The organism is Mycobacterium sp. IEC1808 (assembly GCF_002101935.1).
Classification (GTDB): Bacteria; Actinomycetota; Actinomycetes; order Mycobacteriales; family Mycobacteriaceae; genus Mycobacterium.
Genome location: NZ_LQPV01000068.1, coordinates 1 through 57,671, shown reverse-complemented (window position 1 = coordinate 57,671; position 57,671 = coordinate 1). Strand labels below are relative to the sequence as shown.

27 protein-coding genes (1 of these 27 running past the window's edge) are annotated in these 57,671 nt (G+C 68.4%); 7 read left to right on the top strand and 20 right to left on the bottom strand.

Annotated features, from left to right (window positions below):
• The 3 genes in view from AWB92_RS31220 to AWB92_RS26565 are tightly spaced (at most 5 nt apart) and all read right to left on the bottom strand, a layout consistent with a single transcriptional unit that may run on beyond the window.
• Nucleotides 1-4,215: the 5' end (the start) of a non-ribosomal peptide synthetase gene (locus tag AWB92_RS31220; protein WP_173817494.1), read on the bottom strand. Its footprint begins 8,385 nt before the window's first position; 4,215 of the gene's 12,600 nt are visible here — the first part of the coding sequence; the start codon lies at nt 4,213-4,215; the stop codon falls past the left edge of the window.
• A gap of 4 nt (nt 4,216-4,219) precedes the next feature.
• Nucleotides 4,220-8,785 carry a non-ribosomal peptide synthetase gene (locus AWB92_RS30140; RefSeq protein WP_085190984.1) on the bottom strand — a complete coding sequence of 1,522 codons (4,566 nt, stop codon included), beginning with the start codon at nt 8,783-8,785 and terminating at the stop codon, nt 4,220-4,222.
• Nucleotides 8,786-8,790: 5 nt separating this feature from the next.
• Nucleotides 8,791-9,021, bottom strand: coding sequence for an MbtH family protein (locus AWB92_RS26565; RefSeq protein WP_067160589.1), 231 nt, complete (start codon nt 9,019-9,021; stop codon nt 8,791-8,793).
• A gap of 791 nt (nt 9,022-9,812) precedes the next feature.
• On the opposite strand from AWB92_RS26565, the gene AWB92_RS26560 reads away from it, so the two are divergent.
• Complete coding sequence (locus tag AWB92_RS26560; protein WP_158090413.1) at nt 9,813-10,619, top strand: class I SAM-dependent methyltransferase; 807 nt, start codon at nt 9,813-9,815, stop codon at nt 10,617-10,619.
• A 13-nt stretch (nt 10,620-10,632) separates the two neighbouring features.
• Here the strand turns inward: AWB92_RS26560 and AWB92_RS26555 are convergent, their stop codons facing one another.
• From AWB92_RS26555 to AWB92_RS26535, 5 genes are all read right to left on the bottom strand, one after another.
• Nucleotides 10,633-11,595 (bottom strand): sulfotransferase, encoded by a 963-nt coding sequence (locus AWB92_RS26555; RefSeq protein WP_158090412.1) that lies wholly within the window; start codon nt 11,593-11,595, stop codon nt 10,633-10,635.
• A 102-nt stretch (nt 11,596-11,697) separates the two neighbouring features.
• Nucleotides 11,698-22,692: a type I polyketide synthase gene (locus AWB92_RS26550; protein ID WP_085190977.1), complete on the bottom strand. Its 10,995-nt coding sequence runs from the start codon at nt 22,690-22,692 to the stop codon at nt 11,698-11,700.
• Between the two features lie 224 nt (nt 22,693-22,916).
• Nucleotides 22,917-24,152 carry a nucleotide disphospho-sugar-binding domain-containing protein gene (locus AWB92_RS26545; protein ID WP_085190974.1) on the bottom strand — a complete coding sequence of 412 codons (1,236 nt, stop codon included), beginning with the start codon at nt 24,150-24,152 and terminating at the stop codon, nt 22,917-22,919.
• 57 nt (nt 24,153-24,209) lie between these two features.
• Nucleotides 24,210-25,478 carry a glycosyltransferase gene (locus AWB92_RS26540; protein ID WP_085190971.1) on the bottom strand — a complete coding sequence of 423 codons (1,269 nt, stop codon included), beginning with the start codon at nt 25,476-25,478 and terminating at the stop codon, nt 24,210-24,212.
• Nucleotides 25,479-25,496: 18 nt separating this feature from the next.
• Nucleotides 25,497-26,630 carry a class I SAM-dependent methyltransferase gene (locus AWB92_RS26535; RefSeq protein ID WP_085190968.1) on the bottom strand — a complete coding sequence of 378 codons (1,134 nt, stop codon included), beginning with the start codon at nt 26,628-26,630 and terminating at the stop codon, nt 25,497-25,499.
• 185 nt (nt 26,631-26,815) lie between these two features.
• Between AWB92_RS26535 and AWB92_RS26530 the strand changes: the two genes are divergently transcribed.
• The 3 genes from AWB92_RS26530 to AWB92_RS26520 all read left to right on the top strand — a co-directional run bounded on the left by AWB92_RS26530 (nt 26,816) and on the right by AWB92_RS26520 (nt 32,524).
• On the top strand, nt 26,816-28,999 hold the full coding sequence (locus AWB92_RS26530) for an acyltransferase family protein (RefSeq protein ID WP_241523617.1): 2,184 nt from the start codon (nt 26,816-26,818) through the stop codon (nt 28,997-28,999).
• A gap of 139 nt (nt 29,000-29,138) precedes the next feature.
• Nucleotides 29,139-30,212 (top strand): NAD-dependent epimerase/dehydratase family protein, encoded by a 1,074-nt coding sequence (locus tag AWB92_RS26525; RefSeq protein ID WP_085190964.1) that lies wholly within the window; start codon nt 29,139-29,141, stop codon nt 30,210-30,212.
• A gap of 119 nt (nt 30,213-30,331) precedes the next feature.
• Nucleotides 30,332-32,524, top strand: a complete 2,193-nt coding sequence (locus tag AWB92_RS26520) for an acyltransferase family protein (RefSeq protein ID WP_277622339.1) — start codon at nt 30,332-30,334, stop codon at nt 32,522-32,524.
• A 6-nt stretch (nt 32,525-32,530) separates the two neighbouring features.
• Here the strand turns inward: AWB92_RS26520 and AWB92_RS26515 are convergent, their stop codons facing one another.
• Nucleotides 32,531-33,799, bottom strand: a complete 1,269-nt coding sequence (locus AWB92_RS26515; RefSeq protein ID WP_085190959.1) for a glycosyltransferase — start codon at nt 33,797-33,799, stop codon at nt 32,531-32,533.
• A gap of 126 nt (nt 33,800-33,925) precedes the next feature.
• Between AWB92_RS26515 and AWB92_RS26510 the strand changes: the two genes are divergently transcribed.
• Complete coding sequence (locus tag AWB92_RS26510) at nt 33,926-36,151, top strand: acyltransferase family protein (protein ID WP_085190957.1); 2,226 nt, start codon at nt 33,926-33,928, stop codon at nt 36,149-36,151.
• Here the strand turns inward: AWB92_RS26510 and AWB92_RS26505 are convergent.
• A complete protein-coding gene (locus AWB92_RS26505) occupies nt 36,148-37,143 on the bottom strand; it encodes a GDP-mannose 4,6-dehydratase (protein WP_085190954.1) in 996 nt (331 codons plus the stop codon). The genes AWB92_RS26510 and AWB92_RS26505 overlap by 4 nt on opposite strands.
• A 49-nt stretch (nt 37,144-37,192) precedes the next feature.
• Complete coding sequence (locus AWB92_RS26500) at nt 37,193-38,518, bottom strand: nucleotide sugar dehydrogenase (protein WP_241523598.1); 1,326 nt, start codon at nt 38,516-38,518, stop codon at nt 37,193-37,195.
• Between the two features lie 243 nt (nt 38,519-38,761).
• On the opposite strand from AWB92_RS26500, the gene AWB92_RS26495 reads away from it, so the two are divergent.
• Nucleotides 38,762-39,577 (top strand): alpha/beta hydrolase, encoded by an 816-nt coding sequence (locus AWB92_RS26495; RefSeq protein WP_085190948.1) that lies wholly within the window; start codon nt 38,762-38,764, stop codon nt 39,575-39,577.
• Between the two features lie 5 nt (nt 39,578-39,582).
• Here the strand turns inward: AWB92_RS26495 and AWB92_RS26490 are convergent, their stop codons facing one another.
• Nucleotides 39,583-40,584, bottom strand: a complete 1,002-nt coding sequence (locus AWB92_RS26490) for a Gfo/Idh/MocA family oxidoreductase (RefSeq protein WP_085190947.1) — start codon at nt 40,582-40,584, stop codon at nt 39,583-39,585.
• 13 nt (nt 40,585-40,597) lie between these two features.
• Nucleotides 40,598-41,581 (bottom strand): IS110 family transposase, encoded by a 984-nt coding sequence (locus AWB92_RS26485; RefSeq protein ID WP_193791434.1) that lies wholly within the window; start codon nt 41,579-41,581, stop codon nt 40,598-40,600.
• A 341-nt stretch (nt 41,582-41,922) separates the two neighbouring features.
• Between AWB92_RS26485 and AWB92_RS26480 the strand changes: the two genes are divergently transcribed.
• Nucleotides 41,923-43,563: a GMC family oxidoreductase gene (locus AWB92_RS26480; RefSeq protein WP_085190945.1), complete on the top strand. Its 1,641-nt coding sequence runs from the start codon at nt 41,923-41,925 to the stop codon at nt 43,561-43,563.
• Nucleotides 43,564-43,568: 5 nt separating this feature from the next.
• Here AWB92_RS26480 and AWB92_RS26475 read toward each other — a convergent pair whose 3' ends face one another.
• From AWB92_RS26475 to AWB92_RS31215, 7 genes are all read right to left on the bottom strand, one after another.
• Nucleotides 43,569-45,668 carry an acyltransferase family protein gene (locus AWB92_RS26475; RefSeq protein ID WP_241523616.1) on the bottom strand — a complete coding sequence of 700 codons (2,100 nt, stop codon included), beginning with the start codon at nt 45,666-45,668 and terminating at the stop codon, nt 43,569-43,571.
• Between the two features lie 134 nt (nt 45,669-45,802).
• Nucleotides 45,803-52,333: a type I polyketide synthase gene (locus AWB92_RS26470; protein ID WP_085190943.1), complete on the bottom strand. Its 6,531-nt coding sequence runs from the start codon at nt 52,331-52,333 to the stop codon at nt 45,803-45,805.
• 133 nt (nt 52,334-52,466) lie between these two features.
• Nucleotides 52,467-53,741 carry a glycosyltransferase gene (locus tag AWB92_RS26465; RefSeq protein ID WP_085190940.1) on the bottom strand — a complete coding sequence of 425 codons (1,275 nt, stop codon included), beginning with the start codon at nt 53,739-53,741 and terminating at the stop codon, nt 52,467-52,469.
• Nucleotides 53,742-53,765: 24 nt separating this feature from the next.
• A complete protein-coding gene (locus tag AWB92_RS30890) occupies nt 53,766-54,554 on the bottom strand; it encodes an ABC transporter permease (RefSeq protein ID WP_241523597.1) in 789 nt (262 codons plus the stop codon).
• Nucleotides 54,551-55,312 (bottom strand): ABC transporter, encoded by a 762-nt coding sequence (locus AWB92_RS30885; protein WP_241523596.1) that lies wholly within the window; start codon nt 55,310-55,312, stop codon nt 54,551-54,553. Before AWB92_RS30885 ends, AWB92_RS30890 begins: the two co-directional genes overlap by 4 nt.
• Entirely contained in the window at nt 55,309-56,238 is a 930-nt protein-coding gene (locus tag AWB92_RS26455) for an ATP-binding cassette domain-containing protein (protein ID WP_085190938.1), read from the bottom strand. Before AWB92_RS26455 ends, AWB92_RS30885 begins: the two co-directional genes overlap by 4 nt.
• 103 nt (nt 56,239-56,341) lie before the next feature.
• On the bottom strand, nt 56,342-57,671 hold a 1,330-nt coding region (locus tag AWB92_RS31215), incomplete at its 5' end, for a PE-PGRS family protein (RefSeq protein WP_158090410.1).

The following is a 57,671-nucleotide window of genomic DNA, read 5'->3' as shown; positions in this document are numbered from 1 at the left end:
CACCTGGACCAGCGGGTGGTGGGTCAGGCTCCGGGTGGGGTTGAGCCTTTCCACCAGTACCTCGAAGGGCACGTCTTGGTGCTCGTAGGCGGCCAGGCTGCGCGCGCGCACCTGAGCGAGCAGTTCGGCGACGCTGGGGTCGCCGGCCAGATCGACCCGCAACACCAGGGTGTTGACGAAGAAGCCCACCAGCTCGTCCAGCGCGGGGTCCCCTCGCCCGGCGATCGGAAACCCTACGGACACATCGGAACTCGCGCTGAGCTTGGCCAGCAGCACGGCCATGGCGGCCTGCATCACCATGAAGCTGGTGGCGTTGTGTTCGCGGGCCACCCGGGCCACCTGCTGCTGCAGCTCGGCGGGCCAGTCCACCGACACGCTCGCGCCGCGGTAGTCCGCGACCGGCGGGTAGGGCCGATCGGTGGGCAGTTGCAGGTGCTCCGGCATCCCGGACAGGGCCTCTTGCCAGTAGGCCAACTGCGCCGCGATGCGGCTGCCGCTGTCGCTGAGATCGCCGAGCTGGGCGCGCTGCCACAGCGTGTAGTCGGCGTACTGGACCGCCAGATCGGGCCAGTCGGGGGCCTGCCCCACCCTGCGGCAGGCGTACGCCACCCCGAGATCCCGCACCAGCGGGGTGATCGACGCGCCGTCGGCGGCGATGTGATGCACCACGGCCACCAGCACGTGCTCGTCGTCGGCAATCCGGAAAAGCCTTGCCCGCATGGGGATCTCGGATGCCAGGTCGAAGTGGTGGTGCGCCACGGCGTCGAATGCCTCGGCCAGCTGGCCTTCCGACCAGCCGGCGGCGTCGACGACGGCCCAACCGAAGTCGGCCCGCTCGGGGGGCACGATCAGCTGGCGCGGTATGCCGTCGTGCGCGGCGAACAGCGTGCGCAGGCTTTCCTGCCGGACCACCACGTCGGACAGCGCGGCGCCCAGCGCTTCTTCGTCCAAGGCATCCATCCGCCCGCGCAACCGCAGGGCGACCGCCATGTTGTAGATCGTCGACGGGCCCTGGAACTGGTCGATGAACCACAACCGGCTCTGCGCGAACGACAGCGGGATCGCCGCGGGCCGCTCCACGGCCGCGAACGGCAGCAGCGGCTCCAACCGGGCTTCATCCCCACCGATTCGGGCCGCCAACTGGGCGACCGTGGGCGCCTCGAACAACGTGCGCACCGAAAGACCGGCATCCAGGCCGGTGTTGACCGCGGCGACCAGGCGCACGGCCGAGAGCGAATCCCCGCCGAGGTCGAAGAACGAGTCGTCCACCCCGACCAGCCGCGGCGGCTCCACGCCCAGCACCTGCGCGTAGATGCCGGCCAATAGCTCCTCGACCGCGGTGGTCGGGGCGCGGTAGTGGTCGCCGTCCTGATATTCCGGTGCCGGCAGGGCGCGGGTGTCGAGTTTGCCGTTGACCGTCAACGGCAGCGCCTCGATGACCATCACCGCCGCCGGCACCATGTACGCGGGCAGCCGCTCGGCCAGCGCCGCACGCGCCGACGCCCCGAACGAGGCCGGATCGACGCTGCCGGTGACGTAGCCCACCAGGCGCTTGTCCCCGGGTCGGTCTTCGCGGGCGATCACCGCCGCCTGCTTGACGCCGTCCAGCGCCATCAGCGCCGCCTGGATCTCGCCGAGTTCGATGCGATAGCCGCGGATCTTGACCTGCTTGTCGGCGCGCCCGACGTAGCGCAGCTGGCCGTCGGCGCCCCACCACACCAGGTCGCCGGTGCGGTACATCCGGTGTCCCGGCTCCCCGAACGGGCAGGCCACGAACCGCGTCGAGCTCAGCGCCGGCCGGCCGACATAACCGTCCGCCACCCCGGCGCCGGCCACGTACAACTCCCCGACCACGCCAGCCGGGACCGGCCGCAGCCACCCGTCGAGCACGAAGAATCCGAGATGGGCCAGCGGCACCCCGATGGGGCTGGCGATGCTGTCGACGTCGCCGGCGACGATCTCGCGGAACGACGCGTGCACGGTCGTCTCGGTGATGCCGTACATGTTGATCAGCCGTGGCAAACCGGGATGGTTGTCCAGCCAGCCCCGCAGCCGCTGCGGTTCCAGCGCCTCGCCGCCGAACACCACGGCCTCGAGCTTCAGGCGGGGTTCCGGCTCGGGCTGTGCCGCGTCGGCGGTCTGCAAGGCGTAAAACGCCGACGGGGTCTGGCTCAGCACGGTGACCTCTTCGGCCACCAACAGGGCGTGCAGCTCCTGCGGCGAGCGCACCACCGAGTCGGGCACGATCACCAGCCGGCCGCCGTAGAGCAGCGCCCCCCAGATCTCCCACACCGAGAAATCGAACGCCAGCGAGTGACACTGCGACCACACCTGGCCCGCCAATTCCAGGTCGACGTCCAGCGTTTCGAGCAGCCGGGTCACGTTGCGGTGCGGGATCGCCACGCCCTTGGGGGTTCCGGTGGTGCCCGACGTGTAGATGAGGTAGGCGACGTCGTCGGGGGCCGGTGCCGGCATCGGGGTGCTGGGTTCGCGATCGATGGCAGGGTCGTTGATGTCGATGACCGACACATCGCGCCCGTCCAGCCGGTCCGCCAGGCCGGCGTTCGTGATCACGGCGATCGGCGCGGCATCGTCGAGCACAAACCCCATCCGGGCGGCCGGCACTGTCGGATCGATCGGCACGTACGCCGCCCCGGTTTTAAGCACCGCCAGCATCGCGACGACCGCGTCGGCCGACCGCGGCAACAGCAGCGCCACGCGCTGCCCCGGACCCACGCCCTGGCCCGCCAGCAGGTGCGCCAACCGGTTTGCCGCCTGCTTGACCTCGCGGTAGGTCCACGAGCGGTCCCCCGCGCTGATCGCCACCGCCTCCGGCGTGCGCGCCACCTGCGCGCCGAACAGCACCGGAATCGACACCGGCACACCCACCGGCTGGGTCAACCCCGCGCGGTTGCCCCACCGCTCCAGCCGGGCGTGCTCGGCGGGGTCCAGCACATCCATCGACGACAACCGCCGACCGGGATCGGCCGTCATCGCCGCCAGCACCCGCTTGAACCGCTCGATCAGCGTTTCGATGTCGGCCGCGTCGAACACGTCGGTGTCGAATTCGACGCGCAGACCCATTTCCGTGCCGGGCATGGCCTGGACGGCGAGCGGGTAGTGGTTGTACTCGCGGTGGGTGAAATCGGTGATGGCCAAGCCTTGGTCACCTTGGCCGCCCGACAACGCGGCCGCGTCGAGCGGGTAGTTCTCGTAGACGAACATGGTGTCGAACAGCTGGTCCTGGCCGGTGATCCGGTGCAGCTCGCTGAGCGCCAGGTGCTGGTGGTCGAGCGTGTGCTGGTAGGCGTTTTGCAGTTGATCGAGCAGGTCGGCGGTGGTGGTGTTCGAGGTGATGCTCGCCCGCACTGGCACGGTGTTGATGAACAAGCCCACCATCGTGTCGGCGCCGGGCACCTCGGGCGGCCTCCCCGAGACCGTGGTGCCGAAGGTGACGTCGTGCCGGCCGGTCAGCCACATCAGCAGCTGGGCCCACGCGGCCTGCACCACGGTGCTGACGGTGGTGTGGCTGGAGCGAGCCAGCTCGCTCAGCGCCAGCGTGGTCTGCTCGGGCACGTGGAACGACGCCACGCCGCGCGGCCCCAGGCCCAACCGGCCCGGCGGGGCTATCAGCGTGGGGGTGTCGAATCCGGCCAGCGCCTCGCGCCAGGCTTCGCGGGCGGCATCTAGGTCGCGACTGGTCAGCCAGGTCACGAAGCTGCGATATTTCGCCGCCGCCGGCAGCCACTGCCCGTGATAGCTGGCGAATATCTCACCCAGCAGGATCGGCAGCGACCAGCCGTCCATCACGATGTGGTGGTTCGTCAGCACCAGCCGGTGCTGATCTTCGCCGATGCCGATGAGCGCGGCGCGGAAGGCCGGCTGGTTGGTGAGATTGCAGACCGCGGCGCGTTCGGCGGCGCACACCTCGCGGATCTGCTCGTCGGTGTGCGGGCGGCCCCCGCGCAGGTCGACGTAGCGCCACGGCACCACGGGATCGGCCGGGATGATCTGCACCGGCTGGTCGAACTTGTCGGAGAACCGGGCCGCGAGGTTGGGATGGCGGGTGACCACCGCGAGCACGGCGTCGCGCAGGCGATCCTGATCGAGCGGACCACTCAGCGCGATCTCCAGCTGCACCGAATAGATGTCGTCGCCGCCCTGGGCGGTGATGGCATGGAACCACAACCCCTGCTGTAGGGGGGTCAGTGGCAATACGTCAGCTATCCGCATATTGCCGCTGGAGGTCGTCGATTTGTTGCTGGCTCAGGCCGGCCGCGATGTCGGAGGGCGTCAACCCGCCCCCGCCGCCGCGCACGTGCGCGCAGATGCCGGCCAACGCGTCGAACCACAACCGGCTCAGCCGGCTGACCTGCGCGTGATTCAGGGTCGAGGGCGCCCACGTCCAGCGGGCGTGCAGCTGCGGGCCGGTGTCGGCGTCGACCGTGCTGGCGTTGAGCTCCACGGTGTGCATCAGCGGCATTGGGATGGCCGCGGCGACGTCGGTGACCGACCAGCCGTCGTGACCGAGCCGCCACACGTCGTCGGACGCCTCGGCCGGCCCGCCGAGCCGTCCCAGGTAGTTGAACCCGATCGGCGGGTCGGACGGGGGCAGCTCGACATCGCCGTTCAGGTAGCGCAACAGACCGTAGGTCAAGCCGTCCGGCAGCGCGCGAAGCTGCTCTTTGGCGTCTTTGACGACCGTCCCCAGCCCCGCGTCACCGGCCACCACCCGCGCCCAGTCCAGCCCTCCGACCGAGACCGACACCGGGTATTTGGTGGTGAACCAGCCGACCGTGCGGGACAGGTCGACATCGGGGGCCAGGTCCTCCCGGCGCCCGTGACCCTCAACGTCGATGACGATCGGCGCGGCAGCGCTGCCCACGAATTCCGCCACCGCCAAGGCGAACGCAATCAACAGGATGTCCTGCACCCCGGCGTGAAACGCCGCCGGCACCTCGTCGAGCACCGCGCGGGTGGTCTCGGCATCCAGCTGCGCCGACAGGCTGCCCGCGGTCTGGTAGGTGTCCACCTCGGGGCGCACCGCCGGCAGCGCCGCGGGCACCGCCGCGATCCGCCGCCAGGCGTCGGCCTGCGCCACCACCTCGGGGCTGCGTGCATGCTCGGCCAGCAGCGACGACCAGTGCGCAAACGACGTTCCGGGCGCCGGCAGCACCAACTGCTGCCCACCGCGATGCTGGGCCCACGCGATGTTGAGGTCCTCCAGCAGGATCCGCCACGACACCCCGTCCACCGCCAGGTGATGAACGATCAACACCAACTGCCCGGTGTCGGGCACCCACAGCGCGCTCAGCATCACCCCGGCGGCCGGGTCCAGCCGCGACCGCGCCTCGATCACCGCCCCGTCGGACAAGGCCGGCACCGCGCGCAGGCACCCGCGGGCGTCCACCGAGCCGGCCTCGGGCACCGTCAGCGACCAGCCGTCCGCACCGTCGCCGTCGACCCGCAGCCGCAGCGTGGCGTGGCGATCCAGCACGGCCTGCAACACCGCCACCACATCGTCGTCGGTCGCCCCGGCGGGCGCCTGAACCAACACGGTCTGGTTGAACTGGTCGACCGGTCCTGCGACACCGTGCAACCAGCGCATGATCGGCGTCGCGACCACCGGACCGAGGCCCTCGTCGCTCACGCCGGCGCCACCGGTGGCGACTTCGGCCACCCGGGCCAGCTGGGCCACGGTTTGCTCGACGAAGATGTCCCGCGGTCGGCACACCACTCCGGCGGCCCGTGCACGCGCCACCACCTGCATCGACAAGATGCTGTCGCCGCCGAGCTCGAAGAACGACTCGTCCACCCCGACGCGCTCCAGCCCGAGCACCTGCGCGTAGATGTCGGCCAGGATCTCCTCGACCGCGTTGCCCGGGGCCCGGTAGCGATCGACGTCCTGGTACTCGGGCGCCGGCAGGGCCCGCTTGTCCAGCTTGCCGTTGACCGTCAGGGGGACCGCGTCGATCACCACCACCGCGGCCGGCACCATGTAGGCCGGCAGCCGCTCGGCCAGCGCGGCGCGCGCTGACGCTGCGAACGAGGCCGGCTCGACGGTCCCGGTCACATACCCCACCAGGCGCTTGTCGCCGGGGCGGTCCTCGCGCGCGATCACGACGGCCTGCTCGACGCCGTCCAGCCCGGCGAGCGCGGCTTGGACCTCGCCCAGCTCGATGCGGAAGCCGCGGATCTTGACCTGCTCGTCGGCCCGACCCACATAACGCAGCTGCCCGTCGGCGCCCCACCACGCCAGGTCCCCGGTGCGATACATGCGGGTACCGGGCTGCCCGAACGGGCACGCGACAAACCGCGTCGACGTCAAACCCGGCCGCCGCCAGTACCCGCACCCCGCGGCGCCGCCGGCCACGTACAACTCACCGACCACCCCGGCCGGCACCTGCCGCATCCACGCGTCGAGGACGAAGAAGGCGTACCGGCCCAGCGGCACGCCGATGGGGCTGAGGGGGCTGTCGACGTCGTCGGGGAAGATCTCCCGGAACGAGGCGTGCACCGTCGTCTCGGTGGTGCCGTACAGGTTGAGCAGCCGCGGCGATTCCGGATGGTTGTCCAGCCACGTCCGCAACCGCTGCGGCTCCAGTGCCTCACCGGCGAAGATCACCGCCCGCAGTTGCAGCTGACGTCCGAGGTCGCGTGCGAGCGCGTCCGCCGTTTGCAGCGCATAAAACGCCGACGGGGTCTGGCTCAGGACTTCGACCCGTTCTTTGACGAGCAGGGCATGGAAATCCTCGGGCGACCGCGCCACCGACTCGGGAACCACCACGAGGCGCCCGCCGGACAGCAGCGCACCCCAGATCTCGCACACCGAGACGTCGAATGCCAGCGAGTGCCACTGCGACCACACCTGTCCGGGGGCCAGCTCGACGTCGAGGGACTCCAGCAGCCGGGTGACGTTGTGGTGGGTGATGGCGACGCCCTTGGGGACGCCGGTCGTCCCCGACGTGTAGATGAGGTAGGCGACGTTGTCCGGCTCCGGCACCGGCAGCGCCGTGCCGGGTTGGGGGCCGACGGCGGGGTCGGCGAGCTGAGCGACGTCGATGATCAGCAGATCGCGCCCGCCGAGCCGGTCGACCAGGCCGGCGGCGGTGATCGCCGCGGTCGGCGCGGCGTCGTCGAGCATGAACTCGATTCGGGCCGCCGGCACCGCCGGGTCGATCGGCACGTACGCCGCGCCGGTCTTGAGCACCGCCAGGATCGCCACGATCGCCTCGGCCGAGCGCTCCAGCAGCAGCGCGACCCGCCGCCCCGGGCCCACCCCGTGGCCGGCCAGCACGTGCGCCAACCGGTCAGCGGCCTCCTCGACCTCGCGGTAGGTCCACGACGAGTCCCCGAACGTGATCGCCATCGCCTCCGGGGCGCGCGCGGCCTGCGCGGCGAACATCGCCGGAATCGACTGCGAAGCAGCCGCGGGCTGGCTTAACACCGCCCGGTTGCCCCACCCGTCCAGCCCGTCCAGCTCCGCGGCATCGAACAGATCCATCGACGAGATCCGCCGCCCCGGGTCGGCGGTCATCGCGACCAGCACCCGGCCCAGCCGCTTCGCCAATTCGGCGACGTCGAAGTTCGCCAACGGGCTGCCGGTGCCCGCCGTGCTGAGGAAAATCTGGTCCCCGCCGCCGGAGAACATCAACGCGAACGCGCCCACCTGAACGGGGTTGGTGAAGGACGCCGACGCCGCGACGCCGGCGAAGTCCATGGTCATTTTCGACGGCATGAAATTGACGCTCACCCGATTGGCCGACCGCCCCTGACCGGCCTTGCGCTCCAGGGCGTGCACCGGGAACCGCTGATGCTCCAGCGCCTCCCGGATCCGTGCGTCGACATATTCACAGAAGCCGGCGACGGTGGAGTTCGGTGAAACGCTCAACACCAGCGGCACCACCCCGGAGACCATCCCCGGCAGCGTTTTGGACTCCGGACGTACGCGCCTGCTGACCGGAAACTCGAGGACCACCTCCGAGCCCTCGGCGCACCACCCGCGCACCAACAGCGCACATGCCGCGGTGATGACCGACGAGCGCGGCACCTTCCACTCGTCGGACAACTCCTGAACTCGTCGGAGGACGGCCGGGTCCAGGCGAACCGGCGCGGAAGGCGCGGACCGCTCTCCCTCATCGGCGGCCGGGAGGAACCCGTTGTGCGGCCCGCTTTCCGGGGGCAGGTTCGCCGTCCAATAGTCCTGATCGTCCCGGTAATCGGTGGACGCTTCGTACTCCGACTCGCAACGCACCAAGTCCGGCAACGAGCCGAAGAACGCGGGCGGAATGGTTGCGTTTGCAACAATCGCGGCGTACACGGTCGCAATTCGATTCGCGATAAGCGTAATTCCGGTACCGTCCACGATTATGTGATGGAAGCACCCGAACAAATAGAATTCATCGGACCATGTTTGAAATAACGTGAAATTGAAAAGCGGTCCGGCCGGGGGCATCGGTGTCTGTTGGATCGATAATGCCATTCGACGGGCTTCCTGCACCGGATGGCGGGTGTCGCTCAGGTCGTGGAACGCCACTTCGAGGTCCGGGTAATCGATCGCCCTTTGAAAAACCTGGCCGTCCACCTCGAATACCGCGGCTCTGGCCGGTTCGGCCTCCCGCATCACGTGGCGGATCGCCCGCTGAAGCAATTCGCGGTCTACGGTGCCGTCGAATCGGACAAGCACGCCAAGCTGCCACTCCGTGCCGGAGTGACCCGTTTCTTGCGCGAGCCAAATGTCCAGCTGTCCCCGCGTCAGCGGGAGAGCCCGGTCATCAAGTTCCATCCGGATTACCTATCAAACCCCTGTCCCGCCGCTAACCTTTCGCGCAGAGTTTTCGGCCGTATATCGGTCCAGTTCTGTTCGATGTAGTCCAGGCACGCTGCGCGGTCCGCTTCGCCGTACACCACCCGCCAGCCGGCCGGAACATCGGCGAACGCCGGCCACAGGCTGTGTTGTTCCTCGTCGTTGACCAAGACGAAAAAACTGCCGTCGTCGTCGTCGAACGGATTAGTGCTCACCGCGTCTCCAGACCGTCTAACTGGACATGGGTATAACAAGTTCTAAACCATACTGGAGGCCCACAGAGCTTGTCTAAGCCTTCGTGGAATTTGCGGCGGCCGGGATCTACTAACGCCATCGCATCCGGAATCTTGCCTAGACAAACTAATGGTATGGTTTTACCGGCCGCTTCCCTATCGGTGGTCTGCGGCGCGGCATGGGTCCGTGCGCCCCTGCCGCGACCTGCGGCGACTGGCGTGACGAGCGCGACGACGCCGACGCGGTGGCCTCCGTCGTCGACATGGCCCCGGCCCGGAACGACACCGGGAGATCCGCAGGGGGGTCAAAGTAACCGGGAACCGGTTTCGCCATCGGGCCACACCGCCCTGCCCGCGCGCGGCGCCGAGACCCTCGCTCGGCGTCGCCCGCACACGATATGTATTAGGTGGCGGAAACTGCCGCGCGCCGCCTCGGCGAGACCCTGCCGGCTACCGGGCAACGCCCGCGGCCCATCGGGCGCCCTTCGGACGGCGAAAGCAGCCATGCCAGGGCGACCTGACCGATGAGCCGGCGGCGCCGGCCGGGGCGAATTGGAGGCGTCCGGACCACATGAATTTATGACGTTAACGGGTCCGGGTTGAGCCCTCACCAGACGCGAGCCGGTCGTGTAGCATCCAACGTGATTGAGTGGCGCGAACTGTGTATTCGAAATCAAAATATCCACAAATTAGAGCTGGTTGGGGCGAAATAAATGGACAGCCATAGCGAATCTTCGGCGCAGGTTGAATCGAAGGATAATTCATCGGTTGCAATGTCGGAGCACCTCGCTGACGACCTGCTGTCCACGACCGCCGTCGGGTGGAAAAGCTTTTATAATTTGCTCAGCCGGCGCCTCGAGGACGCCGGGGTCGCCGATTCATCGTTCTTCCTCAATTACGGCTACGCCCCGATGGGATCCAACGACGAATCCGCGTTTACCATTCGCCCGGGAACCTTCAACGCCAACTCGGTCCGGCTGGTGTTCGAAGTCATCGGGTCGGTCGACCTCAACGACCGCACCGTCGTCGAAATCGGATGTGGCCGCGGCGGCAACGCCGCACTGGTGGCGGAGAAGTTCAACGCCCAGGTGATCGGCATCGACATGTCCTCCGAAGCCATCGCGTTCTGCAGCAAGACGCACGTCAAGCGTCCGATCAACTTCATGGTCGGCGACGCACTGAAGGTCCCCCTGCCCGACGCGTCGTGCGATGCCATCGTCAACATCGAGTCCTCGCACTCGTACGGCAACCTGCCGAAATTCCTGGGTGAGGTACGCAGGATCAGCCGACCCGGCGGATGGTTCCTACACACCGACTTCTTAAGCCCCGAGGACTGGGACCAGGTGCGGATGCGGTTGAAGCGCTCGGGCTTCGTCACCGAAAACGACCGGGACATCACGGCGAACGTGCTGGCTTCGCGCGACCAGGCCAGCGACACCTGGGCCCAGGTCTATGGCGACGGAAATGCCCGCGTCGCGAACTTCCTCGCTCTGCCGGGCTCCGCCATCTACGAGCAGATGCGGGCCGGCCTGTTGGAGTACCGGATCCTGCGATCCCAACTGCGCACTGAAGCCGGCTAGCCTCCGGAAGACATCACCACTCGAGGTCTGAATAGAAGAGCCTCGATACCTCGCTTGTTCGCTCTTTGATGGTGAGAATTTCGCGGTCGCTGAGCCGGCTCTTCCAGTTTGAGACATTCACTTTGCTGTTGCGTCTGATGCTGAATTCGTCGCCCCGCTGCGGTTCCGAAGGGTTCTGTTCCCCCGAGCTTGACTCGATGGCGGTACGGACGCCGGCCGTGAATTCGAGGCCGAGCGTCGCATAGATTTTCCGAAAACTGCCCACGGGGTCCAGTGACAATTCTTCGTGCTTGAGGAACAGCCACCCCGGATGGCGCGTGCGATACTCGTCGATGACTGCGTATATGCAGTTCCATAGGAGGGCGCCTACCGGGATGATTTCCTGCTCATGCTCGGCGAAATAACGAATCTCCGATTCGAAGTCCGCCAACCGGGTCTCGCGCATCAGTTGCGACTGACGCAGGAAGTGGTTGAAGTCGAATTTCCAATTCAGAATCTTCAGGCTGGAGCACAGCGCCGCGGGATGCCGGATCATGACCACCACGTTCATGCCGAACTGGCGGGCCAACCAGGGCGCGGAAAACACGGCGTGCGGATCTTTCATGACCGCCGTGTCTTTTCTTATCCGGTGCGTGGAAAGATTGGCAAAGGCCAAAAGGCTTCGTCCCGCTTCGCGCACGCTCCTGGAGTGCAGGAGATTTGTTCGCACCGGGTATTTGAAATCAACCAGGTCATCAAGATATCTCGAGAATCGGTGAGAATTCTCGTCAGTGATGTACTGGAATTTCGCCCTAATGGGATTGGCGAAGCCGCACAAATCGCCGTTTTCCGGAGTGAAAGGCTCATGGATATAACCCATTCCCGGCGCGTGGGCGATCATTCGGCCGGTCCAGGTCGTGCCCGATCGGGGTGCGCCGGTGACGAGAATCCGCTTTCTGACCTCGGGTGGGTCGGCGCACTCCCCTGCAATGGCCACGTCCCGCATGCTCCCGTCTAGTTTTTTGACCTTCTGGCGAGGCGCAACGGAACGTTATCGGCCTCCTGATTAGCGACCTGGTCGTTGACTTCCGGGAGATGATTAGGTGGGCTCGGCCAATCCCACCGAATCCGCCTTATCCGATTCCGGCACCTGACCGGCCAGGTACTCGGCCAGCGACCCGATGGTCGGATAGTCGAATACCGCGGTGGCGCTGATCGTGAACGCGCCGCCGAATTGCGGGAGCAACCGGTTGCTGAATTCGACCGCCATCAGTGAGTCGGTGCCCAGCTCCAGGAACCGGCTGGTTGCCGCCGGCGGCTGCGCCAGCCTCAGGAAATTCTGGACCTCGTAGCGCAGGTATTCGGTCAGGAAGCTGCCGCGCTCCGCCTCGGGCACCTCGTGCAGTTGCCGCAACAACTCGCTGTCCCCGCGCGTCGCCGTGACCGCGCTCGGCAGCACGTGGTCGAGCATCGCCGGGCGGGACGCGCCCAGCCCCTTCGCCGCGCGCTGCCAATTGGCCTTGATGACGGTCGCCTGCCCGGTTCCGTGGGCGAGGATCTCGTCGAGCGCGGTGAGCGCGGCCGAGGGTTCCAGCGGGATCAGGCCCTGCGCGCTGAGGTTGGCGCGCGCGGCGTGCGAGGTGGCCATGCCGCCCTTGGCCCACGGACCCCAGTTGATCGCCGTCGCGGGCAGGCCTTCGGCCCGGCGCTCGGCAACGAGCCCGTCGAGCAGCGCGTTGGCGGTCGCGTAGTTGGCCTGACCCGGCGAACCGATCACGCTGGAGGCCGACGAGTAGACGATGAAGAAATCGAGGTCGTCGTTCTTCGTGAGCCGATGCAGGTGGCAGCCGCCGAAGGCCTTGGGCGCCAGCGCCTTGCGGAACCCTTCGAGGCTCTGCTGCGGCAGTAGCGCGTCCTCGAGGACGCCCGCCAGGTGCGCCACGCCCGCCAGCGGCGGCAACTCCGCCCTGATCCGTTCCAGCAGCTTTTCGACCTCGGGCTCGTCGCCGACGTCGGCCGTGAAGACGTGGATGCGGCTCCGGTAGCGCTCGGTGATGTCGTCGATGGCCAGCTGTGCGTCCGCATCGGGGGCGCGACGGCTGGTCAGCACGATGTCACCGGCACCGAGCTGGGCCAGATGGGCCGCCGTGTGCAGGCCGAGCGCACCGACGCCACCGGTGATCAGGTAGCTGCGGTCCCCGCGCGGCTGCAGCGGTTGCGGCATCTGCAGCACGATCTTGCCGATGTGCCGGGCCTGCTGCATGCGCCGGAACGCGGTCTTGGCCTCCGTCACCGGGTAGACCTCGGCCGCGAGCGGCGTCAGTTCGCCGGCGGCCATGCTGTCCGCCAGTTCGGCCAGCAAGTTCCCGGTCCGCTCGGGTTCGTTTTCGATGCACCAGTCCAGCGCGATGATCTCGTAGGCGATGTCGGGACGGGCCGCCGCCATCTGCTCACGCGTCCAGATGTCCCGCTTGGCGATCTCGGCGAACCGGCCGCCCTGTGCGGTCGCCCGCACGGTCGCTTCGATGAAGCCCTCGTTCGTGAGGCTGTTGAGCACCACGTCGACCCCGGCACCGCCGGTGTCGGCCAGGATCTGGTCCGCGAAATCCGTGCTGCGCGAGTCGTAGATGTGCTGCACGCCCATCTTGCGCAGCGTCGCGCGCTTGTAGGCGCTGGCGGTGGCGAACACGGTCGCACCGCGCTGCTGGGCTATCTGGATCGCGGCCAGACCGACGCCACCGCTGGCGGCGTGGATCAGCACCCGATCACCCGGCCCGACCTGCGCCCAGTCGAACGCCAGCCGCGTCGTCAGCGCCCCGGCGGGGATGGTCGCCGCCCCCACGGCGCTCACCCCGCTCGGCACCGCCGCCAGGAACTGGGCCGGCACATTGACCCGGGTGGTGAACGACCCCGGCATGAAGCCGAAGACGCGCTGGCCGACCTCGAAACCGGTCACGCCGGAACCCACTTCGGTGACGACCCCGGAGAGGTCGCCGCCGCCGATCCGTCCCGGATCGCCCGGGTACAGGCCGAGCACGTTGAGGACATCCCGGAAGTTGAGGCCGGCGGCCTCCACCCGGATCTGCACCTCACCCGCGCCCGGCGCCGGGACATGGATCTCGGACAGACGAAGGTTGTCGATCGCGCCGCGCTCGGTCACATCGAGTAGGTAATCGCTCGAGCGCGGTACCTCGAGATGACCGTCGCGCGCCCACGGCAGCAGCCGCGGCACGAAGTACTTTCCTTGTCGCAGTGCCAGTTCGGGCTCCTCGGCGGGTGTGCCGAGCAGGCCCGCCAGCGAGCGCACGGCGTCGTCGGCTCCGTCGCTGTCGACCAGCCGGCAGCGCAGGCTCGGCTGCTCGGTGATCACGGTGCGCCCGAAGCCCCACAGCGCCGCCTGCGCCGAGTCCACCGGCTCGCCGGACTCGGTCGCCACCGCGCGTTCGGTGACGATCCACAGCCCGCCGGTGAGCTTCAGGTCTTGCTGCGCCAGCAGCGCGCGCACCACCGTGAGCAGCTCGTTGATCTCGGTCTCGAGCCGCGTGGCGAATTCGGGGCCGGTTTCTTCCGTCTCGGGCCGCCCCGGGCTGCGCCAGACGACGCCGGAGACGGGGGCGCCGCGCTCCTGCGCCTCATTGAGCAGCCGCCGCCAGTGCTCGGGATCGACCGCACGGTCCACCGAGACTGCGCCCGGCACCTCGGCCGCGAGCCCGTCGAACCCGGCGATCAGCCAGGTGCCGTCGCCGCTCTTGTCGGCGCCGCCCGACGCCGGCGCGGGCACTTCCTCCCAGCCGAGGGTGTACAGGTTGCGGGTGGCATCGCCGCCGAGCCCGCGCAGCAGCGCCTCCCGGGGCGCGCGTTTGACCGTGAAGTCGCGAATCTCGCCGAGCTGGCGACCGTCGCGATCCACGAAGTCGAGGTCGAAGGCCTGCGTTTCGCTGTCCAGGCCGCCACTCTGCCACCGCGCGCGGCAGTAGAACCGCCGCGGCATCTTGTCGTGCAGCACCACCCGCCCATACCGCAGCGGCAGGAACAGGTCGCTCAGGCCCTGGCCTTCCTCGGTCGCCGAGAGCGCGGCCTCCAAGGCCGGGAAGGCGATTCCCGTGCACAGGTCGAGCAGCACCGGGTGGATCGGCTCGCTACCGAGCTGCTCGGCAAGCTCCTCGCCGATCGCGATGTCGCCGACCGCCTCGCCGTCACCGGCCCACAGCGATTTGAGCGAAGTGGACCAGGTCGGACCCCAGGTCAGCTCCATGTCGGCGAAGGTGTCGAACAGCTGCTGCGGGCGCGTGCGCCCCAGCCGCTCGCACGCGGCGTCGATGGATTCCGTCGGCTCCAGCGCGGGCTCGTCCGCAGCGTCACCGTCGCCGCCGATGATCCGACCGTCGGCGTTCAACGCCCACTCGGCGTCGCGATCGCCATACGGGCGGCTGTGCACCTGGAAGGTCCAGCCGCTGCCGTCCTCGAGGGGATGCACGGTCAGCTGCACCTCCCGGGAGTTCTTGTCCGGCAGGATGATCGGCTCATAGAAGAACACGTCGCGCACCTGGGCGGGCGCCCCGACCGCGGCGATGGCCATCGCGGCGTACGTCGCGCCCGGAACGACGACGGTGCCGTAGATGACGTGATCGGAAAGCCACGGCTGCGACTTGACCGACCACCTGCTGGTGTAGACCGAGTCGCCGGACGCGAGATCCTTTGCGCTACCCAGGATTCCGGATGCGACGGCCCCGTCGATCGCGACGTCGGCGGTCTTGGGCCAGAAGCGACGGCGCTGGAATGGATAGGTGGGCAACTCGACCGTGTGATGCGGCCGGTGGTACAGCGCGGCGAAATCGGGCCGGTGGCCCGCCACGTACACGGCGGCCAGCGCTTCCGCCATCTGCTGCCAGGCGTCGACGCCCTTGCGCAGCGACACGACGGAACGCGGGGTGGCCGAGGATTCCGGCCAGGCCTGCACCGCGGCCCCGGTCAAGACCGGTTGCGGTCCGATCTCCATCAGCACCGAGCAGCCCAGCGCCGCCACGGTTTGCACGCTTTCGGCGAACTGCACCGGCTGGCGGGAGTGCCGCCGCCAATACTGTGCGTCCAGCGGGGTCTCCGCGGTGATCACCGCGCCGGTGCGGTTGCACACCAGGGGCAGGGTCGGAACGGCGAACTCGAAACCGTTTGCGAACGACTCGAATTCGTCCAGCGCCGGCTCCAGCAACTCCGAGTGGAAGGCGTGACTGGTCTCCAGCCAGGTGCAGCGGGTGCCGTCGCCGCTGAGCCTGGCGACGATCTGTTCCAGATCGCCCGCCGGACCCGACAGCACGGTGTTGGGGCCGTTGTAAGCGGCGACCGAGATGTGCGGGAACTCGTCGGCGATGCGTTCCACTTGCTGCGCGTCGGCGAACACCGCCACCATCCGGCCGCCCTCGGGCAGGTTCCCGAACAGCCGGCCGCGCTCGGCCATCAGCCGGGCCCCGTCCTCGAGGCTGAACACGCCGGCCACGCAGGCCGCCGCGTACTGGCCCACGCTGTGGCCCAGCACCACGTCGGGCTCGATGCCCCAGGACTGCCACAGCCGGGCCAGGCCCATTTCGACGGCGAACAGCGCCGGCTGGGCAAAAGACGTGTGCCGCAGGGTGTCTCCCGCGTCTTCGTCGAACATCACCTCGAGCAACGGGCGCGGCAGCATCCCGTCGATCGCCTCGGCGCATTGCTTCACGGTGTCGGCGAAAACCGGCTCGGTGTCGAACAACTCGCGCGCCATCCCCGAGTACTGGCTGCCCTGCCCGGTGAATAACCACGCCGTCTTCGGCGGGTCACCGCACTCGCCGCGCACCGCACCCGGTCCCAGCCGGTTCTCGGCCAGCCCGGCCAGCAGATCGCGGGCTGCCTGAACCGAGTCCACTACCAGCGCGGCCCGGTGTTCGAAATGCGAACGCCCCACCGCGGCCGTGTAGCACACGTCGGTGATATCGGCCTCGGGGTGCTCGTCCAGCCAGGCCCCGTACCGCCGCGCCAACGACACCAGCGCCTGCGGTGACCGTGCCGACAGGGGCAGCACGCCGACCGGTTCGTGTCCGGCGGCGTGCTCGGCCGCCGGGGTGACGTCGGGCACCGAAGATCCCTCGGGGACTTCGGATTTCGGCGGCGCCTCCTCGATGAGGACGTGCGCGTTGGTGCCGGAGAACCCGAAGGAACTCGTCCCGGCGCGGCGCGGCCGGCCGTTGGCGTGCCACGGCAGCGGCTTGTCCACCACCCGCACCGGCAGCGAGTCCCATGGGATGTTCGGCGACGGGTTCTCGAAGTGCAGGTTCTGCGGCAGGACTTCGTGCTGCAGCGACAACACGACCTTGATCAGGCCGGCGATCCCGGCCGCCGATTCGAGGTGGCCGATGTTGGTCTTCGCCGATCCGATCAGCAGCGGCTGGTTCGGGTCACGGCCGGCGCCGTAGACGGCCGCGGCCGCCTGGACCTCGATCGGGTCGCCGAGCGAGGTGCCCGTGCCGTGCGCCTCGAGGTAGTCGACCTCGCGGCCCTCGACCCCGGCCCGAGCCAGCGTCGCAGCGATAAGCCGTTGCTGCGCACCGCCGTTGGGCACCGTCAAACCGCTGGACGCGCCGTCCTGGTTGACCGCGCTGCCCCGGATGACGGCGCAAATCTGGTCGCCGTCGCGTTCGGCGTCGCTCAGCCGCTTGAGCACCAGGATTCCGCAGCCTTCGCTGCGCGCGTAGCCGTTCGCGGCCGCGTCGAACGTCTTGCAACGGCCGTCGGCGGCAAGCATTCTGGCGCGCGAGGTGGCGACGATGGACGCCGGGCTCACCAACACATTGACCCCGCCGGCCAGCGCCATGTCGCAGTCACCGGAATGCAGGGCCTGGCAGGCCTGATGGACCGCCACCAGCGAGGCGCTGCACGCGGTGTCCACCGCCATCGCCGGCCCTTCCAGCCCGAGCGCGAACGCGACCCGCCCCGCGATGACGTTGAGCGCGTTGCCGGTGATGAAGTGGGCCTCGATGGTGTCGACCGAGTTGGCGTTCAGCAGCTGCGAATACTCGTTGGCGGCCACGCCCACGAACACGCCGGTTCGACTGCCGCGCAACCCCGCCGGCGCGTACCCGGCACGCTCCAGGCCCTCCCACGCGATCTCGAGCATCAACCGCTGCTGGGGATCCATCCACACGGCCTCGCGCGGGGAGATGCCGAAGAACTCCGGATCGAATCCGTCGATGCTTTCCAGGTATCCGCCGTAGCGGGTGTAGATCTTGCCCGGCGCCTCGGGATCCGGGTCGTAGTACTCGTCGACGTCGAAGCGGTCGTCCGGGATCTCCCGGATCGCGTCGACCCCGCCGGACAGCAAGTCCCAGTACGCCTCGGGATCCGGCGCGCCCGGGAAGCGGCAGGCCACCGCGACGATCGCGATCGGCTCGTCGGTGCGCGCCGTCACCGCGGCCGCGGCCGGCGAAGGCTGCGCCGCGGCCGTCGCCGGCGCCGGGGCGTCCAGGCTGAGCACGTCGTTGACCAAGAAATTCGCGACGTCGGTGATGCGCGGGTAGTCCATCGCCAGGGTCGACGGCAGCTCCGCGCCCACCGCCCGCTCGAGCCGGCGCCGCAGTTCGACGGCCATCAGCGAATCCATGCCGAGGTCGAAAAGCCCGGCCTCCTCGCGGATTTCCGCGGGGTCGATGCGGGTCACCTCCGCGACGGCGTCGCGCAGATAGTCCACGACGAGCTTTTTGCGCTGCCCCACCGGGGCGGCGGTGAGCCGTTCCACCAATTGGGTGGACCCCGACGCCGACGGGGCTTGCTCCGACTCGGGCACCTCGCGCTGCAACTGCGTGAAGAAGGATCGCTTGCCCGCCATCTGGTAGAGCGGCAGGAACTTGGCCCAGTCGATGCGGGCCACCACGCCGTGCGACGCGCCCTCGCCCGAAGAGGCCATCAGCTCGGCCATGCCTGCCAAGGCGTCGGCGGGCGACAACGGCCGGACGCCACGCTTGTCCAGTTCCGCGCGGGCGGCCTCGTCTGCCATGCCGGCGTTCGCCCACGGGCCGAAGTTGACGCTGACCCCGGGGACACCCTGCTCACGCAGCCGCCAGGTCAACCCGTCGAGGAAGGCGTTGGCCGCGCTGTAGGCCGTTTGGCCGCCGGCGCCCCACACCCCGGCGATCGAGGAGGTGCTCAGGAAGAAGTCCAGCTTCAGGTCGGCGGTGGCTTCGCTCAGATTCCAAGCGCCCCAAACCTTCCCGGCGAACACCCGATCCACTTCGGCGTCGTCCAGGGCTTGCAGCGGGGTGGTGCTGATCTCGCCCGCGGCATGGACAACCCCGGCCAGCGGCGGGAGGTCGGCCCGCAAGGTGGCCAAGACGTGGGCGACGTCGTGCGGGTTGGAGACGTCGGCCGTGATGACCCGGACTTCGGCGCCCGTCTGCTCGCCGATCGCGTCGATGCGTTGTTGCGCGGCCTCGCTGGGTGCGCGCCGGCTGGTCAGCACCAGGTGCCGGGCGCCGTGCGCGGCCAGGTATCCGGCGACCTCGAGCCCGATCGCGCCGAGCCCGCCGGTCACCAGATACGTTGCGTCCTCCTGCAGCGCCAGCGGCGTCGCGGCCGGCTGCCCCGAGCGCCGGGTCAGCCGGGGAACGTAGACCGCCTGGTCCCGAAGCGCGATTTGGTCTTCACCGGCCGGCGCCGCCACCAGCTGCTCGACGAGCCGGGACCACTGGTCGGCGCCGCCGCCGGCCAGATCCGCCAGTCCGCCCCACAGTCGGGGATGTTCCAGCGCGGCGGCGCGACCGAAGCCCCACAGGCACGACTGCGCCGGTGACACCTTGTCCGCGCCGGTGACCCGTTGTGCGCCACGGGTTATCAGCCAGATGGGCGCGCGCAGTTCGGCGGCGGCCGCGGCACAGAAGAGTCGGCGCGTTCCGCTCAGGATCTGGTGTTGCATCCGCAGCAGCGACTGAGTCGACGGCGTCGTGTCCGATCCGAGGCCGGCGAGGTGCAGGATCCGCAGCGACGGTTCGTCCGCGACCGCGGTACGCAGCACACCGTGCAGCCGCTCCGCGTCCGCGTCGGACACCGGCAGGCCGACGATTTGGTGCCGGTGCCCGCGCGCGGTCAGCGCGTCGACCAACGGCTGGACCGCCGCGGCGTCGTCGGCGACGAGCAGCCAGGCGGAGCCCTCACCGGGGCCCGAGGCCTTAGTGGCGGACTTCTCCCAGCGGATCTCGTAGCGGGAGTCCACGATGGACTGGGCGTTGCGCTGTTGGTTGTGTTCTGCCGCAAGCTGTCTCAGCACATCGACGGTCTGCGGATCGGTGTTCCCGCCGCCGAGCAGCGCCGCGAGCTCCTCGATCCGGCCGTCCTCCAGGAGCCCGACGGCTTGGGTCCGGGCGGCCGAGGCCTGGCTGGAGGTCGGGGTGGGCGTGGCCCGCTGCTCGCGGAACCAGTACTCGCGGTGCTGGAACGGATAGGTGGGCAGGTCGAGCTTGCGTGCCGTCACCGGCGCCAAGGCGGCGAAGTCGGGCCGGTGCCCGACGATGTAGGCGTTGGCGAGCGCTTCGGTGATCTGGCGATGATCGGCGATGTTCTTCCGCATCGACGCGATCGCCCGCGGCGCGGTGGCCGGGTCCGGCCACGCCCGCATGGCCGCCGCGGTCAGGATCGGTTGCGGGCCGATCTCCAGCAGCATCGTGCAGTGCAGTTCGGAAAGCGTGCGCACACTCTTGGCGAACTCCACCGGCTGGCGCGCGTGGCGGCGCCAGTACGCGCCGTCCAGTTTCGCGCTTCGGCCCAGGGCCGCGCCGGTGCGGTTGCACACCAACGTCTTTTGGGGCGCGCCGAACTCGAACCGGTTCGCGTACGCCTCGAATTCGTCGAGGACCGGATCGAGCAGCGCCGAGTGGAAGGCGTGGCTGGTGTCCAGCCAGTCGCAGCGCACACCGTCGTCTTCCAGGCCGGCCACCGCCTGGTCGAGATCCTGCACGGGTCCCGACAGCACGGTGTTGGCGCCGTTGTAGGCGGCCACCGACAGGCTCGGGAACTCGTCGGTCATGCTTTCCACCCGCTCGGGCGCGGCGAAGACCGCGACCATCCGGCCGCCGTCGGGCAGGCTGCCGAACAGGCGGCCGCGCTCGGCCATCAGCAGCATTCCGTCCTCGAGCCCGAATACGCCGGCCACGCAGGCCGCCGTGTATTGGCCGACGCTGTGGCCGATGACCACGTCCGGTTCGAAGCCCCACGACTGCCAGAGCCGGGCCAGGCCCATCTCCACCGCGAACAACGCGGGCTGGGCGTAGCTGGTCTGCCGCAGCGCGTCGTCACCGTCCGGGTCGAAAATCACGTCCAGCAACGGTCTTTCGAGGACGTCGGCGACAGCCGCCGCGCACCGGGTCATCGTCTCGGCGAACACCGGCTCCGTCTCGAAGAGCTCCCGGGCCATGCCGGCGTACTGGCTGCCCTGCCCGGTGAACAACCACGCCGTCTTCGGCCGGTCGGTGCAGTCGCCGCGCAGCAGGCCCGGCGCCGGGCGGTCGTCGGCCAGCGCGGCCAGCTGCTCCCGCGCGGAGTCCGTCGAATTCACCACCAGGGCGGCCCGGTGCTCGAAGTGTGATCGCCCGGCGCCGGCCGTCAGGCAGACGTCGGCCAACGAGGCCTCCGGGTGGGCGCCCAGCCAATCGGCGTATGCCTTGGCGAGCTCCGCCAACGCGGCCGGGCTGCGCGCCGAGAGCGGCAACAGGCTGAACCGCCGGTCGTCCGACGGCGCCGCGGTTGTAACCGGGGCCAGCTCGGGCGCTTCCTCGATGATGATGTGCGAGTTCGTCCCGGAGAACCCGAACGAGCTGACCCCGGCGATGCGGGGCCGCCCGTCGCGTGGCCACGGCAGGGCCTCGTCCACGACCCGCACCGGGAGCCGGTCCCAGGGGATGTGCGGCGAGGGCTTGCTGAAGTTCAGGTGCTTCGGCAGCACCTCGTGCTCGAGCGACAGGATCACCTTGATCAGGCCCGCGATTCCCGCGGCCGCCTCCAGGTGCCCGATGTTCGTCTTCACCGACCCGATCAGCAGCGGCCGGTCGGCGTCGCGGCCCTTGCCCAACGCCGCGCCGGCGGCCTGGACTTCGATCGGATCACCCAGCGAGGTGCCGGTCCCGTGCGCCTCGAGGTATCCCACGTCGCCGGGTGCGACGCCCGCGCACTGCAGCGCCTCGGCGATCACCCGCTGCTGGGCGACGCCGTTGGGCACCGTCAGTCCGCCCGACGCGCCGTCCTGGTTGACCGCGCTGCCCCGGATCACGGCCCGGATCCGGTCGCCGTCCCGGATGGCGTCCTCGAGGCGCTTCACCACGACGACACCGGCGCCCTCGCCGCGCACATAGCCGTCGGCGGACGCGTCGAAGGTCTTGCACTTCCCGTCCGGGGCCAGCATGTGCGCGTGCGAGAAGGTCATCGCGGTCTTGGCGCTGAGCAGGACGTTCACCCCGCCGGCCAAAGCCAGGTCACATTCCCCGAAGCGCAGCGCCTGGCAGGCCTGATGGACGGCGACCAGCGACGAGCTGCACGCCGTGTCGACCGACACCGCCGGGCCCTGCAGCCCCAGCCCGTAGCTGATCCGGCCCGCGCCCGCGGCGGACGACGTCCCGATCGCTACGTAGGCCTCGATCTCCTCGTAACTCAGCTGTTCGGATATCAGGCCCAGGTAGTCGTGGGTGCCCAGGCCCATGAACACACCGGTCTTGGTGTTCGCCAGAGCCGACGGCGCGGTGCCCGAATGCTCCACCGCCTGCCACGCCGTCTCCAGCAGGATCCGGTGTTGCGGGTCGATCAGCATGGTTTCCCGGTTGGACAGCCCGAAGAACGGTGCGTCGAATCCCGTTACGTCATCGATGAACCCGGCGCGGCGGCTGACGATCTTTCCGGGCGCGTCGGGGTCGGGGTCATAAAACCGGTCGACGTCCCAGCGGTCCGGTGGCACCTCCGAGAGCGCATCCCGGCCTTCGGCCAGCACCTCCCAGAACGCGTCGGCGTCGGCCGCGCCCGGAAGGCGCACCGCGTACCCGACTATCGCGAAGCTGTCACCCGTCCCCTGTGATCCACGTAGCTCGGTCATTTCCGACCGCCGATCATCTGCCGTTGCTTCTCGTCGTTGACCAAGACGAAAAAGCAGCCCCCGCCGTCATCGAAGGGATTGATGCTCAACCGTGTCTCCAGACCATCTACTCGACATGGGTATAACAAGTTCTAGACCATACTTGCTGGGTGAGACGCCTGTCACGCGAATAGGTAACTGAGACTGCCGTCACCCCGGTGCCGATCGGCGCGCCGATCAGCCGGTCAGCCGGCCACCCGCGACCGCGCGAAATTTTCGACCAAGTCGCCGGCGGCCTTGGTGCCTTTGGACGCAACGCTCATTTCGGCGGCGACTTCGCGCGCCCGTGCGGCGTACTCCGGGGCGAGAATGGTGCGGAGGTCCTGCAGGAGCGTTTCGGTGGTAGCGGTCGAAAGGCGCCGCGCGGTGCCCACCTTCAATCGTTTGATCTGATTTCCCCAGAAGAACTGGTCGGGCAGCTTCCAGAGAATCAACGCGGGGACGCCCGAGCGCAGCGCGGCGTTCGTGGTGCCCGAACCTCCGCGGTGCACGATCGCGCGAACCGTGGGAAAGATCCTGGCGTAGTTCATCGTGTCCACCACCTTGACGTGGTCAAAGTGGGGGCCGTTGCTGTAGTCGCTGCCGGCGGACACCACCAGCCCGCGCACCCCCAGCTCCGCGGTGGCCGCGCCGATCATGGTCATGATCTCGATCGGGTCGTCCACCGGGATGCTGCCGAAGCCGAACGAAATCGGCGGCTCGCCTTCGGCGATCCACGCCGCGATCTCGTCGTCGGCATCCGTCTGCCACTCGAGCGTCAGCGTGCCGACATTTGGCCGCTCCTTGGTGAATTCCGCCCACTGGGCGGGCAGCCAGGGGAACAGTGCCGCGTCGTAGGCCTGCAGCTCCAGCGAACCGCGTTCGACGATCCGTTGTGGCGCGGGTTTGGTGGCCTTCGGCAGGCTGAGCTCACGGCGCTGCGCGGCCTCGACCTTCTTGCTCAGCAGCCAATATCCCCACTCGTACGCCCTTACCTGCCGGGCGGCGGTGGCCCGGATCGGGTTGTAGTGCAGCGTGGCCAATGGAATGTTGTAGTACTCCGCGACGCTGCTCGCCTGCTCCTCCCAGCTCTGGCCGGTCAACAGCAAATCGGCGCCCTCCGCCGCCGACACGAGCGTCCTGCTCATGTCCATCCAGCAGCCGGTGAAGACGTCCCACCGGTCGCGCCAGAACTTGATCAGGCCCGCGATTCTCCAGGGATGGCGGCGGAACAAACTCATGAAGCTGCGCAACGGTTTCATGCTCTCGGACCAGTCGACGCCGTAGGCGACCGCCGCGAGCCCGAGCTTCTCGACGAACGCGATCTGGTCGGGCGGGACGGCCATGCACACCTCGTGCCCGCGGCGCGCCAGCTCGCGGCCAACGACCGCGACGGGCTCAATATCGCCGCGGCTTCCCCAGCACGCCAGCACAAACTTCATGGAGCTCCCTTGCTCTTCTACTTGGGTCTAACAAGTGCTAAACCATACTTCTGCCGATCAACAAATGCGCCTGAAGCGGGCGAAGTTCTCCAGGCGGTCGGCGGCGTCCGCCGCGCTTTTGGCGGGTTCGGTCATCCGGGTGGCCAACTCGCGGGCATGGGCGGCGTATTCCGGCGCGAGGATGATCCGCAAATCCGCGACAAGCGATCGCTCGGTGGCGGTCGAAAAACGCCGGGCGGTGCCCACCTTGAGCCGTTTGACCGCGGAACCGTAGACCGCGTGCACGAGGTCCCAATACAGGATCAGCTGAGGGACCCCCGCGCGCATGGCAACGGGTGTGGTGCCTGAACCGCCGTGGTGAACGACCGCGCGGCAGGCCGGAAAGACCGTCGCGTAATTGATGGTGCCCACCACTTTGACGTGGTCGAAATGCGGGACGTCACCGTAATCGGTCCCGGCTGCGCCCACCAACGCCCGCTCGCCCAACTGCGCGCAGGCCGCGGCGATCATCGCGATCGTGTCGGCGGGAGATTCGAGGGGAATGCTGCCGAATCCGAAGAAGATGGGCGGCGTCCCCGCGCCGATCCAGGACGCGACCTCCTCGTCGGCGTCCGTCGGCATTTCCAGCGTCAGCGTGCCCACAAACGGGCGCTGACCATCCCACTTCGCCCATTCGGCCGCCAGCCCCGGAAAGCACGCCTCGTCGTAGGCCTGGATTTCCAGCGATCCGCGTTCGGTAATCCGTCGCGGCGCGGACCCGGTTGCCTTGGGCAGGCCGAGCTCGCGGCGCTGGGCGTCTTCCGCCTTCTTCATCCCGCGCCACGACACCCACCAGAACGCCGCCACCGCCGCTCGCCGCAGCCGCGCCGGCAGGAAAGGCAGGGTCTGGCCGTTGGGGCGTAGCGGAAAGTAATGCAACGTGGCCAACGGAATGTCGTAGTACTCGGCGATGTTGGCGGCGGCGTCCTCGAAATTGATGCCGGTGAATATCAGGTCGGCCCCGTGCGCCAGCGACTTCAGCGTCGTGCTCATCTCCTGCCACCCCCGCAGCAGGGGCCCGGCGATCGCGAGCCGCGACCTGATCAGCTCCCGAACCCGCCAGGGGTGACTGAAAAAGCACGTCCAGAAATCGCGGTGCGAGTCCAGGATGGACCGAGCTTCGGGTCCGAAGCCGACCGCCCGAACCCCCGCCGCCTCGGTGAAGGCGACCAGATCGGGCGGGACGGCCATGCACACGTCGTGCCCCCGGAGCACCAGCTCACGCCCGACGGCCAGGTTGGGCTCGACATCGCCGCGACTTCCCCAGCTTGCCAACACAAACTTCATCGCGGCCCTGGACCTAGGTCATCCGGTTCGGTCACGCCCGCGGGCCGGGTCGAGCTTACCGAGGCCGGTGATTTCCAGGCTGACCGACTTCCGTTGTCCGGCGGCACCGAGCATGAAGAAGATGTCGCCGACCGGAGCGCCCAACCAGAAGCGCCAAAACCGCTTGCGGAAGAACTTCCAGACGTAGCTGCCGTCGCCCACCAACCAATACCCGGCGATCCAGGGCAGGTAGTAGGTCGCGCGCTTCCACCGCGAGACGACCATCTCGAGATTCATCTCCATGATCTCGAGGCCCCACGCGCGGTATCGCCACTGAAGCTCGTACTTGCTGACGAACTCGAAGAACGCGAGCATTTCGGCGTTGGTGACGAGGTATTCGTCGAAGACGAGGATGGATCCTTCTACGAAGCGGTCCTTGCAGGTTTCCAGCGCGTGCAGGCAACTTTCGTAGGTGTCCAGATCCATGTGGAACAAGGCGATGGGCGCGGCGGGCTGTTCGGCCAAGAACGGCGCCAGCGTGTCGTAGGTGCTCCCCTTGACGAACTGAACCTTGCGGCCGAGCGCGTCGGGAACGCCGTCGTGCAAGCTCACGCCGGTGTCTTGCATGGAGCGTTGCGCGAGCGGTTCGGACAGCGAGAAGGTGCCCTGCCTGATGAGGGCCTGGTCGTCGATCTGCCAGTCCTCGACGAGGCCCTCGAAGGTGTCGAAGCCGTAGACCTGGCGGCCGGAAGCGTCCGACATAAGCCTCGTCGACCACCCGAGCCAGACGCCGAGGTCGAGCAGCAGTTCGTCGGAGTCCTGGCGGGTTGGTTTCGGCAGTCGCGACGCCTCCCACAACAGCGTGTGGCCGCGAATCTTGCACCGGCGCATGTCTTCGAGCGTGCGGGCGATGAACGCGCGATATGCGTCGTCGTATACCCGGGTGTCCCGGGCGTACAGGTTCGGGATGTAGCGGTCGCGGTCGCGATAGACCAGGCGGGCGATCAGCCACAGCATCAGAAGGCCGCCCAGCGCGGCGAGGAGCACCGGCTGGACATAGCATGCCGCGGCCAGCAGAAGCGCGTCGCAGACGAGAACCGCTTTCCATACCGTGTGGAGGTTGGTCCGGTCGACGTCCGGACTTTGCACAGTTGGGCTATCGACGACGCTCACCGCACCTCCACGTTGGTCATGCGCGAGCTCCGCCTTCCCAAGACGATGAACAATGATTCGCAAACATACCCAATGCGTTCAACACGTGTGTGATACTTCCCCGGACCGGGGGGACACGTCCTCATTCTTCTTCTCTTCAAGGTTGCTTCGTGCTTCATGTCGACCCCGTTGGCCGCAGCGAAGGACTGCGGAGCCAGCGCTCAATAGCGTCGGGCTTTCGCCCCGACATCGAGGGCCTGCGCGCTGTCGCGGTCGCTGCGGTTGTCCTTTTTCACGCCGGCCTGCCGGGTGTGGGCGGCGGGTTCGTCGGCGTGGACGTCTTCTTCGTCATCTCGGGCTTCTTGATCACCGGGCTGCTGTGGCGCGAGGTGAGCTCCGCCGGCACCGTGAAGTTGAGCCGCTTCTACGGAGCCCGAGCTCGGCGGCTGCTGCCGGCCTCGGCCGCGGTCGGGGTGGTCACCGCGATCTGCTCGGCCGTGCTGCTGCCCCCGTTGCAGGCCCACGGTGTCCTGGTGGACGGCATCTACAGCGCTCTGTATGTCAGCAACAACCACTTCGCGCATGAGGGCTTGAGCTACTTCTCCCCCGCGCAGCCGCCGTCGCCGTTTCAGCACTACTGGTCGCTGGGCGTCGAGGAGCAGTTCTACCTGGTGTGGCCGGCGTTGATCATCGGCACGACCTGGCTCATATGGCTCGTACGCCGGCGCACCAAGGCCGACACCCCCTCCGGGCAGACCCCGTATCTGGTGGTCCTTGCCCTGGTCGCGGCGGTGTCGTTCACGCTGTCGCTGGCCGCCACCTTCGTGGCGCCCTCGGTGGCGTTCTTTTCCCTGCCCACCCGGGCGTGGCAGTTGGCGGCAGGCGGCCTGGTGGCGCTCATGGCCACCCAATGGCGCCGCCTCCCGGCGCGCGCCGCCACCATCGCGGGATGGGCGGGTCTGGCGGTGATCCTGCTGGCCTGCAGCCTGCTCGGCCCGGGCACGTTGTATCCGGGCACCGCCGCGCTGCTGCCGGTGCTGGGTGCGGTACTGGTGATCGGCGCCGGCTGCGCCGCGCCCGCCGAGGGCTGCGGCCGCGTGCTGGCTGCGGCGCCGATGCGCGCGATCGGCCGCATCTCCTACTCCTTGTACTTGTGGCACTGGCCGGTGTTGCTGCTCGCACCGTTCGTCGTGGGCCATCCCCTGGGGTTGGCCGGCCGGTTGGCCACGGTCCTCATCTCCGGCGGACTGGCCGTGCTCACGGTGCGTTTCATCGAGGACCCCTTCCGGTTCGCCGCCCCGATACGCCGGTCCGCGCTTGCGAGCCTCGCGCTGGGTGGCGTCGCCACCGCGGCCGCGGTGTGCGTGGGCGCGGTGATGATCGCCCGGGTGCCCAACCCGGTCGGCGGCGGCTCGCCGGCCGCGCGGTTGACCATCACGGCATCGCCCCCCGCTCCAGGCTCCAGCATCGACGCGTACGACGCGGCGGTACACGACGCGTTCGCCCAGGTGCAGGCCGCGGTGGCGGCGGCAACAAACCTGCGGGCCGTGCCGTCGAACCTCGAGCCATCTCTCGCCAACGCGGCCGCCGAATACCGAGCCGAATTCTTCAACGGCTGCCAACACAATCTGTTGGGAGGCGGCCAGCCCGGGTGCGTGATGGGCGATACCGCATCGAAGACGACGGTGGCCCTCTTGGGTGACTCGCATGCCACGATGTGGGCTCCGGCGTTCCAGCAGGTCGCCGAGCAGCGGCACTGGCGGCTGGACACCCTGACCAAAGGGGCGTGTCCCCCGATGAGCTTGCCCATCACCGGCTTCGTCGCCCGCATGGTCGACTACTTTCAACGCTGCGAGCAGTGGCGCGGGGAGGTCATGGCCCGGTTGCGCGCCGAACACCCCGGGCTGGTCGTGGTGAGCATGTCGCGCGGGTACGGCGGCCTGGACTACCTGCCCAAGCCGTACGACCGGGCCTGGTCCGATGGCCTGACCCGCCTGGTGCAGCAGCTGCGCGGGGCCGGCTCGCAGGTGCTGGTGCTCGGGCCGGTTCCGAATCCTTACGAGTCGGTGCCGATCTGCCTGTCCGATCACCTCGACGACGCGACGGCCTGCTCGTCGCCCCGGGCGAAGGCGCTGAACCGAGCCGGCATCGCCGATGAGACCGCGGCCACCAAAGCCGGCGGCGGACGCTACGACAACCTGACGCCGCTGTTCTGCGCCGGCGACCGGTGCCCGGTCGTCGTGGGCAACACCATGGTGTATTTCGACGACCACCTGACGAGCCAGTACGCGCAGGCGCTCGCACCCGTGATGGGCGCACTGGCCGACCGCGCGCTGGCCGACGCGGCCGCCACGGATAGGCTGCCCGGCCGCACGTCTACCGGCGGTTGATCCGTCCGGCAGGACGGTCGTTTTCCTGCCGTCGATACGGCTGACCGACGTGCAAGGTCTGGGTATGATCACGCGGACCGCACCCAGGCAACGCCTGCCGGTCACCTGATTTCCACCGAGCAACCGGAGGCGTCGGCCCTTGTCAACACCCGTTCTCATCACTGGCGGGGCCGGATTCATCGGGTCGTCGCTCGCGCGCCGCCTCGTCGGCGCCGGTTACGACGTCGCCGTCATGGACGTCCTGCACCCGCAGGTGCACGGCAAAAGCGCGGCGATCGAGCTGCCGCCGTCGGTGCGGTTCTTCACCGGGGACGTCACCCACGCCCCGGACTGCGACGCCGTGCTTCGGTTGGTCCGCCCGACCCAGATCGTTCATCTGGCGGCCGAGACGGGAACGGCGCAGTCGCTTTCCGAGGCCACCCGCCACGGTTCGGTGAACGTGGTGGGAACGACCCAACTGCTCGATGCCCTGAGCCGCTCCGGACACGCGCCCGACCAATTGGTGCTGGCGTCGTCACGGGCCGTCTACGGCGAGGGCTCCTGGCAATGCGGCTCGCAGATCTTCTACCCGCAGCCCCGCAGCCACGCGCAGCTGCAGGCCGGTATGTGGGATCCGCAGGGGCCCACCGACGATCCGGTGGTCCCGCTTGCGAGCTGCGCCGGCCGGACCGAGCCGCGGCCCACCAACATCTATGCCGCGACCAAGCTCGCCCAAGAGCACATCCTGGCCGCGTGGACGGCCGCGCACGACACCAACCTCAGCATGCTCCGCCTGCAGAACGTCTACGGACCGGGACAGTCGCTGACCAACTCCTACACCGGAATCGTTGCCCTTTTCGCACGATTGGCGCGGCAGCGGTGCGCGCTGGAAGTCTACGAAGACGGACACATCCTGCGTGACTTCGTCTACATCGACGACATCGTCGAGGCCCTGTTCGCCGCGATCGAGAAACCCGCGAACGGGACGCGCTGCCTCGACATCGGGTCGGGGATCCCGACGACGATCCATCAGCTGGCGGAAAAGATCGCCACCATCTGCGACGCCCCCCGACCGAACGTCGTCGGGAAATTCCGCGACGGTGACGTACGCGCCGCGAGGTGTGACATCGACCCGGCCAAGAACGAGCTCGACTGGCGTCCGAAGTGGACGCTCGGGGACGGTCTGCCCGCCCTGCTGGAATGGATCGGCGAGCAACCCGAATCCTCGGCGTAGCACCGGCTCGGGGCCCCGCCGGTGGGCCCGCGAATAGTGGTGAAGTCGCTCAGGCGTGTTGAACGCGTGTGTGATAATTCCTCGATTCAAAGAACGTGTCCGCTTCCAGGTAGGTGACCTTGCGCCAGTCCGATAGCGTTCGCCCTACCGAAGAGGCGCGGGGTCGGCCCTCGGCACAGTCACGGTTCCGACCGGACATCGAGGGCTTGCGCGCCGTCGCCGTGCTGGCGGTCGTCCTGTTTCACACGGACGTGCCCGGGTTCGACGGTGGATTCGTCGGCGTGGACGTGTTTTTCGTCATCTCGGGCTTCTTGATCACCGGACTGCTGTGGCGCGAGGTGAGCAGCGCCGGCACCGTCCGGCTGGGCAAGTTCTACGGGGCCCGGGCCCGCCGACTGCTGCCGGCGTCGGCCACCGTGGGCGTCATCACCCTGATCGGCTCGGCGGTCCTGCTCCCCCCGTTGCAGGCCCGATCCGTCATCTTCGACGGCATCGCCAGCGCGCTTTATGTCAGCAACTACTGGTTCATTCAGCAAGGCGTCGACTACTTCGGCGGCATGGCGCCGCCTTCGCCGTTCCAGCACTACTGGTCGCTCGGGGTGGAGGAGCAGTTCTACCTGATCTGGCCGGCCCTGATCATCGGTACGGCGTGGCTGATCCGGCGTGCGCGTCGGCGCACCAGGACGGACGCCGCCTCCTCGCCTTCATCGCAGAGTCCCTATCTTGTGGTCCTGGCGCTGGTCGCGGCCGCCTCGTTCGCGCTCTCCCTGGCGGTCACCTATGTGGCGCCGCCGGTGGCGTTCTTTTCGCTGCCCACCCGGGCCTGGCAGTTGGCGGCGGGCGGGCTGATCGCCCTCACCGCCGGCCAGTGGCGCCGCCTGCCGGCACGATCCGCCGCGCTCGTCGGATGGGCCGGGCTCGGGGCGATCCTGGTGGCCAGCAACCAGTTGAGCCCGGCGACCCTGTACCCGGGTATCGCCGCGCTGCTGCCGACACTCGGTGCGATGTTGGTGATCGGCGCCGGCTGCGCCACACCGTCGCAGGGATGCGGCCGGCTGTTGGGCACGTCGCCGATGCGCGCGATCGGCCGGATCTCCTATTCGTGGTATCTGTGGCACTGGCCGGTGCTCCTGCTCGCCCCGGCGTTGCTGGGTCACCCGCTCGGGCTGGCCGCCCGGTTGACGGCGGCCATGGTCTCCGCTGCGCTGGCCGCACCCACGCTGCGATTCATCGAAAACCCGCTGCGGTTCGCCGATCCCGTGCGGCGCTCGGCCCGGGCCAGCCTCGCGCTCGGCGGAGCGGCCACCGCGGTGGCGGTCTGCGTGGGCGTGGCGCTGCTGCTGTGGGTGCCGACCCCGGTGGGGCGCGGCGCACCGGCAGCGCCGCTGTCCATCACCGCGGCGCCTGCCCCGGCGGGCTCCGGCATGGCCGCCTACGACGCTGCGGTACAGCAGGCGTTCGCCCAGGCGCACGCCGCGGTGGCGGCATCGGCCGACCTCAGGGCCGTACCGTCGAACCTCGATCCCCCACTGGCCGACGCCGCGGAGGAACATCGGGCCTTGTTCCGCGACGGCTGCATGCGCAATTTCTTCCAAGACGGACAGCCCGAGTGCGCCGCCGGCGACACGGCCTCGGCGACGACGGTGGCGCTGGTCGGCGACTCCACCGCCGCGATGTGGAACCCGGCCTTGCAGCAGGTCGCCGCCCAGCGGCACTGGCGGCTGGAGATGATGTCCAAGGCGGGTTGCCCCTTGCTGGACCTGCGCATCCTCAGCCCCACCCTGCACCGCGAATACACGGAGTGCACGCGGTGGCGCGGCCAGATCATCGCGCGGTTGGGCAGCGAGCACCCGCGGCTGATAGTGCTCGACGTGATGCGTCGCTACGGCGAGCGCTACGGTTTGCCGTCGGGGTTCACGTCCTACGACTCGGCGTGGAACAGCAGCTTCTTCCGCCTGGTGCGAGAGTTGCGCGGCACCGGCGCACAGGTGCTGGTGCTCGGGCCCATCCCCGACCCGCAGTCGTATGTGCCCATCTGCCTCTCCGGCCACCTCGACGACGCCACGGCCTGCTCGCCTGCCAGATCAACCGCGGTGAACGAGCCCGGCATCACCGCCGAATCCGCCGCCACCGCCGCCGGCGGCGGGCAGTACGCCGACCTCACCGACTTGTTCTGCACGGCCAATCGCTGCCCGGTCATAGTCGGCAACACCCTGGTCTATCTCGACCCCGGGCATCTGACTTTCCAATACGCCCGGCTGCTGGCACCGGCGATCGCGGCGCTGGCCGACCGCGCGCTGGCCCACGGCTGAGGCTGATCAGCCAATCCGCTTGAGGCGCGCGAAGTTCTCCACCAGATCGGCGGTGACCGCAACGCTCTCGGCGGGTTTGGTCATCCGGGCGGCGAGGTCGCGGGCATGGATGGCGCATTGCGGATCGAGGATGGTGCGCAGATCCGCGACCAAGGATTTCTCGGTGGTGGCCGAAAAGCGCCGCCCGGTGCCGACTTTCAGGCGTTTGACCCGGGCTCCCCAGAGCCCCTGATCGGGCAACGTCCACAGGATCAACGTGGGCAGTCCCGCGCGCAGGCCCGCGTTCGTGGTGCCGCAGCCGCCGTGGTGCACGAACGCGCGGCAGGCCGGCAACGCCGCCGCGTAGTTCATCACGCCCACGACCTTGACGTGCTCGGAGTGGGGGACGTTGCTGTAGTCCGAGCCGGCCGCGCACACCAGCGCCCGCTCGCCCAGCTGCGCGCACGCCGAGCTGATCATCGCGAGCGTGTCGGCAGCGGATTCGACGCCGACGCTGCCGAATCCGAAGCAGATCGGCGGCGTTCCGGCGGTGATCCACGACGCCACTTCCTCATCGGCGTCCGTCGGCAACTCCATCGTCAGGGCGCCGACGAACGGCCGTCGGCCACCGAATTTCGCCCATTCGGCCGCCAGCCCGGGGTAGCACACCTCGTCATAGGCCTGGATTTCCAGGGACCCGCGTTCGGCGATCCGGCGCGGCCAGGGGCGCGTCGCCTCCGGCAAACCGAGGTCGCGGCGCTGCGCATCCTCGACCTGCTTCCCTCCGCGCCAGGCCAACCAGTCGAGCGTCCGCGTCGCGGAGCGGGCCAGCGGCGCCGGCAGGAACGGCAGCAGCCGGCCGTTGGCCCGCAGCGGGAAGATGTGCAGGGTGGCCAGCGGGATGCCGCAGTACTCCGCCGCGTTCAGCGCGTCGTCCTCGAAGTTCATGCCGGTCAGCAGCAGGTCGGCCCCCTCGGCCAGCGACGTCAGCGTCGCGCTGACCTCCGGCCGGCACTGGGAAAGCGGGGCCGAGTATTCGGCCGACAACCTGCCCAGCTCCCGGATCTTCCAGGGGGTGGCGAACAGGCCCGCCCAGAAATCGCGGTGCGGGTCCAGGATGGCTTTCAAATCGGGCCCGTAGGCGACCGCCGTGGGCCCGGCCGCCTCGGTGAAGGCGACCATTTCAGGGGCGACGGCCATGTGCACGTCGTGCCCGCGGCGCACCAGTTCACGGCCGACAGTGACGTAGGGCTCGACTTCGCCGCGAGTTCCCCAGTTTGCCAGCACGAATTTCATCGGCGAGATCCTTTGCCTTTCTCGGGTCCCCGGCTCAGCCGCCCAGCAGCATAACCAGGCCGCCGCCCAGGAGTGGCGGATTCGGCCGAGAGGCATTGAACGTGTGTGTGATAATGCCTCGATTCGATGAACGCCTCCTCAGACAGGTGGGTGACCGTGGTCCAGGCCGAAAGCGTTAGCCCGATCGGGGCGGCGCAGGATCGGCGCTCGGCACACAAGGTATTCCGCCCGGACATCGAGGGCCTGCGCGCCTTGACGCTGGTGGCCATCCTTCTCTTTCACGCCGACGTGCCCGGCGCGAGCGGCGGGTTCGTCGGCCCGGACATCTTCTTCATCATCTCGGGTTTCGTCATCACCGGGCAGCTGTGGCGCGAGGTGAGCGGCACCGGCACGATCGGGCTGCGCAAGTTCTATGCCGCACGGGTCCGCCGCCTGCTGCCGGTGGCCGCCCTCATCGGCAGCGTGACCGTGATCGCCTCGGCCATCCTGCTGTCGCCGTTGCAGGCCAAAGGCGTGGTGGAGGACGGCATCGCCTGCGCGCTGTATGTCGGCAACTACTGGTTCATTCACGAAAACGTCGACTACTTCGGCGGCCATCAGCCGCCGTCGCCGTTCCAGCACTACTGGACGCTGGGCGTGGAGGAGCAGTTCTACCTGGTGTGGCCGGTGCTCATCATCGGTACCTGGTGGCTGATCCGGCGCACGCGCCGGCGCAGCGGCGCTACTACTAATACTTTGTCGAACGCTCCCAAGCGCACCTTCCTGACAGTCTTTGCGCTGGTCGCGATCTCGTCGTTCGCGCTCTCGCTGCTGACCACCTACCTGGTGCCCCCGGCGGCGTACTTCTCGCTGCCCACGCGGGCCTGGGACCTGGCCGTCGGCGGCATGCTGGCCCTCACTGCCGACCGGTGGCGCCGGCTGCCGGCACGAGCCGCCGCGATCACCGGATGGGCGGGGCTGGGCCTGATCGTGCTGGTCTGCAACCGCCTGACGCCGGCCACGCCGTATCCGGGCACCGCCGCGATATGGCCGTTGCTCGGCACGGTCCTGGTGATCGGCGCCGGCTGCGCCCTCCCCACCCAGGGAGCGGGCCGCATCCTGGCGTTCAAGCCGATGCGCGAGATGGGCCGGCTGTCCTACTCGTGGTATCTGTGGCACTGGCCGGTGCTGGTCCTGGCGGCGCCGTTGCTCGGCCATCAGCTGGGGCTGGTCGGCAGGCTGGTGGCCGTCGTGATCTCCGGCGGCTTGGGGATGCTCACGCTGCGCTTTGTCGAGAACCCGCTGCGCTACGCCGCCCCGCTACGCAAGTCCCCGCTGGCCAGTTTCGCGGTCGGCGCGACCGCCACCGCGGTGGCCGTGGGTGTGGGCGTGGCGATGCTGGCGTGGATACCGATCCCGGTCGGCCGCGGCGCACCGGGCACGGCGCTGACCATCACCGCGGCACCCGTCCCACCGGGCGCCGGCATGGACGCCTACGACGCGGCGGTGCAGCAGGCGTTCGCGCAGGCGCAGGCCGCCGTCGCGGCGTCGGCCGACCTGAGGGCCGTCCCGTCGAACCTGCAACCCCCGGTCGCCGAAGCAACGGCCGGCCAAACTGCGATGTGGTCCAGCGGGTGCTTCCGCGGGGCCAACCAAAGCGGGCAGCCCGAGTGCGCGACGGCTGACACCGCCTCGAGCACGACGGTCGCCCTGGTCGGCGACTCGCACGCGGCGATGTGGGACCCGGCGTTTCAGCAGATCGCCGAACAACGGCACTGGCGGCTGGAGATGATGGCCAAGGCGGGCTGCCCGTTGCTCGACGTGCCCATCGCCAAACACCTCGACGGCCTGATCGAAAGCTTCATGCACTGCGACCAGTGGCGGGCGCTGATCCTGGCCCGGCTACGCGCCGAACACCCGCGGCTGGTCGTGGTGAGCATGTCGCGGGAGCACAGCGAAGGCAGCTGGCAGGCGGGCTACACGCCCTACGACCCAGCCTGGATCGACAGCCTCACCCGCCTGGTGCAGCAGTTGCGCAGCGACGGCGCGAAGGTGCTGGTGCTCGGACCGGTCCCGGACCCGGGCACGGTGGTACCGCAGTGCCTGTCCGGCCACCTCGACGACGCCACGGCCTGCGCACCGCCGCGGTCGTCCGCGGTCAACGACGCCGGGATCACGGCCGAGAGCACCGCCACCAAGGTCAGCGGCGGGCAGTATGCCGACCTGACCGAGCTGTTCTGCACCACGAACCGCTGCCCCGTCATCGTCGGCAACACCATGGTTTACCTCGACTGGAACCACATCACGGCCGAGTACTCCGGGCAGTTGGCACCGGCGATGGGCGCGCTCGCCGACCGCGCGCTCGCCCGCTAGTCCCCCGCGGGCCCCTTGAGATACCAGGGGTTGGCCCGCGCCCAGTCGATGGTGCGGCGGATCCCCTCCTCGACGTCGACCTTGAGGCGCCAACCCAGCTCGCGCTGCGCCTTGGTGGAGTCCGGGATACGGCGAGGGATGTCCTCGTAGCGACCCCCATAGCGCGCCGCCGTGTCGACGACTTCGGGTTCCGAAACCGAATCGACGTTGGCGATCTTGATCGCCAACTCGATCGCGTCGCGCATGGTGGTCTCGGTCATGCTCCCGATGTTGTAGGCCTCACCAATCGCCTTGTCGCTGTCGGCCGCCAGCAGGGTGCCGGCGATGGCGTCGTCGACGTAGGTGAAGCACCGCGTTTGGTCACCCGAGTCGTAGAGCAGCGGTGGGAGACCATTGAGGATGCGGTGAACGGTCTGCGAGATCACGAAGATCGGGTTCTGCCGGGGGCCGTAGACGTTGAAGTACCGTACGACCGTCACCGGCAGTCCGTGGGCGGCGTGCATCGCGAAGACCAGGTGCTCGGCCATGGCCTTGCTGGTGCTGTAGCTCCAGCGGGCCGTCCTAGTGGAGCCGAGTACGCGGTCGTCGTCCTCGGCCCACGGCGGGTTGGGGTTCTTGCCGAACACCTCGGAGGTGCTGGCGAAGACCACGCGGGTGCCGTGCCGCTGGCTCAGCTCCAGGACGTTGCGCGTGCCGGTCACGTTGACGTCGAGAACCTGCAGCGGGTCCTTCATATAGTTCTTGACGCCGACGACCGCGGCCAGGTGGAAGACCTTGTCGACGCCGGGCGTCAGGGCCTCGGATAGCGCGGCCAAATCGGTGACGTCGCCTTGCACGAACCGGAAGTTGGCGTGCCGGTCGAAGTCGATGCTGGTGTCGCGGGTGTTCTTTGCCTGGTCGAAGACCGTCACCGTGTCGCCCCGGTCCAGCAGCGTGGACACCAGATGCGACCCGATCAGGCCGTAGCCGCCCGTTACGACGACATGAGACATATTCGCTCTTTCAGTTCTATGTACGGGATTACCTTCGCCTGCAGTATGGCTACCGGCCGATCCCCTTGTACACGAAACCGGCGGCACGCACCGCCGCTGGATCGAAGCTGTTGCGTCCATCGAGGAACACGCAGCCGGGCGCCGTCAGATCAGCCAGGCGGGCCAGCGGGATCTGGTGGAATTCCCGGTGTCCGGCAAGAACCACTAGGGCGTCGGCGTCCTTGACCGCCGACTCGATGTCCGGGGTCAACGGAATCTTGGTCACCGTGGGCGCCTCCTCATCGGGCACCCAGGGATCATGGATCGACAGCTCGCAGCCGGACGCCTCGAGCAATTCGACGACGTACTTGGTCGGCGTCAGCCGGCAGTCGCCGGTGTTGTTCTTGAACGCGATCCCCAGGACCGCGATCTTGCTGGTCTCGACCGCCTTGTCCTGCTCGGCGAGCAGCTGGGTGAGCAACTCATAGGTGTAGGCGGGCATGGTGTCGTTGACCGTGCGCGACGTGCGCGGGATGCCCAGCTCCAACCCCAGCGACTGGCCCAGATGGTTGACGAACCACGGATCCTTGGTCAGGCAGTAGCCACCGACGCCCATGCTCGGCCGCAGGATGTTCACCTTGTGGGTGCCCTTGGGCATCGAGTTGGCCGCGTCGATGACCTGCAGCCCGTCCATGTTCAGCCGGTCGCACACCTTGGCCAGTTCGTTGGCCATCGCGATGTTCAGATCAATCCAGAGGTTGTCGGCGAGTTTCACCATCTCGGCGGTCCGCGGATCGTCGACGACGATGGATTCCACGCCCAGGGCGTGTCGCCACAGCGTCGAGCAGGCGCGCGCGGTGACCTCATCGACCGCACCGACCACCACCGGGATCGACGTCAGCTCGTGGATGGCCTGGCCTTCGGCGAGCCGTTCCGGGCAAAACGCCAACCCGAAGTCGACCCCGGCCGTCAGGCCGGAGGCCTCTTCCAGGATCGGCAGCACCAGGTTTTGGGTGGTGTCGGGCGGCACCGTGCTCTTGAGGATGACCAGATGCCCGCGGTGCAGGTGCTCGCCCACCGCCCGCGCCGCCGCCTTGATGTCATCGACGATCGGTTCGTAGTCCGGACCCAGCGGCGTCCCGACCGTCACGATGACGAAGTCATTGTGGGCCAGGGCGCCGAAATCGGTGGTGGCCCGAAGGCGGCCGACGCGCACGTTGGTGGCCACCATCTCGCCGAGCCCCGGCTCGGGCACACTCGTCTTGCCCGAGTTGATCTCGTCGACAACGTTCTGCCGCACGTCGATTCCGGTCACGGGCCAACCGCGATCGGCCAGCACGGCACCGATAACGGTGCCGATGTAGCCGAAGCCGACGACTGCGATCCCTGACCGCATGCCACGGACAAGTAAATCGGTCTCAGCGTCGCTGCGCCCGAACACGCCTTCAGCCATCGCGGAACCCAACCCTTCGGTCCCCCGTGCGCGTTGTGGAATGGAAGGGGCCTCCCGCCCCTGGCTAACCCGTCCGGCAGTCTAATCCAACACCGGTACAATAGACCAGAAGTTTGGACAGGCGTCCGGAGCTGGGCTACGAGTACCGCCTGTGGGCGACCGCGATAGACCGGAAGATCCCCGCGCATGACTGATAAGGTCCCCGGCATGGGCCTGTTCGTGCGCGAATCCGGGCCGGCCGGGGCACCGACAATCGTCTTCCTGCACGGCGCGTATACGAGCGGCTGGTACTGGGAACCGGTGGTCGAACGCCTGCAGCAATACCGCTGTCTGGTCCCCGATCTGCCGCACTACGGCAAAAGCTTCGAGCAGGGGCCGTTCGAGATGGGCCGGGCCGCCGCGGCGGTGGCGGAGCTGATCCGCTCCCGGGTCGACACGGGCAGGGCGCACGTGGTGGGGCTCTCGCTCGGGGCCCAAGTCGGGGTGCAGTTGCTGGCAACCGAGCCGAAGCTCGTCGATCGGGCGGTGCTGTGCGGGACCATCCTCAACAGGGTGCCGTTCGTGGAGGTGACGCGGCGCCTGATGTCACTGCCCGCCCGGAACCCGGCGTACCGCTGGATGGTCCGTCGCTACCGGACTGCTTGGCAGGCAAGGGTTCCCGCGGCCCACATCGATGACTACCGCGAGGATGTACGCCTGATAACCAGCGGGCAGCTCGCCGATGTCACGATGGCTTCCTCGGGTTTCAGGCTTCCCGCGGAACTCGGCCAATCCGATTCGCCCACGATGTTCGTGACCGGCGCCAAGGAGTTGCCGCTGGTCCGCCGGTGGGCCGCGGCGCTCGCCGAGCAAATGCCCAACGGAGTAGACAGGGTCGCACTCGGCATGCCCCATGACTGGCCGACGCGCTATCCGGAGCTCTTCGCGCGCACCCTCGACGCGTGGTTCACCGATGGTGCGCTGCCGCCCGAGATCGCGCTGCCGAAGTCGCGCCGTCGCTGAGCGGCTCAGCCCGGCTGGCGTAACGGGAGGCCGGCGGCGCGATAGATCGCGTCGATGACGGTCATGTTCTCGATGGCGCCGTCCGCGGTCGTCTTCACCGGCTCCCCACGCAGCACCGCCCCGGCGAACGCGTCGAGCTGATAGGCGTAGGTGGTGCGGCGCGGGAAGCGCTCCACCCGCTTTCCGTCGGCCGAGCGGATCGAGAGCCGGGGCAACAGGTGCGGCGCCGCCGGGCTGAAGTAGCTCAGCTGGCCGCGATCGCCGACGATCTTGGCGTTCGCCCAGAACAGATTCGACGACCACAGCGCACAATGCAGCCGGCCCGTGTGCCCGTTTTCGAACCGCACCTCCGCCGTCATGACCCGGTCCACCTGAGGACCGTCCAGTTTCGCCTTCGCGGAGACGACTTCGGGCGTCGAGCCGCCGAACGTGCGGAGCATGTCGACCGTATATACGCCGGCGTCCATCACGGCGCCGCCGGCGAGGGAGTAGTCGTAGACGTTGGCGTTGGAGCGCTTCGGCAGCAGCACGCAGACGGCGACCTCCACCCGCTCCAGCTTGCCCAGCTCCCCCGACGCGATGATCTGCTCGACCCGCTGGGTGAGCGGATGGAAGCGGTATTGGAGCGCCTCCATCACGACCCGGTCCGACTTGCCGGCGAGTTCGGCGATCTCGCGGGCCTCGGCGGCGTTGGCGGTGAACGGCTTTTCGCACAACACGTGCTTGCCCGCGTCGAGCGTGGCCCGGGTCCACCTGCCGTGCACGCTGGTCGGCAGCAGGTTGTAGACCGCGTCCAGCTCCGGGTCGGCGACCAGCGCCTCGTAACTGTCGTGGGCCCGGGGGATGCCGTGTTTGGCGGCGAAGTCCCGGGCCCGGGACGCATCGCGGGAGGCCACCGCCGCCACGACGACCTCCGCGTTCTCCTTGGCCGGGGTCAGGAACGTCGTCGGCGCCCAACGTGAAGCGCCCAGGATGCCGATCCGTACCGGGGCGCCGCCTCCAGACATGGTTTCTCCTATGTCAAGCCGCTGCCTGTTGGCAAGGCTGGATTCGGTTTTGGTGGTCGGTGTGCAGGTGGTGGAAGACGACGCGAGCGAGGCGGCGTTTGAGGCAGCGCAGGGCCTCGGTGCTGGAATCACCGGCGGCGAGCCGGCGGCGGGAATAGGCCTGTCCGAGGCCGTCGAGGCGGATTTGAGTGACGGCGATGCGGTGCAGGGCGGCGTTGAGTTGACGGTTGCCGGTGCGGGTCATCCGGACCCGGCCGGCGGTGTTGCCTGACCACACCGGAATGGGGGCCACGCCGGCATGGCGGGCGAATGCCGCTTCGCTTTTGAAGCGGGTGACCCCGGCGATTTCGCCGATGATCTTGGCCGCGGTGAGCTCGGCGCAGCCGGGCATGGCCAGCAGCGCCGGAGCGATCGCGCGGACCCGCTCGGCGACCAGACCAGGCTGGCTGGCCAGCCAGTCAGCGAGCAACCTGCGGTGCTTGCTGCGATCCAGCGACGCTGGTTTGGGCGCCCGGCCCGGGTCAAGTTCGTGCACTCTCCACAACAACCGGTTGATCGTCGAAGTACGTTGCCCCACAAGGTCTTCACGTCGGTCCACCAGGAGCTTCAGCTCCCGGCAGACCTCGTCGTGGGAGGCCACCGGAAGATCGGGCTCACGCAGGTAAGCCAGCGCGTCGATTGGATCAGATTTGCCCCGCGTGCGCGCCGAGGCCCGGCTTTGAGCCATCAACTTCGAGGGAACCCTCACCACCTTCTGATCGGCGGATAACAGATCGCGCTCGAGTCGGGCGGACAAGTGTCGGCAATCCTCGATCGCCCACACCAACTCGACCCCGAACTGCGTGCGGGCCCATCGCACCGCCTGGCGATGACCTACCGTCGTGGCCTCGACGACCTTCTCGCCGACTTTGCGGCCCACCTCGTCCACGGCGACGAATGTATGCGTGCGCTTGTGGACATCGGCTCCAACAACAACCATGGTGGTTGCCTCCTTCACTGTGAGGTGACGGTTGGGCCGGTCGGCGGACACATCTCAGTGGGGGCGACGCCACGCTCCTATCAAGTCACGCCGGCCGGTCCTTCACACCTGATGCCGACAAAACCCATGAACGCCAACCCGAAGGCGGCACCGACGCTACGAGCCAGACACCAGGTGATCAGGATCCAACCACCGCAACAAGCGGCAACCTCACCCTGACACTGGGGGCGATGCTAACAGCCGATCCGGGCGGCCACCGCAACAATTTCGAACGGATCGGACGACGGCAACGCGATGCTAGGATCGCGATTCGCCCCGGACCGGGCAAAGCGTTGGACATCATCCGCTGAGGAGCTCGATTGGCTGACGGCGAGCTGAGTGCGCGCGAGGCCGAACGCGTTGCGTGGGACGTGATCGTCGTGGGCACCGGCATGGGCGGCGGCACGCTGGGCTTGTCGCTGGCCCGCGCCGGCCGCCGGGTGCTGTTCGTCGAAAAGGGCCGCTCCACACTGCCCGGAACCCCCGGAACGATTCGCGCCGCCATGCCCGAACTCGCCGAACCGGGCGCGGTCCGTTCCGCGGAGGCCTATTACGACGCGTTAGCCCGCGGCGGACGGACCACCGACGAGATCGAAGACATCAGCGGCAGACGCCCGAAGCGGTACGTGCCGTTCATCGGCAGCGGCACCGGCGGTTCATCCGCCCTGTACGGAATGGTCTGCGAACGGTTCTTCGCCCAGGACTTCACCCCGCGGCAAAACTTCCGCGACCCCGGGGATTCCACCGTGCCCGAGGCCTGGCCCATCAGCTACGACGAGCTGAGTCCGTGGTATGCCGAGGCCGAAAAACTGCTGGGGGTGCGCGGCGCGCCCGATCCGCTGCGACCCGAGGCCGCCGACGTGGGTTTGCCTGCGGCCCCGCCGTTTTCGCCCGACAACCAGCCACTGGTCAACTATCTGGCGGGGCGCGGCTTGCACCCCTACCACTTGCCGATGGCCTGCGACTACACCGAGGGCTGCGCGACCTGCCAGACGTATCTCTGTCCCCGCCCGTGCAAGAACGACGCCGCCCGCAACGGCGTGCTGCCCGCGATTACCGAGCACGGCGCCCAGCTACTGACCGAATGCCGGGTCGTGCGCCTGGAGGCGGACAGCAGCCGGGTGCAGCAGGTGATCGCCCAGCATCGCTCCGACATGGTGGCGTTGCAAGGCAAGGTCGTGGTCCTGGCCGCCGGCGCGCTGGCCACCCCGCTGTTGTTGCTCAACTCCCGCTCCGGTGAATGGCCGCGCGGACTGGCCAACGGCTCGGACTGGGTGGGGCGCAACCTGATGCGCCACCTACTCGAGCCCATCGAGATCTGGCCAAACCCGAAACGCACGATCACGACGCCGAACAAGGAAATCGGGCTGAACGACTTCTATTTCTCCGACGGGCAGAAGTACGGCACCGTGCAGTCGTTCGGTGAGATACCGCCGCTGGAGTGGCTGAGCAACCGCCCCGGCTGGCGGGGGAAGGCGTTGCGTGCGACCAGCATTGCGGGACGCCGGATGTATCAGCGGTTCGTCACCGGCGGGCTGGTGCTGGCCGGGATCATGGAGGACCTGCCGTATTTGGACAACCGGGTCCTGCCACCCGATCGGCCCGGCGCGGACGATCGCCAGCGGCTGCGGCTTCAATACCGGTTACACCCCAGCGAGCTCGAGCGCCGCGCGGCGTTTGTGCGGCAGCTCAAAGAGGTGTTGCAGCCGTTCCGCAATCTCACCCTGGGCACCGGCAAAGACAACGCGAACCTTGGCCACGTCTGCGGCACCTGCCGCTTCGGCGCCGATCCGAAAACCAGCGTGCTGGACCCGCAAAACCGGGCGCACGAAGTGGACAACCTCTACGTGGTGGACACCTCGTTCTTCCCGTCCAGCGCCGGGTTGAATCCCAGCCTGACGGTGGCGGCCAACGCCTTGCGGGTGGCGGCGCACGTGAACCAGGCGCATTTCGCCACCTGACGTCTCTAGCGGTCGGCGAGCGAACGGTCGGCCAGCGCCCCGATTACCGGTGCCAACACCCGGGAGTATTCGTGCGTCACGTGACGCCAGTCCTGGTACACGAGGGTGTTGCCGACGATCACCGGGCAGCGGGCCTTGGTGCAGAACAGCTCGGTGAGGTCGGCGTATTGTCCGCCGCCCGCCTTGGTGGCGGCGGACTCGGCCGCGATTCCGGTTTCATTGACCGCGGACGACGTGGGCGGCGAGCAGGCCGTCGCGTCATCGAGGTGCCCAGACAGGCAGATGGGCACCTCGGACTGCGGATCCGGGATGGGCCCGAGCACGAGCACCTTGGCGCCGATACCGCGCAGCTGCGCCACCAGACGGGTCAGGCTGTCGAGCCAGCCCGGGCCGAAAGCGTCGACGCCGAGCAGCCGATCGGTGTCGGCGCGGTAGCCCCGCCACATGCTGAGCACAACCAGCCGCGGACGCTCGGCACGCAACCGGGCGATGATTTGACCACGCCACTGCTCGCAGTGTGAATATCGCTCGGCCATCCGCTGCAGCGGGTTGGTGCTGGGCAGGTCCATCAACGGACACGCCCCCTTGGCCAGCATCTCCAGCCGCCAGTGCCGCTGCGGCGCGATCTGCTCGAACGCCGGATTCCACATCGCGGCGTTCGAGTCACCGACCAGGGCGACTGTTGTCGTCGAGGCGGTATCGCCGGTCGCGCACTCGGGCTGTCCGAGTTCGGCGATATTGCGCAGGCAGCCGTTGAACAACAAGTCTTCGGACGTCGCGAAGGGCGGGCTCAGGTTCGACGGGACGGCTTTGAGGTCAGCCGACGCCGCGACTGCCGCCTGCACTTGGCCGAACGCTTGCCGCACCGCCGAGTCGTAGGCGTCGATGTTGGATCCGGCGGGAACCGACGCCGCGGTGATGGTCAGCGGCGCGACCGCCGCGCCACGCCCGACCGGGGTCGGGACATGCTCCAGCAGCACCAGGCCCACGGACACCGCAACCGCGGTGGCCGCGCCGCCCAGCGCGAGACTGGCCACGGCCGACCGGCGTATCGGAGGAGCGAATCGCAGCGGGTTCTCGATGAACCGCAGGGTGAGCACCGCCAACCCGCCGGAGAACGCGGCCGCCGCCAACCTGGCGGCCAGGCCCAGCGGGTGGCCCAGCAAAGCCGGTGCCAGCACCAGCACAGGCCAGTGCCACAGATACCACGAGTAGGAAATCCGGCCGATCGCTCGCATCGGCGACACTGCCAGGACGCGGCCGCACCCCTGCGACGGGACAGCACAGCCGGCGCCGATCACCAGCGCCGCGCCCAGCACGGGCAACAGCGCCGCGACGCCTGGATACGGCGTCGTCGGGCTCAACCAGGTGCAGGCCAACAGGATCAGGCCCAGCCCGACCCATCCGGCCGGCGCGGCAGCTCGTGGCGCCAGTCGGCGCCATTGATCGGCGGTGAGGGCGACCAGGCCGCCGACCGCCAACTGCCAGGCCCGGGTCGGCAACGAATAGAACGCCACGGGAGGCAACCAGAGAGTGTCCACCAGCGACAGCGCCAAGGACAGGAGCGCGACCAGCGCGAGGACCACCAGATAAGGGCGTTTCGAGGCGGTGGCCTGGACTCTGCTGCGCCGACCCACCAGTCGGATGACCAAGGCCGTGCCGATGATTAACGCCGGCCACACCAGGTAGAACTGCTCCTCGACGCCCAACGACCAGTAGTGCTGGAACGGCGACGGCGGCCGGTGGCTGCCGAAGTAGTTGACACTTCCGTTGATGAACCAGTAGTTGCTGACATACAACGCGCTGGCGATGCCGTCCCGCAGGACGCTGCCGACCTGCAATGGCGGTAGGAGGAGAAACGACCCGATCGCGGTGATCACGCCGACCGTGGCCGATGCCGGCAACAGTCGGCGGGCCCGGGCTCCGTAGAAGCCGCCGAGCCGGACCTTGCCGCTGGCATTCGCCTCGCGCCACAGCAGCCCGGTGATGAGGAAGCCCGAAATGACGAAGAACACGTCGACGCCGACGAACCCACCGTTGAGGCCGGGCACCGCCGCGTGGAAGAGGACGACGGCCAACACCGCGACGGCACGCAAGCCCTCGATGTCGGGGCGAAATCGCGTTTGTGCGGAGGGCCGACTCTGCGTCTCTTCGGTGGGTCTGACGCTGTCGGACTGTTGAGAGGTCACCAAGCGAGGATTATCACACGCGTGTTCAACAAGCTGCCAGGTTGGCGAAATCAGCTATCGATCTGTGGGGTCAGATCGAATTCGGCGAAGGTACGCGAAATGATCTCCCGCAGCTCATCTTTAGTGTTTTCCCGGCCGAGAACATATGCGGAGATCCTGATGAAGATCTTCCCATTGCCCCGCCCCGAACCGACGAACAGTTGTCCGCCGATGTGCTCGAGGGTGCTTTTCTTGATGTCGGGCTCGTAGGAGCGCATGTACGCATAGTCGGCATCGCTGCCGTCGGGCCGATTCACGGCCGCGGACAGGTCACCGAAATTGGAGACCGTCACCGGAAGGCTGGCACCGCCCGCAGCCATGCCGGCCAATCTCCGGTTCAGCCGCTTGGGAACCATCGCTGCGAGTGGGAATGTCGCCAAGAATTCTTCGTCGGGGTTTTCCATCCCCGCCAGAATTGCTCGCGAGATCTTGGCCTGCGTGTCCCTGAGGTCCGTGGTCGCATGCGTCGGGTCGACCGCGACGTCGACCACCGTGAGCGCGTTGCCGCGGGTATCGCCTTCGGTGCGTAGCGACACCGGAAATCGGAGGGTGACGGTTCCGTCGTCCCGGACCCGCCCCACCCGCACCGCGAGCCTGCACGCGATTCCCGCCACCAGCGAGTTACTGCTCACACCAAGGCTTTTCGCGCGCACATCCCACTCCGCCGGATCGATGTATGCGGTCAGGGCAGGTACCTCCACCGCCTGATCGCCGCCTGCCGCCTTCGGCGACGACGGCGCCGCCTTGATCGACGATGCGAACTCCTTGCGGTCGGGCCAGGCCCTCCGGGCCGTGGCAACCAAGGCGTGCGCAATGTCGGGCAGCTCTTTGACGGTTTGCCCGAGATCCTCACGAAAGGCGCGTCCGACGGTGCGCGATCGCGCGGGCGGATAGCCCAGCTCGTGGATCCTGCCCTCGGCGGCGTCGGCTATCGCCTGGACCAACCCGATCCCGTCGACGATCGTGTGCGAAACCACCAGGCTTATCGCGGCCCCGCCGCCCTCGAGCGGAAGCACGCCGAGATGCCAGCCGGGTCCCCACTCCGGGTCGACCGGCAGGCGCACCCGCTCGTCCGCCCAGGCGCTCACGTCGGCGCGCCGCCGGGGCGTTGCGGCGATGTCGAGCTCCTCCGGGGCCGGAGCCATCACCCAGTGATCGCGCGCGAACGGTATCGGGGAACGTTCGACCCTGCGTCCCAACAACCCACGGCCAAGGTTGCGCTGAAAACGCTGCAGCCCATCGATATTTACGCCGCGGTCGTAGACCCAGATGAACTGGACCTGCGTGCCGTGAACCGCTCGCATCATGAGAAATACCGCTTGATCCACGTGTGCGAGCCTGTTGTCCACCGGCTGGTGGTTGCGCGCGCTGACCGTAGCCGCCGGTGCCGCGCGCGCAGCGGTGTCGTCGAGCAGGTCGGCCAGGTGGCCGGCGAGCCCCGCCGGGGTGGGATGGTCGAAGGCCAGCGTTGCCGGCAGCGCCAGGCCGGTGTGTCGGCTAAGGGTGTTGCGTAACTCCATGGCTGTCAACGAGTCGACGCCAAGATCCTTGAAGAGCCCGTCCGGATTAAGTCCGGCGGGATCCGGATGGGCCAACACGGCGGCGGCGGCAGCGGTGACCATCGCGGTGAGGGTGTCAAGCCGTTGCTCAGGGGTCTGGGCGGCCAACGTGGCGGCCAGCGTGCCAGGGCTGGTCTGTTCCTGGCCGGCGTCCCAGTCGGCCAGGGCGGCGAGTGGCGCGCCGTTGCCGGTGGGAGCTGGGGCGAGCCAGTAGCGGCGGTGGTCGAAGGGGTAGGTGGGCAGGGCGACGGTGTGGGCGTGCGGGGAGAGCGCTTGCCATGAGGGGCTGTGGCCGTGAGTGTGCAACTGCGCCAGCGCCATGGCCAGGCTGTCGTGGTCGGGCCGGTCGCGGTGCAGGGTGATGACGACCGCGGATTGGGTGCGGGCCGGTGTTTGGGCCAGCGTGTCGGCGAGCGCGGGCGCCAACACCGGGTGCGGAGACAGCTCCACGAAGGTGCACTCGCTGGCGGCCAGCCGGGCGGTCACCCGGTCATAAAAGTGCACCGGTTCGCGCAGATTGCGATACCAGTAGTCGGCGTCCATCGTGGTCGTATCCAGCGGCTCGGGCGAAACCGCTTGTCCCACGGTCGAATACAGCGGGATGCTGGCCAGGGCCGGGTTGAGCTCACCGAGGTCGGCCAGCAGGCGCTCGCGCACCGCTTCGACTTGGGCGCAGTGCGAGGCGTAATCGACCGCAATGGCCCGGATCTGCATGCCGTCGCGCTCACACTTTTCGGCGAACTGTTCCAGCGCGGCGGGCTCGCCACTGATCAGGGTGTGGGTGGGCCCGTTGATCGCCGAGATGCTCAACGCCGGCCCCCACGGCGCCAGCAGGGGTTCGAGTTGGTCGGCGGCCAGCAGCACCGAGGCCATCGCCCCGCCCCCGCACAGGGCGCCCAGGGCTTGGCTGCGCCGGGCCACGATCTTGGCCGCCTCGGGCAGGGTGAACACCCCGGCCAGGTAGGCGGCGGCGATCTCGCCCTGGGAGTGACCGATCACCGCGTCCGGGGTGATGCCGTAATGGGCGAGTACTTCGGCCAGCGACACCATCAAGGTGAACAACACCGGCTGCACCACGTCGACCCGCTCCAACCCCGCCGCGCCGGGGACCTCCAGCAAGACGTCGCGCACCGACCAGCCGGTGAACGGGCGCAACGCCTCATCGCAGTCATCGACCATCGCCGCGAACACCCGATGCCGCTCATACAGTTCCCGGCCCATCCCCGGGTGCTGGCCACCCTGCCCGGGCAACACGAACACCGTCTTGCCCCGCAAATGAGCCAAATAGTGGTGCTGGACGAGCCGCGGGTGCGGCTGTCCGTCGCGCAACGCCGCCAGGCCCGCCAACACCTCCTCGTGCGCCCCGGCGGTGATCACCGCCCGATACGGGTGATGGGTACGGGTGGTGGCCAGGCTGTAGGCCACATCGGTCAGATCCAGCTCCGGATGACCCAGCAGGTAGTCGTGCAGCCGGTCGGCCTGCGCGCGCAACGCCGCGGGCGTGCGCGCCGACACCGGCCACACGGGTAGTCCGAAGTCGACACCCTCGGTTGGGGCCTGCGCCTCCACCGGCGCATCGGGGGCTTGCCGCACGATCACGTGCGCGTTGGTGCCGCTGATCCCGAACGAGGACACCGCCGCCGTGCGCGGATGATCGGCCTGCGGCCACGGTGTCGCCTCGGTCAACAGCCGCACCGTGCCCGCCGACCAATCCACATGCGGGCTCGGAGCCTCCACATTCAACGTCGGCGGCAAACTGTCATGGCGCAGCGCCTCGATCATCTTGATCAACCCCGCCACCCCCGCCGCGGCCTGGGTGTGACCGATATTCGACTTGATCGAGCCCACCCACAACGGGTGATCCGCCGAGCGGGCCGCCCCATAGGTGGCGATCAGCGCACCCGCCTCGATCGGATCGCCCAACGTAGTGCCGGTGCCGTGCGCCTCGACCACATCAACCTGATCGAGCCCGATGCCCGCGTTGGCCACCGCCTGGGCGATCACCCGCTGCTGCGCCGGCCCATTCGGCGCGGTCAACCCGTTGGAGGCGCCGTCCTGGTTGATCGCCGAGCCCGCGATCACCGCCAGCACCGGGTGGTTATTGCGCCGCGCATCGCCGAGCCGCTCCAGCACCAGCACCGCGGCACCCTCGCCCCAGCCGGTGCCATCGGCGTTGGCGGAGAACGCTTTACAGCGCCCGTCGGCGGCCAATCCGCGCTGGCGGGCGAACTCGGTGAACACCGACGGCGTCGTCATCACCGTCACCCCACCCGCCAACGCCAAAGAAGACTCCCCATTGCGCAGCGACTGACACGCCAAATGCGTGGCCACCAACGACGACGAACAGGCGGTGTCGACGGTGATCGCGGGGCCCTGCAACCCCAACGCGTAAGCGACCCGGCCCGAGGCCACGCTCGTCGACAAACCCGTCAGCGCGTAACCCTCGAGCCCCTCCGAACCGACCGCGCCATAAGCCTGTGACCAAGCCCCGACGAACACGCCGGTCTCCGAACCCACGAGAGCGGCCGGATCAATCCGCGCCGTTTCCAACGCTTCCCAGCACACCTCCAGCAGCAACCGCTGCTGGGGATCCATCGTCAGCGCCTCGCGTGCGGAGATGCCGAAGAACTCGGCGTCGAACTCCGCCGCCTCGGCCAAGAACCCACCCGCGCGGGTATACGTCTTGCCCACCGCATCGGGATCCGGATCGAACAACTCCCCCAGATTCCAACCCCGGTCGGCCGGAAACGCCCCGACGGCGTCGGTGCCGGTGGCCACCAAATCCCACAACGCCGCCGGCGAATCCACCCCACCCGGGTACCGACATGCCATGCCCACCACCGCAATCGGCTCATCCACCCCCACCCGCGACTCCACCGCGGGGGCTGCCGCGACGGACCCATCCAACAGCCCGCCCAGGTGGGTGGCCAACTCGTCGGGGGTCGGGTAGTCGAAAGCCAGCGTGGGCGGCAACGGCAGCTCGGTTTCGGTCCTGAGCCGATCCAACAACTGCGTCGCCTTCACCGAGTCGAAACCCAAGTCCCCGAACGCGGATTCGGGGTCGATGTCGTCAACGGTGGGGCACCCCAACACCGCCGCCGCCTGCGAGCGCACCACCTCCAGCAGCAGGTCGTGCTCTTGGCGGCGGAGCGTCTGCTGCTGGCGGCGGAGCGTGCGCAAGCGTTGCGTCCATCCGGAGTCGGCGCCGGCGCCCGCGTCGGCGTCCTCGACCTTGGGCTGCTCGAGTCGGCGGATCGACCCGTCTAAGCGGGTGAACTCGTCGCGCAGATACAGCTGTACGCAGTCCCGTCGCCTGACCTTGCCACTGGTGGTGATGGGAATCGAACCAGGCGGCACCAGAACGAGATCCGCCACGCCCAAACCGTGCGCCTTCGATATCGCCGTGGTGACTTCACGCCTTAGGACGCCCATCCGCTGCGTCGCGGCCTCGTCGGAGTCCGCATTCTTGAGTTCGGCGATGGCGACCAGCTGCTCGACGCCGCTGTCATCGGAAACCCCGATCGCCACGCAGCGACCTCGGGTGACCTCCTGGATCGTCGCCTCGATGTCGTCGGGAGAATGGTTGCGGCCGTAGATGATCAAGAGGTCCTTGATGCGGCCGAGGATGAACAACTCGCCGTCGGAGAAGAAGCCCAGATCCCCGGTCCGCAGCCACGGCCCGTCGGATGTGCCGGCCGATGCGGCGACCAGGGTCGCCCCGAACATGCCTTCGGTGCCCGGCGGATTCCCCCAATACCCTTGCGCGACATTGCCACCTTGTACCCAGATCTCACCGACGGTTCCCGCCGGACACTCGATGCTGGTGTCGGGGTCGACGATGCGCACCGCCGGCGACCTCGGGACGCCGTAGCTCACCAGCGGTGTACCGCCGTCGCTCGTGCGCTTCGCGTGGCCGGCGGTCAGCTTCTCGGATTCGAAGTGAACGACTTCCGGCGAGTGGCCGGCTTCGCGCGTCGCGATGTAGACGGTTGCTTCCGCCATTCCGTACGCGGGCCGCAGCATGCGGTCATGAAAGTTGAAGCGGGCGAACCGCTCCGCGAAGCGTTGCAGTGTCGTGGGCTGCACCCGCTCGCTGCCGTTGAGGATGCCGAGCACGTTGCCGAGATCTAGCCCGGCCATGTCCTCGTCTGATGTTTTCCGTGCCGCCAATTCGAACGCGAAGTTCGGCGCCGCCGAGAACGCGTGACTGTTGCTCGCCAGCGCTTGCACCCATCGGGCGGGTCGTTGCAGGAAGGACACCGGGCTGGTCACCAGGGCGGGAAACCCCGCCAGGACCGGAAAGATAATTGCCAGATACAAACCCATGTCGTGATAGAAGGGCAGCCAGGACACCATCGTGGTGTCCGGCGGGGCGGCCCCGCCGAAGATGTCCGCGTTGATCTGCGCAAAGTTGGCGAAGATGTTTTGGTGCGAGATCTCGACGCCCTTCGGAGCGCGGGTCGACCCGGACGTGTACTGCAAGTACGCGATCTCGGGGTGACTCTCGACCTCCGTAGCAAAACCGTTTTCGGAGTCCAGCTCCAGCAGATCGACCTCGATGACCGACGGCGCGGATTCGACCGGCTTCGACTTGAGGTACTCCGCGATGTTGCCCGCGACCGAGGAGGTCGTGAGGATCACCGACGGCGAGGCGTCGCTCAGGACCGAACTGAACCGCTCGTCGGTGACGCCACCCAGCGGAACCGACAGCGGGACCGCGATGCGACCGGCTTGCAACGCGCCGAGGAAGCCGACGACGTACCCGAGTCCCTGCGGCGCCGCGATCACCACACGATCACCCACTGACCCGCAACCTTCGAGTGCCGTTGCGAGATTCTGCGTTCGGCGGTACAGCTGCGACCACGTCAGGCGTTCGGCAACGCCCTCCCAGTCCTGCTCGTAATCGACAAACGTGAACGCCGTCTCACCGGGCCGCGAACTCGCGCGTTCCCGCAGCACAGCCTGGACGGAAGCGTCAATCACAGCTTGGACCATACCTCTTCGAAAACGGCGTTTTCGTACCCGGAATCGTGGAGCCAAATCGTCGACATCCGCCGCTCGGAATCGTGCAGAACCTGTACCCGCATTGGCATTCCTAGCGCCCGCACCTGTTTGGTCACCCAACCCGCTGCAAGCGGGCGAAATTCTCGACAAGATCGGTGGCAGCCGCGACGCTTTCCGCAGGTTTGGTCATCCGTGGGGCAAGCTCGCGGGCCCGGCTGAGATATTGCGGGGCGAGGATCCGGCGTAGGTCTTTGACGAGTGTGTGCTCGGTGGTGGTCGAAAGGCGCCGAGAAGTGCCCACCCCCAACCGTTTGAGCGCCGCCCCCTCCAACGGCTGGTCGTAGAACGTCCAGAGCACCACCTGCGGGACTCCGGAGCGCAGGCACGTGGCCGTGGTGGCCGCGCCGCCGTGATGCACGACCGCGCGGCAGGCCGGAAAAATCGCCTCGTAATTCACCGCGCCCACCACCTTGACGTGGTCGAACTCGTGGATGTCGCTGAAGTCGCTGACGCCGGCGCAAACCAGCGCCCGCTCGCCCAGTCGCGCGCACGCCGCGGCGATCATGGCCAGCACGGAGGCCGCGGATTCGACCGCGAGACTGCCGAAGGCGAAGCAGATCGGCGGCGTACCCGCCGCGATCCAGGAGAGGACCTCGTCGTCGGCGTCCTGGGAAAACCCCAACGTCAGCGTGCCGACGAGGGGGCGTTTGCCATCCCATTTCGCCCACTCGGCCTCCAGCCCAGGAATGAAAAGCCGGTCGTAGCCCTGGATTTCAAGGGATCCGCGCTCTTCGATCCGGCGCGGCCAGGGCCGCGTCGCAGCAGGCAGGCCGAGTAGCCGCCGTTGCTCGTCCTCAGCTTTCTTCGCCGGGCCGCCCCACGTCAGCCGCTCGTAACCGCGCATCGCGGCGCGGCCCACTGCTGCCGGCAGCAGTGGCATGACTTTCCCATTGGCCCGGATCGGGAACCAATGCAGCATGGCGAACGGAACGTCGTAGTACTCGGCGACGTTGAAGGGGAACTGCTCGAAACCGTAGCCGGAGATGATCAGGTCGGCGCCGTCCGCCAGCGACGTCAGCGTATTGAACGCTTCCTCCGTCCAGCACTGCGCCACGATCTCCGAGATTTCGCGTCCCAGCCTGTCCAGTTCCTGCATCCTCCAAGGCTTCCGAAATAACAGCGTCCAGTAGTCGCGCTGCACGTCCATGATGATCCGGGAGTCCAGACCGTAGCCGACGGCCGCAACTCCGGCCCCCTGGGCGAAGCCAACGAGGTTGGGGGGAACGGCCATGCGCACGTCGTGTCCCCGGCGCACCAGCTCACGGCCCACGACGACGGAGGGCTCGACATCGCCGCGCGCCCCATAGCACGCCAGCGCGAATTTCATTGCGAGTCTTGGCCTTTCGTTGCGTCAGTGTCCGGATTCGGCCGCGGCGCGGTAACCGCGGACGGCCAGCGGCCCGAGCAGCGCGGCCAAGCCGAGGCACCACACAAGGGTCACCAGGAGCGGCCACAGCACGGGACCCCCTTGGGCGAGTCCCCGCATCGACTCGATGGTTGCCCACAACGGTTGAACGCGAATCTCCAGCCGCACCCACGAAGGCAGCGTTTGGGTCGGTACGACACCGGAGCTGGCGAACACCGCGCCGGTGGCCGGCACCCCCAGCCACATGAGCGCGGAACCGGTCCTGGCCCGCACCGCGATGGCGATCACCGCCATCGAGAAGACCACAACTACGAGCACCGGCACCAGGACGAACGGGATGACAGCGAGCCAGCTCTTGAAGCGAAGCCCGAGCCCGACACCGACCGCCGTGATCAGCGAGGCACTTACCAGCGTGCGTGCGGCCTCGGCGAGCAGCCGGCCGGTCAAGGCGCTGGCCCGGTGTACGGGAAACACCCACAGTCGTCCGATCAGGCCGCTGTCGCGGTCGATCCACATGCGGCGGCCGGTCGCGAGCGCTCCGAACATCGCACCGGCGACGGCACACATCGGCACGAGGCCGTAGAGGCTTTCGGTGCCGGTGATCCTGATTATCGACTTGCCCACCAACAGTTTGTAGGCGATCAGCAGAAAGGTCGGGAACACCAGAGCCTGGATCAGCACCATCGGCTGGCGCCGCCACCGGGTGAGCAGATGGCTTGCGAACAGCAGGGTTTCGCCGGCCAGGGAAGTCCGCGGCGGTGCGTGCGTGGTCATTGCGGCCGCCCCTGAACCCGCACCGCGATGGCGCCGAACACCACCAGCAGCCCAAGACACCACGCCAGGCTGGTCGCCAGATTGCTCGCCACTACGTGGCCGGTGGTGAATCCGCGTAGGGTTTGCGTCACCTGCGAAACCGGCTGGTTCCGCACGAACGGATGCAGCCAGTCGGGGAACGAGTCGGCCGGCGCCATCCCGGTGGACAGCATGACCAGTAGCATCTGGGGAACCAGGAGCAACTGGTCCAGCACCCCGCTGCTCGCGAGCCGGCCTTGCGAGGCCACCGACAGAACGCCGGCCGCATCGGCGGCGAGCGATAGCGCCAGCGTCAACACGAGAACGAGCGCGGCGAAGGCGACCGCATAGACCAACCCGCCGAACATCCGGAAGCCGAACGCGTATCCGATGGCGATCGCGGCGAGCAGGCCGACGCCGCCGCGGAACAGGCAATAGGACATGCGGGCCATCAGCGGTGTGACCGCGGAGATGGGAAGCGTTCGGAGGCGATCCGCGAAGTCGCTGCGTTCGTCCTGGGCGGCACGGTCGATGGTCGTCAGCGCGCCGAGAAAGATCACCTGGATGACGACGACCGGCAGGACGTATTGGGGGTAGCCCATGCCACCGGTGTCGATCACGTTGCCGAGCATGAAGTTGAAGACGACGAAGTTCAGGGCGGGCGACACCGCCGCGAATATCAGATCGTTGCGCATCGCGTTCTGCACGGCACGCTCGGTGAGAGCGGCAAGCGCGGTCACGTGGTGACTTTCGCCGTCAGGTGCAGGAAGGCTTCGTCCAGGGACGGCTTGCGCAGCGCGATGTCGAGTAGCTCAACGCCAAGCCGGTCCACCCGGCGGAACACCTCACCGAGCGTCGCGACGCCGTCGGGTGACAGGACCGACACGGTGTTCGCCTCGTAATCGGCTTCGGCGCCCTCGAGGTCGGCGACCGCTTCCAGGATCTTGGCCAGGTCGGCCGGATTTACCGGACTCACCGTGCAATAGCCCAAGCCGACGCGGCGTTTGAGGTCTTCGGCGGTCCCGTTGGCGACGACGCAACCCTTGTTCAGAACGACGATCGAATCGCTGAGCACGTCGGCTTCTTCGAGATATTGGGTCGTGAGCAGGATTGTGACGCCCTGGGATGACAGGGACGACACCAGGTTCCACACATCGCGGCGACTGCGCGGGTCCAGCCCGGTGGTCGGCTCGTCGAGGAAAAGCACCTCGGGTGGAACCATCAGTCCGGCGGCGATGTCGATGCGGCGCACCATGCCGCCCGAATAGGTGTGCACCGGACGGTCGGCGGCGTGCGACATATCGAACTCATCGATCAACGCGTCGGCGCGCAGCCGCGCCTCTTTGCGCCGCATGCCCCGCAGCCGGCCGAACAGCACCAAATTCTCCCGGCCGGTGAGCTCAAAATCGAGCGCGGCCAGCTGGCCGATGCTCCCGATGCTTGCCCGCACCTGGGCCGGCTCCCGGACGACGTCGTGCCCGGCCACGATGGCTCGGCCGGAGGTCGGGCGCAGCAACGTCGAGAGGATCTTGATCGCGGTGGACTTGCCGGCGCCGTTGTGACCGAGCAGGGCGCACACCGACCCCGTCGGAACGAAAAAACTCACGTCCTGCAATGCGTGTATTTTTCCGCCGAAAGCCTTTGCTACGCCATCTAGCTCGATCACGAAGTCAGACCATACCCGTCGATATACGCGTGTTGAATAGAAACCGGCTCTCCAGGCGCCGACCGGGCGAACGGACGGCCGTTTAAGCCCGCCAATGCCGCCATTAGCCGTGGTTACCGGGAGTGCCCGGAGTGTGGGCTCCGATTCCCTGGGTGGTGGCCGTTCCACCGGGCCCACCAGAACCGCCGGGGGTACCGGTCCCGCCGTCCCCACCGTTGCCACCGGTGGCGGCAGCCGCGGAGAAGGTAGACGTGATTGCCGCAAGTCCGCCGGCCCCGCCGGTGCCGCCGACGCCGTTCGTGGCCGCGCCGCCGTCACCGCCGCGGCCGCCGTCGACGTTTCCGAATCCGTTCGTGACGGCCTGCCCACCGATGCCACCGGCCCCACCGGACGCGCCCGTCCCGCCCTTGCCAGCGGCGCCGCCGGTGCCGACGGCCGACGAGGTGGCGGTCTGGATGGTCACGTCACCGCCGTCGCCACCGGCCCCACCGACTCCGAGGGTGCCGGTGCCACCGGCGCCGCCGTGGCCGCCGTCGACGTTCCCGAATCCGTTCGTCACGACCGCACCACCGGTCCCACCGGCGCCGCCGGAGGAGCCGTTTCCTCCGGCGCCCCCGTCGCCCCCGGTGCCGACGGCTGCGGAGGAAGTGGTCTGGATCGTCACGCCGCCGCCGGTCCCACCGACCCCGCCGACGCCGAGGCTGCCGTCGCCGCCCGCCCCGCCGTGGCCGCCGGTGGTCACGCCCGTTCCGTTCGTGATGACTGACCCGCCGGCCCCACCGGCCCCACCAGAACTGCCGTCACCGCCCTTGCCGCCATCGCCGCCGGTGCCGGTGCCCGAGGAGGTGCCCTGGATGGCCACCCCACCGCCATTCCCACCGGCCCCACCGACACCGCTGCTGCCGGTGCCGCCGGCGCCCCCATGGCCGCCGGCGGTATTGCCCGTTCCGTTGGTTTGGACCGCCCCACCGGTCCCACCGGCACCACCGGAGCCGCCGTTTCCACCGTCGCCACCGTCGCCGCCGGTGCCGGTCGCCGAGGAGGAGGTGCTCTGGATGGCCACGCCACCGCCGTTGCCACCCGCCCCACCGACGCCACTGGTGCCGGTGCCACCGGCGCCGCCGTGGCCGCCGGTGGTGTTGCCCGTTCCGTTGGTGAGGACGGCCCCGCCGATGCCACCGGCACCACCGGAGGCGCCGTTGCCGCCATGACCACCCACGCCGCCCGTGACGGCGACCGACGAGGACGCACTCTGGATAGCGACGCCGCCGCCGGCCCCGCCGGCACCACCCACACCGGTAGTGCCGTTGCCGCCGTCGCCACCCACGCCGGCTTTGACGGTTCCTGTGCCGTTGGTGAGGACCTGCCCACCGGCGCCACCCGCGCCGCCGGAGGCGCCGTCCCCGCCCTTGCCCCCGCCGCCACCCGTGACG

Bases quoted from the DNA above. Each gene is read 5' to 3' on its own strand.
- AWB92_RS30140 (WP_085190984.1), bottom strand. From the start codon at position 8,785: ATGGAACTTGATGACCGGGCTCTCCCGCTGACGCGGGGACAGCTGGAC.
- AWB92_RS26560 (WP_158090413.1), top strand. From the start codon at position 9,813: ATGTCGGAGCACCTCGCTGACGACCTGCTGTCCACGACCGCCGTCGGG.
- AWB92_RS26550 (WP_085190977.1), bottom strand. From the start codon at position 22,692: ATGACCGAGCTACGTGGATCACAGGGGACGGGTGACAGCTTCGCGATA.
- AWB92_RS26545 (WP_085190974.1), bottom strand. From the start codon at position 24,152: ATGAAGTTTGTGCTGGCGTGCTGGGGAAGCCGCGGCGATATTGAGCCC.
- AWB92_RS26540 (WP_085190971.1), bottom strand. From the start codon at position 25,478: ATGAAGTTTGTGTTGGCAAGCTGGGGAAGTCGCGGCGATGTCGAGCCC.
- AWB92_RS26515 (WP_085190959.1), bottom strand. From the start codon at position 33,799: ATGAAATTCGTGCTGGCAAACTGGGGAACTCGCGGCGAAGTCGAGCCC.
- AWB92_RS26510 (WP_085190957.1), top strand. From the start codon at position 33,926: ATGAACGCCTCCTCAGACAGGTGGGTGACCGTGGTCCAGGCCGAAAGC.
- AWB92_RS26505 (WP_085190954.1), bottom strand. From the start codon at position 37,143: ATGTCTCATGTCGTCGTAACGGGCGGCTACGGCCTGATCGGGTCGCAT.
- AWB92_RS26500 (WP_241523598.1), bottom strand. From the start codon at position 38,518: ATGCGGTCAGGGATCGCAGTCGTCGGCTTCGGCTACATCGGCACCGTT.
- AWB92_RS26495 (WP_085190948.1), top strand. From the start codon at position 38,762: ATGACTGATAAGGTCCCCGGCATGGGCCTGTTCGTGCGCGAATCCGGG.
- AWB92_RS26490 (WP_085190947.1), bottom strand. From the start codon at position 40,584: ATGTCTGGAGGCGGCGCCCCGGTACGGATCGGCATCCTGGGCGCTTCA.
- AWB92_RS26465 (WP_085190940.1), bottom strand. From the start codon at position 53,741: ATGAAATTCGCGCTGGCGTGCTATGGGGCGCGCGGCGATGTCGAGCCC.
- AWB92_RS30890 (WP_241523597.1), bottom strand. From the start codon at position 54,554: ATGACCACGCACGCACCGCCGCGGACTTCCCTGGCCGGCGAAACCCTG.